This window comes from Lentzea terrae, from assembly GCF_003265345.1.
In the GTDB taxonomy this organism is placed as follows: domain Bacteria; phylum Actinomycetota; class Actinomycetes; order Mycobacteriales; family Pseudonocardiaceae; genus Lentzea; species Lentzea terrae.
Genome location: NZ_QFWW01000032.1, coordinates 164,410 through 211,039, shown reverse-complemented (window position 1 = coordinate 211,039; position 46,630 = coordinate 164,410). Strand labels below are relative to the sequence as shown.

The following is a 46,630-nucleotide window of genomic DNA, read 5'->3' as shown; positions in this document are numbered from 1 at the left end:
CCACCCAACGGCAAGAAGCCATCAGCCACACCCCGCCGTCCCGGGCATCCAGAACACCCCGTCCTGGACATCAACAATCTTATGGAGTGAGCCATGTCCGCACTGCTCATCGCCGGCCTCGTGCTCGCGATCTTCGCGGCCTTCACCGTCCTGCGTGCCGTGCGCATCGTGCCGCAAGCCCGCGCCCGCAACGTCGAACGCCTGGGCAGGTACCAGCGCACCCTCACCCCCGGCCTCAACTTCGTCATTCCCTACATCGACCGCGTCTACCCGGCGATCGACCTGCGCGAGCAGGTGGTCTCGTTCCAGCCGCAGCCGGTGATCACAGAGGACAACCTGGTCGTGCAGATCGACACGGTGCTGTACTTCCAGGTCACCGATCCCCGTGCCGCCGCCTACGAGATCGCCAGCTTCCTGCAGGCGGTCGAACAGCTCACCGTCACGACCCTGCGCAACGTCGTGGGTTCCATGGATCTCGAGAAGACCCTCACCTCGCGCGACACGATCAACAACCAGTTGCGCGGCGTGCTCGACGAAGCGACCGGCAAGTGGGGCCTGCGGGTGAACCGGGTCGAGATCAAGGCCATCGACCCGCCCACGAGCATCAAAGAGGCGATGGAGAAGCAGATGCGGGCCGAACGCGACAAGCGGGCCGCGATCCTCAACGCCGAAGGACAGCGGCAGTCACAGATCCTCACGGCCGAGGGTGACAAGCAGGCCGCCGTGTTGCGCGCCGAAGGACACAGGGCCGCCACCATCCTCGAGGCGGAGGGCCAGTCCCGCGCGATCGACCAGGTCTTCCAGGCCGTGCACCGCAACGATCCGGACCCAAAGTTGCTCGCCTACCAGTACCTCCAGGTCCTGCCGCAACTGGCGAAGGGAGAGGGCAACACGTTCTGGGTGATTCCGAGCGAGGTCACCACAGCACTGCGCGACGTCTCGAAGGCGTTCTCCGAGGCGCTGCCGCGATCAGCCGCCGCCACGACCGACGACGCCGTCGACGCTGCCACCGCACAGGCGAAGAAGGACGTCGCCCAGGCGAGCGAGGCAGCCGCGGAAGCGGTCTCGGACGCCGCCGACGCCGCCACACCGGTGAACGCGCTGCGTCCGGAACTGGCGGGTCGCTGAAAGGACGCGGATAGTCGGTGGCGAGTTCAGGAGGTGCGTGACAGTGGGGTTGCCGGAGGACGAGCAGCGCGAGCTGGACGACATCGAGCAACGTCTCGCCGAGGACGATCCCAAGTTCGCGGCGAAACTCGTCAAGGCTCCGTCACCTCATCACCGGTTGCCGCCACGCGTTCTGAAGCTGATCGGCCTGCTGCTGATCTACGTGGTCGGGCTGGTAGTGGTCATGACGGGCGTGTCGCTGTCGTCGATCGTGCTGATCGCGCTCGGTGCCGCCGTGACCGCGTTCAGCCCGGTGGCCATCGTCGTCCGGGCTTGGCGCACTCGCGGAAACGACGAGTCATCAGTCTGATCCGAACCCCGGCCGAGATCACATCAACAGGGCTCAACGCCTGAGCGTGGGGTACGGTCGGACTGTTGCCGTGACGAGCGGCATGGTGTGCCGGGAAGTCTGGTCGGCGATGTGGCCGACGACACCCGGAGTGAGCTTTGGAACCCGTGAAGACCCGGCTGTTCAGCCGCGCGTCCTGGCCCGAGGCCAAGCGCATCGCCGATCTGCTCCGCCTTGAGACCGTCGGCGGCGTCATCATGCTGGTGGCGGCAGTGGTAGGCCTGGTGTGGGCCAACTCGCCCTGGGCGTCGATCTACGAGACCTTGCGCTCCGTGGAGATCGGCCCCGAGTCGTTGCACCTGCGGCTCAGTCTCGCCGAGTGGGCGTCGGACGGCCTGCTGGTGATCTTCTTCTTCGTCGCGGGCCTGGAGCTCAAACGCGAGTTCGTCGCGGGCGACCTGCGCGATCCTCGTCGTGCCGCAGTCCCGATCGCGGCGGCCTTCGGCGGCGTCCTCGTGCCGGCGTTGATCTACACCGCGGTCAACCTCGGCGGCGGCCCGGCGCTGGCCGGGTGGGCCATTCCCACTGCGACCGACATCGCGTTCGCGCTCGCTGTGCTCGCGGTGATCGGCAGGTGTCTTCCCTCGGCGCTGCGCACGTTCCTGCTGACCCTCGCGGTCGTGGACGACCTGATCGCCATCGTGATCATCGCCCTGTTCTACACCGACGACCTGTCTCTGCTGCCTCTGCTGCTGATGTTCGTCCCGCTGGCGTTGTTCACCCTGCTCGTTCAGCGACGTGTCCGGTCGTGGTGGCTGCTGATCCCGCTCGCGGTGGCGACGTGGGCGCTGATGCACGCTTCTGGGGTGCACGCGACAGTAGCGGGAGTGCTGCTCGGGTTCGCGGTGCCGGTGATCCGCAAGTCCGGTGAGGGACCTGGCCTGGCCGAGATCTTCCAGCACCGGTGGCAGCCTCTGTCCACCGGCGTGGCGGTCCCGGTCTTCGCCTTCTTCGCCGCCGGTGTCTCGATCGGAGGCCTGAGCGGTTTTGTCACCTCGCTCACGGACAGCGTGACGCTCGGCATCGTGCTCGGTTTGTTGCTGGGCAAACCGATCGGCATCACCGCGGCCACCTGGCTGGTCGCGCGGTTCACCAAAGCGGACTTGGACGACGACTTGTCGTGGATCGACGTGGTTGGTCTGTCGATCCTCGCCGGTATCGGCTTCACCGTCTCGCTCCTGGTCAGCGAACTGTCCTTCGGTGAGGGCAGTGCGGACTACAACAACGCCAAGGTAGCGGTGCTGCTGGGTTCCGTGCTGTCGGCGCTGATCGCGACGGTGATCCTGCGTGTGCGCAACCGGGTGTACCGGCGCATCTACGAGGAGGAGACCCGCGACGCGGACAACGACGGCATCCCGGACGTGCACCAGGTCGACCGTCCGCGCGCAGGCGGGTCGGGTAGTCCTAGAGATTTCCCCGCAACCACAACGCCTGGCGACGGCGGATGAGGGCGGTGACGAGATCCGCGTCGTGAACGGGGATCAGCCACTGCTCGTGGGTGGAGGTCAGCAGGATCGCCGGTCCGGCTTGCGCGTACAACGTGATCCCTCCAGGCAGGACGGTCCACGGCCTCAGCGCCGGAACGACGGGCAGGGTCACCGGCATGACCTGCAGGAGTTCCCGGAACGGAACCGACACGTCGAGCTGTCGACCACCGCCACGGCCCACCTGCAAGCGCACCGTCCATTCGACACGGTCACGCTCAACGACGATCCGGGCCGACACCAGTTCCGGCCCGGTGACCGCAGCGCGCACAGCGAGCGTCAAGCGCAGATCAGCCGATCCCAGCTCAGCCACAAGGGGAGTGAGAAGAGCCCGGCCGGCTAGGTGAGCAGACACGCAGGTCGCGACAGCGACCACCCAGCACAGGAAGAACAGGACGGCCGGTCCCGTCAGCGCGTCAGAGGTTCCGCTCGTGGCGATTCCACAGGCAGGAACCGCAACGGACAGCAGCTGCACCCCCACCACGAGGAACGCTGCGGGCAGCCACGTCTGCGGATCAAGAGGGGTCTGGTGCCGGAGCCAAAGGCGCAACGCCACCGCCGCGACCGCAACAGGTACCAGCAGAAGCATTGCCGGCCAGATGTCTCCGTCATCGACCAGCACAACGATCATCGTGCACAGCAACAACTGCAGCGCCGGCAGGGCAACGGAGAACACGGTGATGTGCCGCTGGCTGCGTGACCATCGTTCGCGTAGAACCGCTTTCGCGGCTTCGTCAAGGCTCACGACGATTCCGCTGCCTGGTCTTCTCGGGTGGTGGGGCGAACCACAGCCACAGCATGCTGACGCCGGTCACGGCCAGTCCGAGGGAGTCGGTCCAGTGGCCGGCGAACTCGCTGTCGAACCACACCAGCGCCCACCCGAGAACCGCTGGGAGCTGTACGTACCAGTAGCGGCGCGGGATCGCGGAGAAGGACAGCATCACGAGCGTGGCCCAGACCAGTGTCAGGCTCAGCGGTTCGATCACGGCTGCTTCCGTTCGGCCCGCGCCTCGGGCTGGCCTGTGGGTAGTCCGTCCGGTGGTTCGATGCTCAGCGCCTTGGCCACGGGGACGTCGGTCGAGGAGTGCAGCACGATCGACAACGCGATGGTGATCGCGACCAGGTCGAACACGTGCTCACCGGTGGGAATTCCGGCCTGCAGCACGAGAAGCCCGTAGACGACGGACGCAAAGCCCTTGGGGCCGAACCACGCGGCGACCGAGCGTTCGCGTGCGGGCAGTGGTGTGCGCAGCAGTGACAGCATCATCGCCGCCGGCCGCACGAGGAGGATCGCGACGATCGCGACCGCCCAGTCCCCCACGCTCAGGTGCGAGATGCGCTCGGGCGTGATCAGCGCGCCGAAGACGAGCAGAGCAGCGAACTTGGTGATCTCGGACAGCAGATCGCCGAAGTGCTCGAAGTGTTCTGCCGCAACACGATCCAGCGTCGCGATGGTCGATCCGGCGGCGAACGCGGCGAGGTAGGGGTTGGCGTGCGTGAGATGGCACGTCGCGTACAGCATCACGGCGATCGCCAGTGGGCCGAGGGCCTGCAGCCGGGGTTCGGCGGTGAAGATCCGCAACCGCCAGGCCAGCACGACGACCGCGGGGATCACGATGCCCAGCGCGAGACCGGCGGCCAGCTCGATGCCGATCGTGAGGAAGTCCGTGTCGCGGTTCGCCGCCGTGGCAAGGAAGATCAGCACGAACGGCAGCGCCAGCCCGTCGTTGAGGCCGGACTCGACGTTGAGCAGTCGCCGCAGCCGCATCGGCACGTCGGTGCGACCCACGATGGCGGAGGCGAACACCGGGTCGGTAGGCGAGAGAATCGCGCCGATCAGGAACGAGGTCGTCCAGTCCAAGCCCGTGAGGAAGTGTGTCGGCACCGCGATGCCGACCATCGTGAGCGGCATCGCGAGGCCCAGCGCCCGGCCTGAGAGCCGCCAGCCTTGCTTGAGGTCGGGCAGGCCCGCTCGCTGGCCGTCGGTGAAGAGAACGGTGAACAGCGCGAGGTCAGCGAGAACCGTGACAAAAGCGCTGTTGGACGGGATGTCGACGAGCCCCAGACCGCCCTGGCCGATCAGCGCGCCGGCGAGCAGGAACATCAACGCCGTCGACAGGATCGTGCGAGCGGCGAGACCGGACAGCGAGACGCTGATCAGCAGGACCACACCGAATGCCAGAACCAGCGCCATCAACGAACCCCGTCCACGTCGGCCAGGCCCACCACGAGATCCGTGATGAGCGTTGCCGACCAGACTTCCCGGCGCTCCGCGCGCAAAGATGCCGTAAAGACCCGCGCAAAGCAAACCGACTGGCCTGGACAGCGACTGAACAACTGTTCAATAATCAGAACATGCGTTCAGCCTCCGATCTGACAGCGCGGGCTCGTATCCGCGACGCGGCACTCGCCCGGTTCGGTACCGACGGCATCGCCGGAACCTCGGTCCGCGCGGTGGCCGCGGATGCGGGAGTGTCACCGGCGTTGGTCGTGCACCACTTCGGTTCCAAGGAAGGGCTCCGGCAGGCGTGCGACGACTACGTTCTCGACTCGATCCGCAGCGGCGGCGAGGCCGCCACCGAAGCGTTGGGCGAGATTCTGCAGGCGGCGACACCGGTCCGGCGTTACTTGGCGAGGGCGTTGCTTGATGACACGCCTGCGGCCGGTGCTTTGTTCGCCGAGATCGTCGAACGCACCGAGGCGTGGCTCGCCACCGGCGAAGAGGAAGGCTGGGTGCACGAGTCCGCGGACGCTCGGGCGCGAGCCGTCACCTACGTGTCGTGGTTGTTGGCACCACTGGTGCTCGGTGACCACGTTGGCCGCCTGCTCGGCGGCGACCCGGCAGAGACCGCGACCGCGGTGCGTGGCGCCCGAGCCGGTCTGGAAATGCTCACCCACGGACTGTTCGCCGACGACCGCTGGCTGGCCGCGTTCACCGCGATCGGCGAAAGGACACGGCCGTGAGGGCGTTGCTGGTCACCCACGGCACACGTGGTGATGTGCAACCGTTTCTAGCGCTTGCGGTGGCTCTCCGGCAGGCGGGTCACGACGCTGTGCTGGCTGCGCCGGAGTCGTTCGCCGACAGCGCTGCCGCGCACGATGTGGAGTTCGCGCCGCTCGACGAGGGACCGAACCGGCTGCTCCGCGACCCGGCCATGGTGAAGGCGATCGAGAGCGGGTACCGCGGTGTCCGAGGCAAGATCACGGCGATCTCGACGATCCGGCGCATCAAGCCGTTGATGGCGGACGTGCTGCGCGATGTCGGTGCGGTCGCACGGTCCTGCGGCGCGGATCTGCTCGTGCACACACCGAGCGTGCCCGCGCAGCACGCGGCCGAACTGCTCCGCGTGCCGGCTGTGCTGGCCACGCTCCAGCCCGGCTGGGTGCCCACGTCGGAGTTCCCGTGCCCGATGGTGCCGCTGCCTCGAGTGCCGAGGTTTCTCAACCGCGCCACTTACCTGACGGTGTCGGCCACCCTGCGTGCCTATTCGGGCATCGTCAACGCCTGGCGTGTCAACGATCTCGGCCTGCCGCGCGGTCGCGGCCCTGGCCACGCGGTGGTGTTGCAGGCGTTCAGCTCACTCGTGACGCCGGTCGATCCGAACTGGCCGCAATCCGTGCGCACCACCGGTTTCTGGTACCTGCCACGCGCCAAGACCTGGACACCCGACGCCGCCCTGAAGGCGTTCCTGGAGGCCGAGCCGGCGCCGGTGTACATCGGATTCGGCAGCATGGCCGGACGAGACGCCCGGCGCACCGGTGACATCGTCGCCGAGGCCGTCCGGGCGGCGGGGGTGCGGGCGATCATCGCGACCGGATGGGGTGGCCTTGCCGCACGCTCGTCAGACGACGTCCTCGTGATCGATCAGGCACCGCACGACTGGCTGTTCGGCAACGTGGCCGCGGTGGTGCACCACGGCGGTGGAGGGACGACCGCCGCGGCGCTGGCCGCGGGTGTGCCGCAGGTCGTCTGTCCGTTCGTCGCCGATCAACCCCACTGGGCACAGCGAATGCACGCCGTCGGTGTTGCCCCGCAACCACTTCCCCACAAGAAGCTCGCCGTCACCGCGCTCGCCGAAGCGATCACGCACGCCGCGAACGATCCCGCCATCCGGCAGCGCGCCGCCGAGCTCGGCGAGCAAGTCCGCGCGGAGAACGGTGTCGGCGTCGCGGTGCGCGAACTGGAGAGGATCCGCAATGGACGTAGCTGACCGCGTGGCGAAGACCTTCGGCATGACCGACGAGGCATGGCAGCGACACGCCAACCCGTGGAGCGTCTGGACGAGGTTCGCCGCGATTCCCTTGGCACTGCTGGCGATCTGGAGCCGCACGTGGATCGGCTGGTGGAGTCTCGTGCCGACAGGCGCTGTGGTCATCTGGTTGTTCATCAACCCCAGGGCGTTCCCGCCGGTGTGCGAACCACGTAGCTGGGCAGCACGCGGCATCTACGGCGAACGCGCCTGGCTGCAGGACCGCGATCTGGTGCCACCGGACCACCGCAAGGTGTTGCGGCTGCTGGTCACCCTCGGCCTCATCGGGTTCGGCATGATCCTCTGGGGCCTGATCGCCCTGGAGGTCTGGCCCACGATCTTCGGCACGACGATGGTCGTCGTGGCCCAGCTGTGGCGGATCGACCGCTTCGGCTGGCTGTGGGAACGACACCGGGCTCAGCGATCCTGATCGGCGTTGCGCCACCACAGCGCGGTCGCCGCCACTCCCGCCGCTCCGACCAGCACCACCAGCAGCACGCCGAACAGTCCTGGCGAGACCCGGTCCGGACCGGCCAGTCCGCTGAACAACGCCGGTACCGACCACGGGAAGTACTGGCCGTAGCCGAGCGCGGCGACGACCTGCGCGCAGAACACGGCCGTCATCATCACGCCGACGCCCGGCAGGTATCCCCTGCCCACACTGGACGCGAGGGCTACCGGCGTGGTGAGCAGCATCGTCATCACCGCGGTCGCGGCGATCATCGCCACGCCCGAAGCCGCCACTTCACCAGACCAGCCCGGCAGTCCGAGCACCGCGCCGATCAGCAAACCGAGCAGCACCAGCTGCACGGCCAGAATCAGGCACCACGCCAGTGCCACGACGAACTTCGCCGCGACGATGGTGGTGCGGGAGGTGGGCAGCGCCAGCAGGTCCTTGACGGTGTTCTGGCTGAACTCGCGCCCGAACAGCCACACCGAGACCAGGCCGAAGACGAGCATGCCGCCGACCGCGGTGGTCTGGGCGAGGAAGGCGAAGTACGTCGGCCAATCCGCCTCACCGCCGACCAGCGCGGCCTTGGTCCCGATCAAGCCGAGAGAGCGGGCACGGTCCTGGTCCTGCAGGATGAACATGAACAGCCCGCCGACCGCCGCGGCGACGGTGAACGCGACAGCGGTCACCCACGGCACGTGGGACCGGCGCGCCTTGAGGATCTCGGTCGCCAGGGCGTTGATCACGCTTCCACCACCCGCAGGAAGAAGGTCTCCAGGTCGTCCTGCTCGACGACGAGGCGGGTCGGCGGGCAACCGGCAGCGACGAGCGCGGTGGCGACCGCATCGGGTTCCCGCACCGCTCGGGCGTCGGCCAGGACGAGATCGTCAGCGGCGGATCTGATCGGGATGAAGCCCGCGGCGATCAGCGCGAGCTCGGCCGCTTCCAGGTCACGAGCCGACACGCTGAGCCGCTGACGCAGGTGTGCGGTGAGATCGCCCGCCTCCAGCTCGCGGACCAGCCGCCCGCGGTGGATGACGCCGATGCGCGTCGCCAGCCGCGTGACCTCGGTGAGGATGTGGCTCGACAACACCACGGTCACCCCGTGCTCCTGACTCAGTTCGCGCAGCAGGTCGCGGATTTCCGCAACACCGGCGGGATCCAGGCCGTTCGCGGGTTCGTCGAGGATCAGCAGATCGGGTTTGTGCAGCAGCGCCTTGGCCAGGCCGAGTCGTTGCGCGTTGCCCAGCGACAACGTCCGCGCGCTCTGGCCGGCGTAGGCGGTCAACCTCAGCCGCTCGATGACCTCGTCGACGTGGTGCGATCCACGCAGGGCACGCAGGCGCGCCGCCACCGCCAGGTTCTCCCGCACCGTGAGCTCCGGGTAGGCGGCGGGTGTCTCGACGAGGTAACCCACCCTCGACCACGCAGCCTGTGCGCCAGGCCGGACCGCGGCACCCAGCACCCGGACAACTCCGCTGGTCGGCCGGACCATGCCGAGCAGCATCCGGATGGTCGTGGTCTTGCCGGCGCCGTTGAGGCCGAGCAACCCGTAGATCTCCCCCGCGGTGATGCGGAGGTCGAGCTCGTCCACTGCCACGACGGTGGCGTAGCGCTTGGTCAGTCCACGCGCCTCGATCACCGGTGCCATCAGCGGGCAACCTTGGCGCAACGCACGGTGCGTTCGATCTCGCTCACCGGCAACGAGCGCCCCGAGGACGCGACGTACCGCTCGGTGAACTCGCGCGGCCCCAGCTGCTCGACCTCGGCCCATCCGTACGGCTCCAGGAAGCCCGCCACCTCGTCCGACAGCAGCCCGAACTTCCACATCCGGCGCTTGCCCACGAACTCGCGGTAAGCCGACTCGCCACCGAACAACGCGGTTCCGTCGAGAAAGTCCTTGCGCACGAACGTGAACACCAGCTCGCTGCCCGCAGGCGCCTGCGCCATAAAGCCGAACGTCGCGCGAACAGCGTCCTCGGTCAGGTACTGCGTGACCGCTTCCCAGATGAACAGCGTCGGCAGGTCCGCACGGTAGCCGTGGTCAGCGAGCACCGTGTCCAGGTGCTGCGTCTCGAAGTCGATGGGGACCAGGGTGAGGTCCGGCGGAACGTCGCCGAAGATCGCGCGCAACCGGGCTCGTTTGCTCTCGACATTGGGCGGGAGGTCGACCTCGAACACCCGCCTGCCGCGCGACCGGCAGCCGCGCGTGTCGAACCCTGCACCAAGCACCACGACGACATCAGCATCCGTGGCATCCAGTTGCTCGTCGATGTAGCGCTTGCGGCACAACATGCTCGCCCACAACCCGGGAATCTTCTTCTCCGTCGCGGCGAACAACGCTTTGCGCACAGGTCGCCAGCGGGCGGCAGCCACCGCCAACCGTCCGGAAGCGGGCAGGATGCGCGCCGCGAACTCGTCCCGCACCAGCGGGTGTTCCTCGTACTGATCCACTGCGGCGATGACCATCGGTCCGATGGCCGTACCGGCGACGGCGGTGTCCATGAAAGCTCCTCGAAGACGGCGTCATTCACGACGCCGACCAGGCTTCCCGGCACACCTGGGGACAGCCTACAACCACACCGCGCCGAGGTTTCTCCGAGCCTGAGCCGAGAAGCGGTTTCCGGGACGAACCCGACCGCCTATCCTGGACAGCGGTGTGCCGGGAAGGCTGGTCGGCGTGACGATGTCCTGCGCGAAGGGGAAGTCATGCTCACCAGAAGAGCGCTCGTCGTAGGCGAGGGCACCAGCGGCCTCGCCACCACCTACCGTCTGCTGCGCAGCGACTGGGACGTCACTGTGCTGACCACCGGCACTCCCCCGCGATTCGACGGAGTTCCCGCGGCTCTCACCGACTTCGGCCTCGACGCGGCACGCCGGCTGGGTCTGTTGCCGGCACTCACCCAACGACGCCAACCCCGGTGCGCTCTCGTCCAGGTCGACAGCGCCGGCGTACCGCTCGCGGTACACCCCAAGCCTTCTCCACGGCACCCCGTGCTGGACCGGGACGACGTCGTCGCCGTGCTGAACGACGTCATCGGCGAGGCAGCGCGCCGCCACGACACGCGCGTGCCTGATCTCGTCGCGGACGATTGCGGCGTCACCGCCACGTTCGCCAACGGCGACGAGGACTGGTTCGACCTGGTCGTGGGTGCCGACGGAGCGTGCTCCGCCATCAGGGACGCAGTCTTCTCCCCTCCTGACGACGATCTGCCGCGCTGGTCGACGCTGTCCGGCCGGATCGAGCTGGCTTCGTCGTGTGCCGTGTCGATGCATCTCGCCACCAGATCCCTTCGACTGCATCCCCTGCGGGACAAGCAGTCCGCCGTGTCCTTCGCCTGGCGGCACGCACCGGGCACCCCCTGGCAGCAGCAGTTCGCCGACCTCGGCTGGCTCGTACCCGAACTCGTGTCGCGAGTGGACGGTGAACCGAGCAGCGGCTGGGCGCGGACAGATCGATGGGTGCACAGGCGAATCGTGCTGATCGGTGACGCCGCGTGGTACCTCGGACCGCACGCCGAGCGCTGCGTCTCGCTCGCACTCGGCGGCGCCGAACTGCTGGGTGACGCACTGGACATCTTCCCCGACTCCGATCAGGCTCTGAGTTGGTGGGAACGCACACTGCGCCCGTATGTGCGGCGCGCGCAGGCAAGGAACCGGGCACCTCAGAACCGGGAGGCAAGGTGGGACTCACCGAGCACGAGAAGCGTGAGCTGGACGCGATAGAACAACACCTCGCGCAAGAAGACCCAGAATTCGCCACAAAGCTGAGCAAGCCGCGGTGGCATCTCCGGTTGTCCGGCACCGCTCTGTTCGCCATCGGCTTGCTGACAACCTATGTCGCCGGACTGACCTTGCTGGCCGCGTGTGGGGTGCCAAAACGCGGTCCGGTGGCTCTGACCTGGCCGATCAGGCTGCCGCAGGTTCGTACTCGTTGATCAAGCCGCCGAGTACTTTCCGGCGTCGCACGGACCTACGGCTGGGCATTGCGATCGGGTGATCGGGTCGCGGTGGGGTGTGGTGTCGCGCTTGATGTGGCCGCCGCTGGTTGTAGTGGGACACGTAGCGGTTCAGCACTGACTTGAGGTGGTGCTCGTTGATGATGAGCAGTCGATCGGTGAGCTCGCGTCTGACGGTGCCGACGAAACGTTCGGCGTAGCAGTTCGCCCGCGGGCACCGCGGCGGGATCTTCACGACGTCGATACCGGCGTCCGCGAGAACGGTATCGAACGACGCGGTGAACCGGCCGGCCCTGTCGCGAACCATGAACCGGAAGTCACTGGCCCTATCGCCGAGGCTCATCAGGAGGTTGCGAGCCTCGGTCAGACGGGTGCCGGGTAGAGGTCCTCCTCCAGTCGCGTGATCACGTCAGCTCTTGTGGTCGAGGACCTGATAGCGCAACAGCACTCGATCGCGGGAGCGCTGCTCGACCTCGATCAACCGCAGCGGCGTCGGCGATGCGGCTGGCGGCAGGTCGGTGGCGGTGAACAGGGCGGGGGTGGTCGTGCCGCCGACGGCGATCGGCACGAACTCGATCTCGATCTCGTCCAGCAGCCCGGCGCGCAGCAGCGCCCCGTTCAGGCGTCCGCCACCGGTGGAGACGACGGTCTGGACTCCGAGCCGGCCGCCGAGCTCGTCCAGTGCCGTCTCCAGATCGACGTGACGATCACCGGTCAGCAGGTAGGGAATTCCCTCGTGCCGAAGGTAGGACAGGTATTCCAGGGGCGTCGCTTCCGCCACCAGCACGAGCAGATGCCATCCGCTCCAGTCCGGACCGGGGAACTGCTTGTAGACCCAGCGGACCCGCCCGCGGCTGTCCGGAACGACCAGCCACCCGTCGGTCGCCAGCGCGGTGATGTGGTCCGGAAGGTGGTGCTGCCGCAGTTCCTGAGCCGTTTCCTTCGACGGCGGGAACTCCGGAACCTCCTGGTGGTCGGTGACGAACGATCCACTGCCCTCCAGAATGACCTGGGGATGATGGCGCCGCTTGACGTCCGCGTACCCGGACCCGCTGTAGACCGGCCAGCGCTCGTCGGTCATCAGCAGCACGCCCGGCGACAACGTGACCCGCCCGTCCACCGAGCTCGAGTTGTGGGCGATGACCCGCGGCCGTCCCCGCGAGTTCCGGAGTTCCTGTTCCCCGTCGGGCATTTCGTCAGTCATGATCGCATCCTGTCACTCGCCACCGACAATCCGCGGAAGGCAGCACATCGGCCACGGCTCAGCCGTGGTCGTCGTGATCGTCGCCGGGCCGTTGCCGACCAGTGAGACCCGCGCGCGCCTCACGCCAGGCCCGCTCGACCATGTGCGGGTGGTGCAGCTCGAACGCCGGCCGCTCGGAACGGATTCGGGGCAGCTCGGTGAAGTTGTGCCGCGGCGGCGGGCACGAGGTCGCCCACTCCAGCGAGTTGCCGAAGCCCCACGGGTCGTCGACCGTGACGACCTCGCCGTACCAGTAGCTCTTGATGACGTTCCAGATGAACGGCAGCGTCGAGGCGCCGAGAACGTAGGCACCGATGGTCGACAACGTGTTGAGCGTCGTGAAGCCGTCCGTGGCGAGGTAGTCGGCGTAGCGGCGGGGCATGCCCTGGTTGCCGAGCCAGTGCTGCACCAGGAAGGTGAGGTGGAACCCGACGAACGTTGTCCAGAAGTGCAGCTTGGCCAGGCGTTCGTCCATCATCCTGCCGGTGATCTTCGGGAACCAGAAGTAGATCCCGGCGAAGGTCGCGAACACGATCGTCCCGTACAGCACGTAGTGGAAGTGCGCCACCACGAAGTAGGTGTCCGAGACGTGGAAGTCCAGAGGTGGCGCGGCGAGCAGCACGCCGCTCAGCCCGCCGAACAGGAAGGTCACCAGGAACCCGATCGAGAACAGCATAGGCGACTCGAACGTGAGCTGCCCCCTCCACATCGTGCCGATCCAGTTGAAGAACTTGATCCCGGTCGGAATGGCGACGAGGAACGTCAGCAACGCGAAGAACGGCAGCAACACCGCGCCTGTCGCATACATGTGGTGCGCCCACACCGCGAGCGACAGCGCGGCGATCGAGAGCGTCGCCCAGACCAGTCCTTTGTAGCCGAAGACCGGTTTGCGGGAGAACACCGGGACGATCTCGGAGATCACGCCGAAGAAGGGAAGCGCCAGGATGTACACCTCGGGGTGGCCGAAGAACCAGAACATGTGCTGCCACAGCACGACTCCCCCGTTGGCCGGGTCGAAGGCGTGCGCCCCGAGCAGCCGGTCCGCCAACAGGCCGAACCCCGCTGCCGTCAGGATCGGGAAGACGACGAGCACCAGGATGCTGGTGACCAGGATGTTCCAGGTGAAGACCGGCATCCGCCACATCGTCATACCGGGACCGCGCAGGCACACCACGGTCGTGACCATGTTGACCGCGCCGAGAATCGTGCCAAGACCACCGACCGCGACACCCACGATCCACAGGTTCGCGCCGACCCCGGGCGAATGTTCCGCGCCGGACAGCGGGACGTACGCGAACCAGCCGAAGTCGGCGGCGCCACCCGGCGTGACGAACCCGCCCAGCATCAGCAGCCCGCCGAACAGGAACAGCCAGAACGACAACGCGTTCAGCCGGGGGAACGCGACGTCTGGTGAGCCGATCTGCAGCGGCAGCACGAAGTTGGCGAACCCGAACACACTCGGCGTCGCGTAGAGCAGCAGCATGACCGTGCCGTGCATGGTGAACAGTTGGTTATATTGCTCCGCGGACAGGAACTGCAGACCCGGCCGCGCCAGCTCGCCCCGGATCAGCATCGCCATCGCCCCGCCCACCATGAAGAAGGCGAACGTGGTGACCAGGTACATGACGCCGATCTGCTTGTGGTCGGTGGTGCGGAACAACCCCAGCAACGCCGAACCTTTGCGCCTCGTGCGCGCGGGGCCAGGCCGAACCTCGATCGGGGTGGGAACCAGTGCCGTCACGGATCTCTCCAGTGTCGTCCGAGGGGAACTCCGACAGGGTCGACCGGGCGGAAGCGAACCTTCAGGGCCGAAGGTCACTTCGGCCTGGGGACCTTCCTGTTCGCATGCCGCAGGTCACCGGTCCTCGCCTCCACCTCGGTGACTCGGCCAGGACCAACACATCCCGATCCACGGTTCCGCTGGTCCTGGGCGTCCTCGCCGCGCGCTAACCGTCCAGGAGAGCCTCGTCCGTCTGTTCGTCCAGTCCGGGTCGCACGAGAAGCACCGGCGATAGTGCGTGGCGCAGAACCGACTGGCTCGTCGAACCGAGCATCAGCCCTCTGAGGCCGCCCGTGCCGCGGGACCCGACCACGAGCAGTGAGGCGCCTTCGGAGTGCTCCACGAGCCGCTGGGCGGGTGAGCCGTGCACGACGTGCGACTCGACCCGCACGCCGGGATGCCGGTCCGCGCAGGCCTCCAGCCGCTGCTTCACGAGCGCGTGGCGGACGGAGTCGAGCTCTGACCACACGATGCCTACGGTCTCGGCAATCCGCGCGTTGCGCATCGGCGGGCGCCAGGCGTGCACGGCGACCAGTGAGGTGCCCCTCGCCACGGCTTCCTCGAACGCCCGGTCCAGCACGTGCCAGTTCTGCGGGGAACCGTTGACCCCGACGACGACGGGTCCGTCCAGCACTGGATCGGCGCCCCTGACGATGACCACCGGGCACTTCGCGTGGCACGACAACGCGACAGCGACCGAACCGAGCAGCAGACCGGTGAAGCCGCCGAGGCCTCGCGATCCCACCACGACGAGGGCGGCGGCCGCCGACTCCTGCTCTAGCAGCCACGCGGGCGTGTTCACCTCGACCCGCACCTGGACCTCGACGCCCGGCGCGACCTCGTTCGCCTCCGAGATGGCCTTCTGCACCCATGCCATGGCCTCGTCGTGCAGCGCGCTGCGGGCCATGCCTGTCATGTCGAGCGCGTCGGCGGGAAGTGGCAGCTCGGCGTGCACGATGCGCAGTGACGCATCGCGCCGGACGGCTTCCTGCGCCGCCCAGGCAACGGCCCGCTGGGCAGAGTCCGAACCGTCCAGGCCGACGACCACCACGTTCGAATGTCCGATCGGAACGGTCACCCGGTTCACCGTCCGGTCCAGTCCGGGGCGATCCGCTGCCACTCGTTCGCCCACTGGTGCAGCCGGATCCGCGTGTGCGTGAACCTCGTCGCCACGTACAGCAGCGCCATCGCGCCCGTTACCGCGCTCCAGAGCAGGAAGGCGAGGATGATCCCGTTGACCGCGGCGCCTGAGTTCGTCATCGGGGGGTCCGTCACCCCGCCGCTCTCGTCGATCCAGACGGGCACCGTGGCGCCGGCCTTCGCGTCGTAGTGCGCCTGCACCACACCTTCGCGGGTGCTGCCGTCCCGCAGCCGCCACCTCGCGAGGACGGGTGCCGACTCGACGACGCCACCGCGTTCGGTTGAGCCGATCGTGATCGGTGCATTCTCGATCAGGAAGGCGTCCACGTGCTCGACGGCAACCCGCGCCCGATCGTTCGCGTACGTCTCGGAACCTGTCGCAGCCGCGACCGGAACCGCGAGCAGCGACACCGCGACGCCGAGCGCCAGCAGCACGCCTTCGATCCGGTCGCCGGTCGTCGCGAGCTCGTTGCGGTGGGGGAAGGCCTGATGGACGAGTCTGGTCATCGGTCTCGCGGTCATGGTCCACCTCCGGTGCCAAGATTTCCGGGTGGACGCGGCGATCCCCAGGGACCAACGTCTCGACACCGACGAGCACGTGGTCTCAGTCGAAGTGGAGTCCCAGTGCGGTGTTCGCGGCCGGTGCGCGGGAGAAGTCTGGAACAGACTTCGAATCCAGGGAGAACGCCATGACCACGCCCCTCCTCATCACCGGCCAGGAACGCTACGCGGACGTCCGCGACCGTCGCCTGGCCGCGATGCTCGCCGAGGAGGATGCGGCAGAGGAACTCGGCCTCAACCCGCTGGAGCGCGTCTCCTGCCGGCTTCACCGCCGGTGGCTGCACCACTGCGTGCACTCCGCGGACCACGTCATCAAGGTCACCGGGCACCGCTGGTGCCGCGACTGCTCGTCGACTGCCTCGGTCGGCGTCAACGAGCTGACCGGTGACGTCCTGGTGTGCTGCGAAAAGTGCCACCAAATTCCCAGGGGCGCCGCCACCCAGCAGATCGTCCGCGCGTGCCGGGCGAGCCTCGCCGCGGCCCAGGGCTTCTTCGCCGATCAGACGACCGTCGTCGCGCTCACGAGTTAGATCGGCAAGGACAGCAGGTCCAGCACGACCGTCGCGAGTGGACCGGAGCCGAACGTCTGGGCACGACCCCTCGGACTCCAGCGCCCCCAGTTCGTCGTCGGCGAACTCGGGCCGCATCAGCTCGTTTTCAGCAGCCTGCGCATCACCTTGCCGCTGCGGGTGTGCGGCAGGTGCTGGTCGAACGCGATCTCCTTGGGCGCCACCGCACCCAGCCGCCGTCGGCCGAACGCGATCAGCTCGGTCCGCAGGTCCTCGGTCGGATCGTTGCCCTCGCGCAACGTCACGAACGCCTTCACGACCTCGCCCACGACGGAGTCTGGCTTGCCGATCACCCCCGCCTCGGCAACCGCCGGGTGCTCCATCAGTGCGCTCTCCACCTCGAACGGCCCGACGAGGTGGCCCGCCGACTTGATCACGTCGTCGGCCCGGCCGACGAACCAGTAGTAGCCGTCGGGGTCGCGGCGGGCCAGGTCACCGGTGAGATACCAGCCATCCACAAAGGACTTCGCGTAGCGCCCGTCATCGTGCAGATAGCCGCGGAACATCGACGGCCAGCCCGGCCTCAGCGCCAGCTCGCCGACCGCTTCCGGGTCGCGCACCTCCACCACGCGTCCGCCGTCGCCCATCACGATCCCGGCCTCGACGCCGGGCATCGGCCGGCCCATCGAACCGGGCAGAATGTCCTCCGCGGCGTAGTTGCTGATCATGATGGCGCCGGTCTCGGTCTGCCACCAGTTGTCGTGCACCGGCAGGCCCAGCGCTTCCTGGCCCCACACCACGACTTCCGGGTTCAGCGGCTCTCCGACGCTCGCGACGAACCGCAACGCCGAGAGTTCGTACCGCTTGGCGAGCTCGGCACCGGAGCGCATCAGCATGCGCAACGCGGTCGGCGCGGTGTACCAGACCGTCACGCGTTCGTCCTGCAGCACCTCGTACCAGCCGTGCGCATCGAAGTCCGAAGCGTCCACGATCATCGTCACGCCGTGCGTGAGCGGCGCGATGATGCCGTACGAGGTACCGGTCACCCAGCCTGGATCCGCCGTGCACCAGTAGACGTCGTCAGTGTGCAGGTCGAGCGCGTAGGCGGCGGTGACGTGATGCGCCAGCACGGCCCCGTGCACGTGCACCGCACCCTTGGGCTTTCCCGTGGTGCCGCTCGTGAAGTGCAGCAGCGCCATGTCGTCCGGTGACGTCGGCGGGATGGTGAACTCGTCACTCGCTTCCGCCATCACCTCGGCGAACGACCGGGTGCCGGGCAGGGCGTCGCCGATCACCAGCACGTGTTCCAGCGCCGGCAACGAATCCCGCAACTGCTCAACCCGTTTCCGGTACAACTGCGGCGTCGTGACCAGCACCCGGACGTCACCGAGACGCAGGCGTTCCCGCACCGGCTCCGGCCCGAACCCGGAGAACAGCGGCGCGTACACGCTCGTGTTCTTCACCGCGCCGATGGCCGTGACATACAGCTCCGGCACTCGACCGAGCAGCGTCGCCACGCGATCACCCTTGCCGACACCCAGTGACCGGAGCACGTTCGCGAACCTGTTGGTGGCACGCCTGAGTTCGTCGTAGGTCAGCTCCGTGGTGTGCCCTGCGCGATCCCGGCAACGCAACGCGACCTTGTCCCGCAACGGACCGGCCGCGTGCCGGTCCACCGCCTCGTACGCCATGTTCAGCCCACCACCGGGCAAACCGGTGAGCTGCCGCCGCGCACTCTCCCAGCTGAAGTCCGAGCAGGTTCGCTCGTAATCCAGCAGGTTCGGCGTCACAGTCCCGGCAGGACGTTTCCTGATCGGTTCCCAACCCATGCCTCCAGGCTGGAGTGGCACGGGTCCGGACAGCAAGGACGAAGGTCCTCGGTGTGCCCGACATCGGTCCGCGGAACCCGCCCCCACCGCCCGACAGTCCCGGCGAGACAGGGACGGCGGTCGTCCCGACTCACGCACGCCGTGACGCACCTCAGCCACGAGTCCGCGACCACAGGGCGAACGAACGGAAGTACCGTCTCCGTGCACACGAACAACTCATGTGCCCTCCGCCGCTCCACCGCCGTATCCACGCCTCAATACGACCGCTGACGAGAATCGGCGCTCAGAACCGAACGTCCTCCGCCTGGTAGCCGGAAGGCCCTCGCCATCGTTTTTCGCCTGTCTGCCAACGTCTCTCGCATCCCCTGATCCCGGTCGACAACTTCATCGAGAAGACGTGGTGTGATGATGCGGTCGGCACGCTGGGGCACAGCGCTTTGCTCAGCCGTTGTCGGTCACCACGGCCGGGACTTGCCTCGAGACGCGGAATATGTCCGGCGTCGGTCGTGCGGCACAAGGAGTGCGCGCGCCAGCGGGACTTGGGAAGGGGCCCCGCACTGGGACTTTGGGCCAAGCACCGCCGGACCGTCAGCCCTGTAGCGGCCTGCGCGGCGAGTTCAGGCTGGAGTCATGACGAAACATGAACCTGACCGCCGTTTACCTGCGCAGGACAAGCAACCACGCGGGCACAGCACTCGACGTGGCGTCGTCATTGCCGCAGCCGTTGTAGTCACGATCATCATCAGCACCGTCACCCTGCTCGTGATGTTGCGCGGCGACCGGAACGTCACGCCTGGTGCGCAGGACCCGTCACCGACTGGCCCGGCTCCGACCACGACTGGCCAGACGACCGCGACATCGACGATCACCGCGACCACGAACCGGCCCAGTGCCGTCGAGGATCTCGCAGCGTTCCTGTCCGCAGCGGCCAGCCTGGACAAGCAGTTGCACGACGCGGCCGCCGCCATCAACGCCGCCGGTCCACCTTGGGCAGGCATCGGACCCGAGGTCGCGCGTTTGGTGACCGCCGCGGACCTGGCTCCAGCCGCCCGAGCCATCCCCGCTGGCCTGCCCCACGATCTGCAGCAGTCGGTGATCCTGGTCTACAGCGATCTGGCGTCTCGCCGGAACGCCATGAACTCGTTCGAGACCACACCGCCCGGCCCACCACACGACTCCACCAAGACCCTGCTGCGCGAACTGGGCAATGGGCATGCCGCGGCGGCACGTTTTGATGCGGACCTCGCAGCGACCCGAGCCATCGCCGCCCAAACCCCGCCGATCGCCGCCGTTCCCAAGGACTCCCGGCTGGTCGCCGAGACGCTGCTGCGCGTGCAGTACGTCGACATCGCCAACCGCGGCTGCGACTCCCGCGGCGGCGTGCTCTTCACCGAGCTACCGGAAATCAGATGGGGGGTCGTCGCCTGGAACCCCGACGGCGACGGGGCCATCGGTCGAGGTGACGCCGCCGTCGACTTCACCGCGGACCTCCGTCCCGACGGCACGTGGGCCGTCCAGATCATGGCCTGCTGAAGCAGCAATGTCCTCAACCAGCGCCGCCCGGCGACGACGCGTTCTCCACGACCAACACTCGGACCGGCAACGAGACATGGGCCGCGCCGGGCTCCAGATACCGCGACGTCGTGTACCCGGAACCGACCCGCGTGTCCTGCGCGCCTGCCGGATCACGCCCGTAGAGCTGGAGGGAGTCGAAGCGCGCGAACGCACCGAGCTCGACCGCCGCGCGCACCACTTCCGTGGCGACCGCCCCCGGATCTCCTTGGCTGGCCGCACCGCGATCGTCGTCGACGACGGCGCCGCGACCGGCTCCACCGCCCGCGCCGCATGCCAGGTGGCCAGAGCACAGGGAGCCGCGCAGGTGATCCTCGCGCTGCCGGTCGCCCCACCCGACGCCCTCGCCGCGCTGCGCACCGAAGCGGACAACGTGGTGTGCCTGGAGACTCCGTCCTGGTTCTTCGCCGTCGGCCAGTGGTACGACGACTTCCGGCAGACCACCGACGCCGAGGTCGTGGAACTGCTGCGCCTTGCCACCGAGTCGGCCGCCGTCCCGGACCCGGTGACCACCGAGGCCGATCCGCCCGCCCGTGACGAGGACGTGGAGGTGCTCGCCGGGCGAGTTCCTCTCGGCGGCCACCTCACCATGCCCCGCGACACCGCCGGACTCGTGGTGTTCGCGCACGGCAGCGGCAGCAGCAGGCACAGCCCCCGCAACCGCCACGTCGCCAGGATCCTCAACCAAGCCGGGCTCGGCACACTGCTGTTCGACCTCCTCACCCCAGAGGAGGAAATCCGACGCAGCCTCGTCTTCGACATCCCGCTGCTCGCCCACCGCCTCGTCGACACCACCGCCTGGCTGCGCACCCAACCCGGCTGCGAACACCAGCGGATCGGCTACTTCGGCGCCAGCACCGGCGCCGCCGCCGCACTGCGAGCCGCCGCCGACCCGCGCACCGACATCACCGCCGTCGTCTCCCGCGGCGGCCGCCCCGACCTCGCAGGAAACCGACTGCCCTGGGTGCGCACCCCGACATTGCTGATCGTCGGCAGTCACGACCCCCTCGTGCTCGACCTCAACCGCGAAGCCCGCACACACCTGCGCTGCCCCAGCGAACTCACCGTCGTCCCCGGCGCCGGCCACCTGTTCGAGGAACCAGGAACCCTCGACGAAGCAGCGCGGCTCGCCCGCGACTGGTTCCTGACCCATCTCACGACCGACCAGGATCGGCCACGTGTGAGGTGATGCACCGGGGCGGACGTCCTCTTGAGACGGTGTCCGGGTGGGTGACGAGCGTCCACACCGTTCGTGCTGCCGGTCGCGGGGATGGCCTGAGGGCTTGCTGATCGAACGCGCCGGAGGGGCGGCGTTGCTGCTCATCCGCACCGCCCAGGCCGCGCCCGCCCACGCTCCCGGCGAGCAGGTTGGCGCGACCGTCCAGTGAGCACCGAGTTCGGCGATCGACACCGTGGCCATCCGCGCAGGCAGCGCAGTGAGCACCACGACCAGGCCCATCGCCTTGTTGAGAATGACGGTGGACAGAGCCGCGAACCCGAAAAGGCCGATCAGCAACCGCCTTTCCTCTGGATTCCTGCCGCCGATCTCAAGCCGAGTCGAGCGCCCGACGGGCGCCCAGGCACGCCCGCAGCAAGTGCACGCTGCAGCCGAGCCGCACCAGGCTCGCCCCTACGGCCACGGCAGCCAGCCCGTTGAAGCCCGCATTCGAGCCGACGGCGAAGGTGGTGACCACGCCGATGTCGCCGGCGATGCACATGACCACGACCGTGGTCGCGCCGGTAAGAGCGCGGGCGGGAGCTGTGGAGGGCAGCCACCGGGTCAGGCCACCGGTCGTTGCGAGCACCAGAAGGCCGGTGAGGACAGCCGCGCCGATCAACGGCAGTGTGGGGACACCGGCAGGCGTGAGCAGGAGTAGCCACCACACGCCCACGAAAGGGCCGGTGACGATGAGCGCGGCAATGATCTGGCGGGCCTGCCGAGTGACCAGTTCGCCGGCGAAGGCGGCGGCGACTTGATCGACGGTGCCGAAGTCGGCGACCGCGGCTTCGGCGGCCGCTCGCGATGGGCGGCCGTTGTCCCTGTAGCGGGCGGCAAGTTCGGACAAGCCGTCGCGGAGTTCGTCGAGCACCGCGTTACGTGCTCGACGCGAGCCGGGAAGGCGAGTGGCCAGGGCGGACAGGTAGTCCTCGATGGTCACGAGGTCGTGGGCCATGGTCGCCTCGCCAACAACGCCGACACCGCCGTTGAGAAGGTGTCCCAGACGTCCCGTTCGGCCATCAGCGCCTGCCGTCCGGCCAACGTCAGCTCGTAGGTGCGGCGGCGTCGACCACCGACGGTGTCCCATCGGCTGTGCACGAATCCGGAGCGCTCGAGCCGGTGCAGCGCTGGGTACACGGTGCCGGTCGGCAGGTCGAACGTGCCGCCGCTGCCCTCGCGCACGGTGTCGATCACCGCGTAGCCATGCTGCGGACCTGCTTCCAGGACCGCCAGCAGCAACGCGTCCAGGTGTCCCTTGAGCGCCTCCGGCCTCATAGGTAGCAATGCTACTCCAGCGCGCTAGCGAAGTGACGACTTGCCTGTTCAAAGGCTTAGAGTAGCATCGCTACATATAGCAATGCTAGCTATAGGCGGTGGCGGTCGTGGATATCCTGGACTTGCCTCACGTAGCAAAAGCTGACCGCGCGATCGTGGGCGGCAAAGCGGGCACGTTGGCGGAACTGGCCGCAGCTGGTTTCCCCGTGCCACCGGGCTTCGTGGTGCCCGCGCACCCCACCGAAGATCTCGACTCCGCACTGCACGACGCCGCCAGGCGGCTGGGTGATGGGCCGTTCGCGGTGCGTTCGTCGGCTTCAGCAGAGGATCTTCCGGACGCGTCGTACGCCGGCTTGTACGAGTCGTACCTCAACGTGCAGAGCGACGGGCTTCCCGACGCGGTTCGCGCCTGCCGAGCTTCGGCGACCGCGGCGCGCGTCACCGCGTACCGGGACTCGCCCACTCAGATGGCGGTGCTGGTGCAGACGATGGTCAACGCCGACGCTGCGGGAGTGGCGCTCACCGCCGACCCGCTCACCGGCGACCGGGACGACACCGTGATCACCGCGGTGCGAGGTCTGGGAGAGCGGCTCGTCGGTGGCGAAGCCATCGGCGATCAGTGGACGGTTCGAGGCAGCGCCGCGCGGTGCGAGCGCATGATCGAACAGGCCATGGATGCCGATCAGGCTCTCGCGATCGCCGAGCTGGCTCGGCGAGTCGAGGCTCATTTCGGGCGGCCGCAGGACATCGAGTGGGCGTTCGCGAACGGGCAGCTGTTCCTGCTGCAGGCGCGACCCATGACAGCCCTGCCTGATCCGGTCGACTGGCACGCACCCGGACCTGGGTTGTGGCAGCGCAACTTCCGACTCGGCGAATGGCTGCCAGAACCGCTCACACCACTGTTCGCGGACTGGGTCCTCCCCCGCATCATCACCGGGTTCAACGACGAGATGCAGGCGACTGTCGGCACCTCGCTTCCCTTCGGCCACGAACTTGTCCACGGCTGGTACTACACAACTCCACACCCGATCATCACTCCCGCACGGCTGGCCCGTGCGGTCCTCAAGGGTCGGTTCACACTGCTGCAGTTCGTACGGCACGCCCTGGTGCAGCCGCTGACGAATCCGCCGGCCGCCGACACCGCGCTGCTCCGCGAACTCCACGCCCGATGGACCGAACTGCACACGCGCTACCGACAGCTGGCAGACAACGCGGACAGCACAGTCGACGATATCGCCACCACCGCGGGAAAGTACCTGTGGCTGCTGGCGGTCGTCGGAGGCGCCGCCTGGAAGATGGAAGCCGCGCTAGCACGTTTCGCCCGGCGACACCTCGCCGCACAGCTTCCCGACGGCGTGGCCGCGCTGCTGGCCGGGCTGTCGGACATCGAGACCGACCTGCCCTTGCACGCGGTGTACTCGCTCGACTGGTACCACCCGACGACAGAACAGTCCGCGGTGGACGAATCTCGGCGGGAGCGGACGGCCTCAGTTCGTGAAGCGGCGGAGCGCCGATGCCGGGCCGCGCTCGCCGACCGACCTTCGTTGCGCACCAAGTTCGACGCGCTGCTCGATGTCGCGCAACGCTACGCCGTGATCCGTGAGCAGCAGGCACGCGATCTCACGCTCGGCTGGCCAGTGCTGCGCCAGACCGCTCTTCGTCTTGGCGAGGAACTCGCCACCGGTGATCCCACCGACGTCTTCTTCTGCATCCGCGCCGAACTGGACGGGACCGCAGACGCGGCGATCGAGCAGCGTCGCGCAGCCTGGCAACGACAACGTCGTCTGGCGGCACCACTGCAGCTGGGCACACCATCCCGCATGATCGCCGCCGTCATGGCAAAGGCCGGCGCCGCCCACAGCCCACCAGCTGTCGCGGGGAACACGGTCATCGGCCAACCTGCCAGTCCAGGACGTGCCACGGGCCGAGTCAGAATCCTGCACGACCCCGATGAGCTCGGCCGGTTCAACGCCGGCGAGGTGCTCGTGGCGCCGACGACCACCCCTGCGTGGACTCCGCTCTTCGCGGTCGCTGCGGCGGTAGTCACCGATGGAGGCAACCTCGCAGCCCATGCGTCACTCATTGCCCGTGAGTACGGCATCCCCGCGGTTGTGGGAACCGGAAACGGCACACGCGTGCTGTCCGACGGCCAGATCGTCACGGTGGACGGCACCACCGGCGTCGTGAGTTGGTGATCATGCAGGTCCTCATCGCCTGCCATGTTCTGCTGGGTCTCACAGCCACGATCGCCGGAGCCGCGGCCGTGCTGAGCCCCGAGCGCTCCGGCCGACACCCGCGCCGGGGCTGGCTCTACCCGGCCGGGCTTGCAGGTGTCGCACTGACGGGTACTGCGATCGCCGTGTCCGACTGGGGACACCTGTGGGCACCTGGCCGCACCGGGCGTCGTCGCAATCACCTCGGCCGCCACGGGTGTCGCCGCTCGACGGACGCGCTGGCTCGCCTGGCACATCGTCGGCATGGGCGGCTCGTACATCGCCATGCTGACCGCGTTCTACGTCGACGACGGTCCACGTCTGCCGCTGTGGCAGCTGCTGCCCCCTGACCTTCTGGTTCCTGCCCGCTGTTGTCGGCCTGCCGCTGATGGTGTTCTCGCTGCGCTGCGATGTCCGCACCTGATGCGTGAGCGGTTCGTCGAGTGAGGGCATCCGGGAGGAGATGATGTCGCCCGTGAACCCGGCGATCCACCCGTTCTCCTCCTGGGTGTGTTCGTCGATGAACTTCTTCCTGGCGGCCTTCGCTTTCACCGATCAGTCCGAGTCCGAGTCGGTGGGACGCAACCGAACCACGTCGACCAGCCGAGGCCCTCGTCGGCGCACAAGCGGTTGACCGCCGCAGTGTTCGGCACCGACCGCGGCACCGCGACGACCTTCGACGGGGAAGAGCTGGGTGCGGCCGATTCCCTCCTGGTCCTGTTGCCCCGCCACATGACGAGCGTGGCGACGAGTCCCGAAGTGGGCATTGATGCGGGACCATTGCCGCGAGCACGACGGACCTCGGTCTCTGCCCCAGCACCGACCGAAGTCGGGACGCTGGATCCATGAACACCCGTTTGCCTTCTACTCCGCTCGGGCGGCTGCGCGGTATCGCGGTCGGCGTCCACTGGTCGACGCTCGGCGCGGTGATCACTTCGGTCGTCGCGGCGTCCTTGCTGCCGCAGGCGGCGCCAGGCCACCCGGCCCTGGTCTACTGCAGCACCACGGTGCTCGCCGCGCTGGCGCGCGGATGGTTCAGCGGTCACCTCGCCACGTCCGCCCTACCCAGCGCATGATCGCCGCCCTCTCCCTGGGCGTCGAGGAGGAGTACCTCGTCGTCGACGCCGCCAGCAGACGCCCCCTGCCCGCCGGTTCCACGATCGTGGCCGAACTGTCCGATGTGAACTTCCACGGGGAGTTCTCGGCCACCCAAGCCGAGTTCGCGTCACGGGTGTGCACCGACCTGGCGTCGCTCCGGAGGGAGCTCGACCGGGGCCGTACCGCGCTGGCAGGCGCGGCCCGCCGCCACGGCGCTCTGCTCATCGCGAGCGGCACACCACCGCTGGGGCGGCCGGGCCCGCCTCCGTTGTCCTTCGACCAGCGCTACCAGCACATGGTCGCGACCTACGGCCTGCTCACCGAGGACCAGGGAGTCTGCGGATGTCACGTTCACGTCGGTGTACCGGACGCGGACCACGCCATCCTGGCGAGCAACCACATCCGCCCGTGGCTGCCCGCACTGCTCGTGCTGAGTGCGAACTCGCCGTTCTTCGACGGCAGGGACACCGGGCACGCGAGCTGGCGAACCGCCGTGTGGTCGCGCTGGCCGGTCTGCGGTGTGCCACCTCACTTTCGCAGCGCCGCCCACTACGACGATCTCGTCGCGCGGCTGGTCGACGCCGAGGTGATCCTCGATCCCGGAATGATCTACTTCTACGTCCGCCCGTCCCGGCACGCCCCGACCGTCGAGGTGCGAATCGCGGATGTCGCGACGACCGTCGATGAGGCACTGCTGCAGGCCGCGCTCACGCGAGCGCTGGTGAGCACGGCGTTGGTTTCCACTCCAAGGGAATGCGCCCCGGACGCGGTGCTGCGGGCCGCGTGTGCCCGAGCCGCGATGGCGGGGCTGGACGGCCGGTGCCTCGACGCCGCGTCCGGCCGGCAGTGCACGGGCTGGGACCTGGTCGAGCGACTGGTGTCCCACGTACGGCCCGCGCTGCGCGACGCGGGAGACCTCGGCTTCGTCGAGCAATGCCTGTCGTGGCTGCGGAAGTGCGGCGGTGGCGCCACGAGACAGCGCCAGTTGCTGAGCGACCGAGGCGACCTCCGTGCCGTCGTCGACCATCTCGCCGTGACGCCGTCCTGCCGGCGGTGACCGACGACCCCTCACACATGACCGAAGGTCACTGCCCCACCACCACGCACCGAGACATCGTGGTCGTGGAAGGGAGCGGACCATGCCCATCGAACAGAAGTCCGAGAACCGCCTTCGGGGCGAGGCATTCGTCGAGAAGGTCAAGCAGGTCATCCACGAGGGCAACGTCCGGCGCCTGATCATCAAGAACGACACGGGGCACACCGTGATGGAGATCCCGGTCACCGCCGGTGTGGTAGCCGCGATCGCCGCACCTGTCGTGACGGCCATCGGTGCCATCGCCGCACTCGCGAACGACTGGTCGATCGAGGTCGAGCGGCAGGAAGAACAGCAGTGAAACCCGTGCGGCTGTGGGTCGGGCTGGTGTTGCTCGCACTCGGTGTGTTCGGCATCCTCGACGCGGTCGACGTGCTCCACGCCGGTCCTGTCATCGCCGACTGGTAGCCGGCCGCCGTGGTGGTTCTCGGCGTCATCGCGATGGTGGCGCAGCAAAGGGTGTCGCTGGGGTCTGCTGTGATCGCGGCGCTCGGCCTCGTCCTGCTGGCGGGCACACTCGACGGGACCACCGGCGACCTCCTGGCGCCCACGGTGCTCGCCGGGGTCGGAGTCGCCGTGCTCGTCGGGTCGCGCACGCATCACGGAACCCGCACACCGATCGCGATGTTCGGCGGAAACCAGCACCCTGCTCACCTTGGCCGCGTTGACCGCGTCCTGCGGCGTCAGCACGCGCAGCAGGTCCTCGCGGTTCACGACACCGAGCACCGCTACACCGCTGCACCGGCCGGTGATCCGTCGACGCCCACCACGAACGGAGGCAGCTCGTCGTCGCTCATGCACTTCAGCCTCGCGCGGCGGGCACTGCGGTCAGCGGCGCGGAGCCAGCGACCAGGGGATCGTCGTCCCTCAGGAGGCGACCCGTGATCCCCGCACGCCGGGGACCGTATGTATCAGCGCTTCGACCACTTTGCGCTCGGCCACGTCCGCGAACGGACCGGCCACGCTGACCTCGCCCTCCCGCACCGACACCGTCCATCGTGGACCGCCGCTGTAGGCCCGCAACGCCGCGTCGACTCGTGCTGCGAGTACGGCGTCAGCGGGAGTGAGGATGCGCAACAGATCGCTGCGGCTCACCACCCCGACGAGCACTTGCCCGTCCGCCACGATCGGCAAGCACCGCAGCCGCTGCGACAACATGATCGCCGTCAGCTCCGCAGGCGTCGCCGTCGTCGGGGCGCTGATCACCGCCTTGCGCATCAACCGCGCCACCGGCTCCGTCGAGGTCTCCGGCGTCATGCCCGCGAGCAGGAGGTCGGCACCCGACACGATTCCCACCAGCTTGCCGTCGTCGTCCACCACGGGTAGGGCGGAGAACCCGTGGTCACCCAGCAGCGCGCTCGCCGCGCGGACCGTGGTGGTGGGATTCACCACGATCGCCGGGCTGGTCATCACATCTGCAGCGTTCATACCCTTGAGCCTCTGTCGTTCACGTCTCGTCGGGCAGTGCGGTTAGCCATCTCTCCGTCGTGACATAGGTCCCTGCGGCACGGTTGTCGCCTGCTCAGGCAGGACCGTCGTACCAGCCGTACCCCGCAAGATCGCCTCCGACGACGCCGAACAGCGCCACCGCGACTCCATCCAGCACCCACGCCGCCGGTACCTGCACCAGCGCGCCGACGAGCACTCGGCCGACCTGGCCGGCGTCACCAGTCCGCAGCGCGCGCACCACCCCAGCGGCGAGTCCGGCACCCACGAGCAGGATCGCCAATCTCCCGGCACTTCGGTGCCGCGGACCACGACCAGCGGGCACCTGCCGTGGGACGCCAGGGCGACCGCGGTCGAGCCGACGAGCAGCCCGGTGACGTTGCCGAGTCCCGGGGAACCGACCACCATCAGCCGCGCACTCCGCGACTCGTCGATCAGCAGACTCGTTCCGCACAGGCAAACCCTTTCTGTGGTCACGTCCACGTCGGGCGCAGCGGCGCGCGGCCGCAGCGGCCCCGGTCAGCCACCTGTAGGCCTGGTCCTCGATCGCCTGTCAGATCTCGTTGCCCGTCAACACCATCTCGAGGTGTCCGCGGGCAGGTACCGAGTAGCCGTTCACCAACCGCAGCGGAGCGTGGTGACGAGCACAGTCGTGGGCGGCCCACTTCACCGCAGCCAGAGCCGAGGACGAGCCGTCGACACCGACCAGGACCGGGCGGCTGGTCCTTTCATCGTTCTCCTCCGGTCAGCACGCGCACATCGAGCACTCCGCGTACGGAGCGAGCCAGCTTGGCAAGAACGCGTCTGGTCTTCTCCTCGGTGCCATCGGTACTGATCGTCGCCTCACCGTCCTTGACGACAACCGTCCACTTGCGAGTTCGGCCGCTGTAGAGGTCGAGCACGTGCTGGACCTCGGAGGTGATGGCCTTGTCGGTCCGGGCGAGTGCGCGCACGAGATCACGCCGTGTCACCACACCGATGACCTTGGAACCATCCACGATCGGAAGGCAACGCACGCGGTCAGCGACCATCGCCCGCGCCAGGACCGTTGTCGGCGCGTCACCCTCCATCGCCACCACCGGTGCGGTCATCACGTCGCCCACGCGGGAGACGCCTGCCTCGTCGCTGTAGCCGTTGCGCAGCAGGTCGGCCTCGGTGACGATGCCGATCAGCCTCTTGTCGTCGTCGACGACCGGTAGCGCGGTGAAGCCTTGCGAAACCAGCAATGCCGCGGCCTCGTGCACGGTTGCTTCCGGTTTCACCGTGATCGCCGGGCTGGTCATGATGTCGCGAGCGCGCATGGCGCTTCTCCCTTCAGGTTTCGACGCCAGGAACGCGCCGCGCCCGAGGACGCGGTCGTTGGTCCCGCGCCGTTCGGGTCCTTGGCACCCACGTGCAACAGGGCCTGCGGGAAGCTCGCGAGCTCGTGCTGCTCGATCAGGCCGGCCCGCCACTGCTGGCGGTGCATGAGGTGGATGATCGGCCGCACCCGCACGCCCGTCGAACGGGCCGCCAGCACCGCTGCTTGCAGTGCCGCCCCGCCCCGCACGTGGTCCGGACGCCCGTCTCCCACCGTGACGACGATCAGCGTGTCGTCGGCGACGCGGTGCAGTTCGGTACCCGCCCACCGCTGCCTCCGCAGGGTTCCAGGTCATGCGTCGACCATCATGCCTGCGGCCGCACAGTCGACAGGGCGATCGGGCTCGCCCTGCACGGGCCCTTGGACTCTGCGCCCGCCCTCACGCGGAGCACCAACCTGGCCCCGGGACGAGGAGGCTTCATGAGCACCGCCAAGAAGTGGAGTGTCGAGGTCCTCATCGACGAGCACGAGAGCCAGACCAGGGCCGAGGCCCGGCTGCACACGTCGGACGCGACTCACCTGGTCGGCGTCGGGAAGGCGCGGCTCAACCCAGCGAGGCGGACGTGATGTGGTACGACGGCGGCACCCCGATGGGCTGGGGTGGGATCGTCATGATGACGCTCGGCACGATCCTGTTCCCGCGCAGGTCGGTGCCCTCCCCAATGCCCGCAGCTCAGCGGCGACTGCAGAGTTCTGGCGCCCCACAGGCCGTGATGAGCCTGGACGCCCTGGCGGGCACCACCGTCACCATTGCCACGGAAGGCTCGGACGAGCCTCACGGACGATTGATCAAACCGGCGTCGTGTGCCATCAGCGCGGCAAGGAGGCGGCTGTCGCAGCGAAGTTTGATGAGAATACGGCTGACGTGGGCCTTGACGGAGCTGTTGCTCAGCCAAAGGGCGCGGGCGATAGCGGCGTTGGTCATGCCACGGGCGACGTGGATCAACACTTCACGTTCGCGTGACGGCCCACCTCCGGCAGCCGCTCCGCCCAGCGGCGTACCGGAACTGGCCGCGACCGGACCCGGCGTCACGCGGCTCGCGTTGAGCGGGCTGCTCACCCTGCTCGTCGGCACCGGCCTGGTCCTGATCGCCCGTCAGCGTCCCAACGGTCCCGGCTCGCGCAGGACCTAGGCCCCTCACGACGGGGATGCCGCAGGTGCGACGTTCGTGGGACAGACCATCGCCAACGGTGGGAGAAGCGTGATCGCGACTGAACGCATCGAGGTGCACGGCACCGTGCAGGGTGTCGGGTTCCGGCCGCACGTTCTGCGGCTCGCGACCGAGCTCGGCATCCGGGGCGACGTGCGCAACGTCGGCGGGCACGTCGTGATCACCGCATGCGGGCCGCCGGACACGCTCAGCGCGTTCCGGCAGGCCCTGCGCGAACGCGCACCACGCAACGCACGCGTCGACAACATCACCGTCACCCCGCACGAGAACGTCGGGCACGCCGGATTTGTCGTGCTGGGCAGCGGGTTCGCGGCCGGGCCACGCACGATCGTGCCCGACCTCGCGACCTGCGACGCCTGCCTGGCGGAGCTGTTCGACCCCGGTGACCGCCGCTACCGGTACCCGTTCATCAACTGCACCGACTGCGGACCGCGAGCGACGATCGTCGAGTCGCTGCCCTACGACCGGTCGCGCACCTCGATGCACGGTTTTCCCTTGTGCACCTGGTGTTCGGCCGAGTACTACGATCCAGCCGACCGCCGCTTCCACGCGGAGCCGGTGGCCTGCCCCGACTGCGGGCCTCGGCTGCGCTGGGGAAAGGTTCTGGGCAACGAAGCCCTGCACGTGGCGACCAGGGCGATCGCCCGCGGCGGCATCGTCGCGGTCAAGGGTGTCGGCGGCTACCAGCTGATCTGTGACGCCGCGGACTCCGACGCCGTCGCCCGGCTGCGCAAGCTCAAGCACCGGCCGCGCAAGCCGTTGGCGGTGATGGTGCGCGATCTCGCCGAAGCCAGGCGACTGTCTGATGTGGACGGCGAAGCGGCTGAGCTGCTGCAGTCCCCCGCCGCCCCGATCGTCGTGGCTCCCTCGCGCCTCGGTGGGCTGGATGTCGGGATCTTCCTGCCGTACAGCCCGCTGCACCACCTGCTGCTGCACGATCTGGCCCGGCCGCTCGTGGTGACGAGTGGCAACCGGTCCGGGGAACCGATCGCGATCTCCGACCACGACGCCGAGGAGAAGCTCGGGCCGTTGGTGGACGGCATCCTTTCGCACAACAGGCCGATCCTCACGCGCTACGACGACTCGGTCGTCCGCGCTGGGCGAATGGTGCGCAGGGCGCGGGGATTCGCGCCGGATCCCGTGCCGTTGCCCGCGTCGTCACCGGCACCGGCGCTGGCGCTGGGCGCACACCTCAAACACACGACGGCGCTGGTGGTCGGCGACCGTGCGGTGCTCGGACCGCACACCGGTGACCTGGAGAACGCCGAGACGTTCACCGCGTTCGAGCGCACTGTGGAGGCGTTGTGCAAGTGGCAGGGCACAACACCGGAGTACTGCGCGCACGACCTGCATCCTCGCTATCTTTCGACCCGGTACGCCGAGCGGTGGTCGCGCGAGCGCCGAATCCCGGTTCAACACCACCACGCCCACGTCGCGGCGACCGCCGCGGAACACGGTGTGCGCGGACGGTTCATCGGCGTCGCGTACGACGGACTCGGGCAGGGCGACGACGGCACGCTGTGGGGTGGCGAGATCTTCCTGGCCACGTACCGGGACTACCAGCGGGTCGGCCGGTTCGGCCGCGCACCGCTGCCCGGCGGTGAGGTCGCGGTCCGGCGACCGTCCCGCATGGCTCTCGGTTACCTGCACGGAGCCGAGGACTTCGGCGCACCGTCCATTCCGGACGTCCGGCCGAGGCCGGAGTCCGGTCTCGTACGGCGCATGATCGAGCGGCGGGTCAACAGCCCGCTCGCGTCGAGCGCGGGCAGGTTGTTCGACGCGGCATCCGCGTTGCTGGGCCTGTGCGAGGAGAACTCGTACGAGGGCGAAGCGGCCGTGCTGCTGGAAGCCGCAGCCTCCGGGCACGACGGACCGTCGTTCGACTGGCGGCTGCACCGGCGCGACGGGATGTGGGTGTACGACCCCGCGCCGACCCTGCGCGACCTCGTCACGTGCGGCGACCCGGTCGGCGTTGCCGCGGCCCGGTTCCACACCACGATCGCCGAGGTCACCGCCGCACTGGTGCGTGAGGTGGCCGACGGGGTGCGGACCGTGTGCCTGGGCGGCGGAGTGTTCCAGAACCGCAGGCTGGTCGACACCGTCATCCGCGCACTCGACGACTACCGGGTGCTCGTCGGCGAGCGCGTGCCGGTCAACGACGGCGGGATCAGCTACGGACAGGCCGCCGTGGCGGCGGCCCTGCTGGCGGGAGGGGACTGCTGATGTGCCTCGGGATTCCGGGACGGATCGTGACGCTGGACGACGCCGAGCCCCGCTCGGGGACCGTCGACTTCGACGGCCTGCGCCGGCCGGTCTGCCTCGCCTACACCCCGGAGGCGGAGGTCGGCGACTACGTGATCGTGCACGTCGGGTTCGCGATCACCCTGGTCGACGAGGACGAAGCGGCCAAGACGCTCGCCGTGCTGCGCGCGATGCCGGACGCGATCGAGATGGAGCTGGGGACGTGAAATACCTGCAGGAGTACCGCGATCCCGTACTGGCCCGGCGCCTGCTGGCCGAGCTGCGGGCCACGGCCACTACGCCCTGGACGATCATGGAGGTCTGCGGCGGCCAGACCCACACGATCGTGCGGCAGGGCATCGACGAACTGCTGCCCGCGGGCATCCGGATGATCCACGGTCCCGGCTGCCCGGTGTGCGTGACGCCGCTGGAAACCATCGACAGGGCACTCGCGATCGCAGCGCGGCCGGACGTCATCTTCACCAGCTACGGCGACATGCTCCGCGTGCCCGGTACATCGGACGATCTCCTCGCCCTCAAGGCGCGGGGCGCGGACGTGCGGGTCGTCTACACACCGCTTGACGCCGTTCGCATCGCACAGGAGAACCCGGGCCGGGAGGTCGTGTTCCTCGCCGTCGGTTTCGAGACGACCGCTCCCGCCAACGCGATGGCCGTGCTGCACGCCGCGGCGTCCGGGGTGGCGAACTTCAGCGTGCTGGTGAGCCACGTGCTGGTGCCTCCCGCGATCACCGCGCTGATGGACGAGCCGGACACGCAGGTGCAGGCGTTCCTCGCGGCCGGGCACGTCTGCGCGGTCATGGGCTGGACGGAGTACGAGCCGATCGCGGAGAAGTACGGCGTGCCGGTCGTGGTGACCGGGTTCGAGCCGCTCGACCTGCTCGAAGGCATCCTGATGGCGGTGCGGCAGCTCGAACAGGGCCGTGCGGAGGTCGAGAACCAGTACGCCCGCGCGGTACGCCGGTCCGGCAACACCGCCGCGCAGGACGCGATGCGGCGGGTCTTCCAGGTGACCGACCGGACCTGGCGCGGCATCGGCCCGATCAAGGCCAGCGGTCTGGCGCTCAGCCCCGAGTTCCACCGCTACGACGCGGAACACCGGTTCGCGGTCGGTGACCTCGTGACGCGCGAGTCGCCGGACTGCATCGCGGGAGACATCCTGCGCGGCACCCGCGTGCCGACCGACTGCGCCGCCTACGGACGCACCTGCACCCCCAGAACTCCACTCGGCGCACCGATGGTGTCCAGCGAGGGCACCTGCGCCGCGTTCTACAACGCCGGCCGAACCCTGGAGCACCGATGACACTCTCCTGCCCAGTCCCCCGCGTGGAGACCGAACGCGTCCTGCTCGGCCACGGCTCCGGAGGCCAGCTCATGGCCGAACTGCTCGCCGAGGTCATCACCCCCGAACTCGGCATCACCGGACCGCTGGAGGACGCCGCACTGATCGGGCTGGACCAGGTGTTCAGCACCGACAGCTACGTCGTCACACCGCGGTTCTTCCCCGGCGGCGACATCGGCTCGCTCGCCGTGCACGGCACCGTCAACGACCTCGCCATGCGCGGCGCCCGGCCGATCGCCCTCAGCCTCGCCTACATCATCGAGGAAGGTCTGCCGATCTCGGAGCTGCGCGACATCACGCACTCCGCCGCATCCGCCGCTCGTGCAGTCGGCGTCCCAATCGTCACCGGCGACACCAAGGTCGTCGGGCGAGGCGCCGCCGACGGCCTCTACATCACGACGACCGGTGTGGGCGTGCGGCTGCGCGACGCGTGGCCCTCCGCGGCGAGCGCCGTGCCGGGAGACGTCGTCCTCGTGTCGGGACCGATCGGCCGGCACGGCGTCTCGATCCTCAGCGCCCGCGAAGGTCTGGGATTCGAGGCCGACGTCACGTCCGACAGCCAGCCTCTGCACGAACTGGTGGCCGCCATGATCGCCGCAGGTGGCGCGGACGTGCACGCGCTGCGCGATCCCACTCGCGGTGGCCTCGCCGGCTCCCTCAACGAGATCGCCGCCGCCTCCGGGCTGTGCGTGGAGATCGTCGAATCGGACGTACCGGTACCGGCTCCCGTCGCGGCGGCGTGCGACCTGCTCGGGCTCGATCCGTTCCACGTGGCCAACGAGGGATGTCTGGTCGCGTTCGTGGCGCCCACGTCGGCCGACGCCGTCGTGGAGGCGATGCGCGCCCTGCCAGAAGGTGCGGAGACCACCGTCATCGGCGAGGTCACGCACGGCGAGGCAGGACGCGTTCTCGCCCACACCCTGGTCGGGTCCTCACGTGTCGTGGACGTCCTGGTCGGCGAACAACTCCCCCGCATCTGCTGACCGTCCGGCAGGGACCGAAGCGCCTCGCGGGAAGGCCTTTCGTCACTGGGGCCCCGCCGGGCCGCTCGTGACGATGAGAGAGGAACCCAGGGAGGTGGCGGACATGAACGTCGTGCTCGACCTCGACGGCCTCGACGGCCTCATCCGCGAGTTGCGCGCACACGGCCAAGTCGTCGTCGGCCCCGTCCTGCGGGATGACGCGATCACCCTGGCCGAGCTGGAGTCCGGAGCGGACCTGCCGAGCGGGTGGGGCGTCGAGACAGGTCCCGGCCACTACCGAGTGCGCCGGCGCGAGGACGCCGCCGTCTTCGGCCATTCGGCGGGACCCCAGTCGTGGAAACGATTCCTGCATCCACCGCGCAGAGCGCTGATCTCCAGTGACGACGAGGGCTTCCACCCTGCCCGGGAGAACGCCCCCGACTACGTGTTCTTCGGCGTGCGGTCGTGCGACCTGGCGGCGATCGCGAAGCTGCGCCAGATCGTCGGCGGCCGGGCACCGTTCGTGGTCGCCGCCCAGTGCACGGAGCCCGGCGAGGTCTGCTTCTGCGCCTCGATGGGCTGCGGCCCCGGCGCCGACGCCGGCTACGACATCGCGCTGACCGAACGGATCGACGCGGCCGGGCACAGGTTCCTCGCCACCGCCGGCACCGACGAGGGCGCCGCTGTGCTGAGCCGCGTGCCTTCTCGTGCCGCGGCGCCGGAGGACGTCATGCTGGCCGAGCAGGACGTGGCCGCGGGTGCGCAGCGCATGGGCCGGGCGATGCCCGAGCTGAACCTGCGCGACCTGCTCGCCGCCAACCGGGACTCCACGCACTGGGAGGCCGTCGCCGAGCGGTGCCTGACCTGCGGCAACTGCACGATGGTCTGCCCCACCTGCTTCTGCGTTTCCGTCGAGGACACGACGGATCTCGACGGCAACGCGGAGCGGGCACAGCGATGGGCGTCCTGTTTCGAGATCGACTTCTCCTACCAGCACGGCGGCTCCGTGCGCACGTCCGGCGCGGCGCGGTACCGGCAGTGGATGACGCACAAGCTCGGCACGTGGCACGACCAGTTCGGCACGTCCGGCTGTGTCGGTTGTGGACGGTGCATCGCCTGGTGCCCGGCCGGGATCGACATCACCGAAGAAGCCGCGGCTCTCGGCCGGAATCACGACGTACGGGGTGAGTGAAGATGACGACGCCAGCTGCCAGCTTGGACAGCCTTCCGCTGCTCGCGAACCTGTCGCACACACAACGCGCCGCGATCGCGGGGGTCAGCCGGATCGAGACCTTCGAGCCGGGCACCCGGATGTTCGACGAGGGCGGGCTGGCGGACCAGTGCTGGGTGGTGCTGTCCGGATGCGTCATGCTGGACGCGTTCGTCCCGCCAGGCGGTCATGTCGTGTTGCAGAGCATCGGGCCGGGTGAGCTCATCGGCCTGTCCTGGCTGGTGCCGCCATATCGCTGGCACTTCGGCGCGACGGCCGTGTCGCCGACGCGCGCGGTGGTGGTGGACACCGCCGCGCTGCGCGCGCTTGCCAACGACGATCCGGCGCTCGGTTACCAGCTGGCGCTGATCCTGATCGAGGCACTGGTGAACCGGTTGCAGGCCACCAGGATCCGGTTGCTCGACCTCTACCGGAACCCGTCATGACGTGGCTGCCGGCACCGTACCGGGTCGTCTCGCGCACGGTGGAGACACGCGACTCGGTGACTCTGGCGCTGCGGCCCGTCGCCGAGTCGTTGCCCAGGTTCCTGCCCGGTCAGTTCGCGATGCTCTACGCGCACGGCGTGGGCGAGGTGCCGATCTCGGTCAGCGGTGTTCCCGGTGACGGCACGCTTCTGCACACCGTGCGCGTTGTCGGCGCGGTCAGCCGGGCGCTGCACGACGCCGAACCGGGCACCGTGATCGGCGTACGCGGCCCGTTCGGCACGGCGTGGCGGCTGGACGGCGTCGAGGATCTGCTCGTCGTCGCGGGCGGGATCGGACTCGCGCCGCTGCGGCCCGTGCTCGGCGTGCCGAGCAGGCGCACGGTGCTCATCGCGGGCGCCCGCACGCCACAGGACATGCTGTACGCGGACGAACTGGCAATGCTGTCCGATGTGGACGTCGTGCTCACCGTCGACCGCGGCGACCACGACTGGCGCGGCCGCGTCGGCTTCGTCACCGAGCCGCTCGCGTCGATTCCGCTCGACCCGGACCGCACAACCGCGCTGCTGTGCGGACCGGAGCCGATGATGCGCTACTGCGCCAGGACGTTGCTCGGCCGGGATGTGCCCGCCGAACGCATCCAGGTGTCGTTGGAACGCAACATGCAGTGCGGCATCGGGCTGTGCGGGCACTGCCAGCTCGGGCCGTTGCTGCTGTGCCGGGACGGCCCGGTCACCGACTACCCGACGGCGGAACCGCTGCTGCTGGCGAAGGAGCTGTGATGCCCACGATCGCGGTGTGGAAGTTCACCTCGTGCGACGGCTGCCAGCTCACGTTGCTGGACTGCGAGGACGAGCTGCTGCCGTTGGCCGAGCACGTTCGGATCGCGCATTTCCTGGAGGCCACGAGCGTGAGCGAGCCCGGCCCGTACGACATCTCGATCGTCGAGGGGTCGGTGACCACGTCGGAGGAGGCCGAACGAATCCGCTGGATCAGGGAGCAGTCGGCCGTGCTCGTCGTCGTCGGCGCATGCGCGACGTCGGGTGGCATCCAGGCGTTGCGGAACTTCGCCGACGTCGACGAGTTCCGCTCGATCGTCTACGCCCGCCCGGAGCACATCGCGACGCTGGGCACGTCCACGCCCATCTCCGCGCACGTCACCGTGGACCACGAACTGCGCGGGTGCCCGATCGACAAGGGGCAACTGCTCGAGGTGCTCACCGCGTTGCTGGCTGGCCGGGCGCCCGACCTCCCGGACACCAGCGTGTGCACCGACTGCAAGCGTCGTGGGCTCACCTGCGTGATGGTCGCGCACGGCACACCATGCCTCGGCCCGGTGACACACGCCGGGTGCGGTGCGCTGTGCCCAGCGGTCAACCGCGGCTGTTACGGCTGCTTCGGCCCGATGAACCAGCCGAACGTGCCCGCCCTCGTGCCGTTGCTGAAGCGCAACGGCATGGGCGACGACGAGTTGCAGCTCGTGTTCCGCACCTTCAACGCCAACGCGGAGTGGTCATGACGCATCGAGCGAACCGCACGCTGCAGGTCGCCGGACTCGCCAGGGTCGAGGGCGAGGGCGCGTTGCACGTGCGCACCGTGGACGGCGAGGTGGACCGCGTCGAGCTCAACATCTACGAGCCGCCCCGGTTCTTCGAGGCGTTCCTGCGGGGCCGGGACTTCCGCGAACCACCCGACATCACCGCCCGCATCTGCGGCATCTGCCCCGTCGCGTACCAGATGAGCGCGTGCCAGGCGATCGAGGACGCGTGCGGCGTGCGGATCGACGGCCCGCTGCGAGACCTGCGCAGGCTGCTCTACTGCGGTGAGTGGATCTCCAGCCACGCACTGCACATCTACCTGCTGCACGCACCGGACTTCCTGGGGTTCCCCGACGGGATCGCCCTCGCGGCCGCCGACCGGCAGACGGTCGAACGCGGGCTGAGGCTGAAGAAGGCCGGCAACCAGATCATGGACGTGATCGGCGGTCGCGCGATCCACCCGGTGAACGTGCGCGTCGGAGGCTTCTACCGCGTGCCGACGCCCGATGAACTGCGTCCACTGGCCAAGACGCTGCGGCAGGCGCTGTACGACGCGCTGGCCACCGCGGAATGGGTGGCGGGGTTCGACTTCCCGGACCTCGACATGCCACACGACCTGATGGCCCTGCGCGATGCCGATGGCTATCCGCTCGACCGCGGCACTCCGCACGTCAGCACCGGCCTCACCTTTCCCGTCACCGAGTTCGGCCATCACGTGGTGGAGCACCAGGTTCCGCACTCCACCGCGTTGCACGCACGGCTGGACGACCGGGTGTTCCTCGTCGGCCCGCTCGCCCGGTACAGCCTCAACTCCGACCGCCTCTCCCCCGTCGCACGGGAGGCCGCCGCGGCAGTCGGTCTGGGGCCGACGTGCCGCAACCCGTTCCGCGGCATCGTGGTGCGGGCCATCGAGGTCGTGTACGCGGTCGAAGAGGCGTTGCGCATCATCGAGTCGTACGAGCGGCCTGACGAGCCCTCGGTCGAAGTGCGTCCGCGTGCAGGAATCGGGCACGGCGCCACGGAGGCACCACGCGGCCTGCTGTACCACCGCTACGAGCTCGATCCGGCAGGCCGGATCATCAGTGCGGACATCGTGCCACCCACCTCGCAGAACCAGTCCGCGATCGAGGACGACGTGACGCGGGTGGTCCGTGCGCACCAGCACCTCGACGACCACGCGCTGCAGTCGTTGTGCGAGCAGACGATCCGCAACTACGACCCGTGCATCTCCTGCTCGGCCCACTTCCTGGACTTCACCTGGGAGCGGGCGTGAACACGGTGGTGATCGGGGTCGGCAACGAGTACCGCCGCGATGACGGCGTCGGTCCGGCCGTGGCTCGCGCGCTGGCCTCGCTCGGCGTGCACGCGGAGATCAGCGACGGCGATCCGGTCCGGCTCATGGAGTTGTGGGAAGGCACCGAGGTCGTTGTGATCGTGGACGCCGTGCGATGCACGCCCGCGGTGCCGGGCCGGTGGCACCGAACGACACTGCCTCACACCTTGCCGGCGGCGAGCACGCACGGGTTCGGTGTGCCGGAGGCCGTGGAGCTGGCCGACGCGCTCGATCGACGCCCGGCACATCTCGTCGTGTACGCCGTGGAGATCACCGACACCGGCTTCGGCACCGGCCTCAGCCCGGCCGTCGCCGCGGCCGTCGCACCGCTCACCGCGGCCATCCGGGCCGAACTCTCCCTCCCTCTGCCGCTGTGAGCAGTCCCCCGTGGTTCGCGCCGTCAGCGCGCGGTCCAGCCGGACGCGATCCGCTCCCACTCCACGGCCCAGCGGCGCATGCGCATCCGCTTGTGTACGAACCGCACGGCCAGGTACAGCACCGCCATCGCGGCTGACACCCCTGCCCACAGCAGAGCCGCCAACCCGGCCGCCTCGACCACGGCGCCCGCGGTGGTCAGCGGTGGCTCTGCCGGGTCGCCGCCGCGATCCACCCAGATCGGAAGGATCCCACCCGCCTTGCGGCCGTGCGCCGCACGGACGAGCCCCTCACGCGGCACTCCGTCCGGTCCGCGCCACGTCGCCCGCACGGATGCCGACACGACGGGACCGTCCGGATCCACCACACCGCTCACGGGCGGTGTGTCCTCCAGCAGCACGGCCACCACCTGCTGCCGCGTCTGCTGCTCGCTCGCCGACTGCGCCAGCTGCGCCGCGTAGAAATCCGAGCCGACCGCAGCCGCGACGGGAAGAGCCAGCAGCGCGACGACCACCACCACGACGAGCACGACACCCTCGACGCGGTCGCCCGCGGTCGCGAGCGGGTTGCGTCCCGGAAAGGCCTGACGGACGACTCCGGCAAGCTGCTTCGCGTCCACGGTGCACCTCCACGGTCCAGATTGCGCGCACAAATGCATGCGCCCCAGGGCCTTTGGTCCCGTTGCCGCACGAGTGTCGGTTGATGTGAAGCCGACTCGGGACGAAAGTCCCTGGTGCACCGTGGAGTCCACCGGAACGCTTGGGGACGGCGTCAGCGCACGGGACGCAGATGTCACAATCGCACCTCCAGCGCGCTGACGCTCTCTCAGCTGGAAAGTCATGTGCTGCAGCCGTTTCTCGATATGGCCCCTTGGATTACCAACGCGTGAGCCAAGAAACTGCACACATGAACGTTCACCGAAGATCAGTGGTTCCCGCTCTGCTGGTGGCCGCGGGACTGGCGCTATGGCCGACCGGTACGGCCGCGGCACAGCCGGCTCCCACGTGCAACGGCCTTCCCGCCACGCAGGTGGGCACCAACGGAAACGACGTGCTGTTCGGCACGAACGGGCCGGACGTGTTCGTCGCACTCGGCGGTGACGATGTCGTGTTCGGCATCGGCGGCAACGACACCGCGTGCCTGGGAGCAGGCGCCGACGAGTTCTTCGGCGGTGCCGGCAACGACTGGGCCATCGGGGAAGCCGGCCCGGACACCCTCAACGGGGAGGCCGGTGCCGACACCCTGAACGGCGGTGAGGGTCCTGACCGCCTCGACGGAGGAGCAGGCAACGACACGCTTGTCGGCGCGGAGGCGGCAGACAACATCGAAGCCGGTGCGGGCGACGACACCGTCAACGCGGGCGCGGGTGCGGACTCCGTGTCCGGCGGCGAGGGCGACGACACGCTCAACGGTCAGGGCGGAGCCGATCGCCTCAGCGGCGGCAACGGCAACGACCGGCTCAGCGGCGGAGCAGGTGTGGACGATCTCGACGGCGGAGCCGGCAACGACATCGTCAACGGCAACGCGGGCAACGACACCCTGACCGATCCGTCCGGACTGGACGTCGGTGATGGCGGCGCTGGTCCCGCCGACCGCTGCGACTCCCGCTTCGAGTCGCTGTCCAACTGCGAGATCATCTTCTGACCGGTAGCACTCCTGCCGTTCCCGAACCCGGCGCGGCCGGGAGACCGCGAGGCCGTGATCCCGAACCAGCGGCACAGCTCTCCCGGTCGCGCCGACCCGTCGTTCCGCCGGGCAGGCGCCACGGGCGCCTCTCCTCGCCAGAGCTTCCCTCACCCGCTGCGGGTGAGGAAAGCCGGCCGTGCTGGTGCGCTCCGCCCGCCGCGGGCGGCGCCCGGAGCGGATTGTCGCGCTGAGATCGTGACATGACCGAACCTCTTCAGCACAAGATCGGTGAGGGACGCGTTTCACCGCAGGCAGCAGGGACGCCTGCGGCTTCGCGCCGTGGATGGCTCCGGTTCGCCGGCCTGGTCGCGACGCTGATCGGTGCCAGTCACGTGATCGCGGGACTGCTGGCGTGGTCCGGCAGCGAGTTCTACGTCCTTTGGGCTCCAGGCCTGCCCTCACGAGCCAGGCCGTGGGATCTTTCCGCGCTGGTCTCATTCGTCGCCGCCAGCGTGCTGATGAACCTGGTTTCCCGGCCGCGCAACCAGTCTGGGCCGCGCTCGTGATCGGACTCGATGTCGTCGTGCTCCACGAAGTGATCGTGCGCGGGCAGAGACACAGCACCCCTGCGACAGACAGTCAACGCTAGCCGCTGCTCGAGAAGGTGAAAGCGACCGCGATGGCGTGCGGGTGCTTCCCGGACCGGTCACCTCCCGCGGGTGAAGCACTCGTCGCCGACGCCGCGGAGGTTGTGAGCATGATGCCCACGACCAACGACGTTCACCTCGATTCGCTGAAACCCGCCGCCGTGCTGCGGGTGCGGCTCACCGCTCCCGCACACCGCACGGCCGACGCCGCGCGCAGCACGCTCGAATCGCTGCTCATGGTCGCCGAAGACGCCTCGATGCGATGCGCTGGTCCACCGGAAGTCGCTCTGCTCGGGCACCACCTGCCGTGCACTCAGGCCGAGGTCCGCATTCCTGTCGTCGGCGTGCCGACCGGCGGCCTGCTGAGTTGCTTCTCCTACCGGCCGGGCGGTGTGGTCGCCAGGACCTTCCACGACACAGGACTGGGTGACCTGGAATCGGCCCGCGCTTCGTTGCTCACGTGGATGGCGGACCACGGGTACCACGCGGCTGGACAGCTCACCCTGTTCCACCTCCGCACGGCGAAGGAGAACCTCGACCCCGCCGAACACCTGGCGGAGGTCGTCGTTCCCGTTCACGCCAACGGCAGAGAGGACTGCTGTGTCCCCCACATGCTGGTCACGTTCGTTCTCGACGAGTGACCTCGCCGCGGCTCACACCTCGGTCCACTCCGGACGCCGTTCCGGTCAGCCGACGTCGCGGCCCGCACTCAGGAGGCGGGCAGCGCGTCGTCCGCCAGCCTGTCTCCGTTCTGCCGGTCTTCAGCGACGGTGAGCCTTGCGGCGGATGACTCCGACGGCAGCGGTGCCGACGAACAGCACGATTCCGATGATGGCCAGCCAGATCAGGCCTTCGAAGGCGAATCCGATGACGGCTGTGACCAGCCAGAGCACCAGCAGGACGATGATCAGGATCAGCATGGTGACCTCCGGTTCGGCGGGACCGGTGTCCCGCCGCGTGGGTTCCGACTTGCAGGTTCGTTGGTGTCAGTGACTTCCTGCGTGGGTTTTCTTGTGCGCGTCCTCGGCACGCACGGGCGCGCCGACCTCGTGCAGGTAGCGCAGGATCTGGCCGTAGGACATCAGCAGGCCGCCTTGGCTGTAGCTGATTCCCTTGGTGGCGCAGAAGGCTTCGACGAGCGGCTGGGCGCGGCGCAGGGTCGGCCGGGGCATGCTGGGGAACAGGTGGTGCTCGATCTGGAAGTTCAGGCCTCCGAGCGCGAAGTCCACCCAGCGACCACCGGTGACGTTGTGCGAGGTGAGGACCTGCTTGCGCAGGAAGTCCAGGTGGTGTCCCTCGGTCAGGGTCAGCATGCCCTTGTGGTTGGGGGCGAAGGAACATCCCATGTACAGACCCCACAGACCCTGGTGCACCGCGATGAACACGAACGCCTTGCCCGGCGAGAGGACCAGGAAGACCGCCGCCAGGTAGACGACGAGGTGGGTCGTCAGCAACGTCGCCTCGATCCACCGCGCCCTCAGCCCTCCGCGCCACACGGCTTTGATGCCCGACCAGTGCAGGTCGAACCCTTCCAGCATCAGCAGCGGGAAGAACAGGAATGCCTGGTACTTGGCCATCCACCGCTGGAATCCGCGCTTCGCGCGGCTCTGCCGGGTGCTGAAGGCGAGCGCGGCCATGTCGATGTCGGGGTCGGCGCCCTCGAGGTTGGGGTTGGCGTGGTGGCGGTTGTGCTTGCCCACCCACCAGCCGTAGCTCATCCCGACCAGCCCGGCCAGCCCGATCCCCGTGGCGTCGTTGGCGCGGCGGCTGGGGAAGATCTGCTTGTGCCCGGCGTCGTGCCCGAGGAACGCGACCTGGGTGTAGAGCACGGCCAGCACCGCCGCGGTGAACAACTGCCACCAGGTGTTCCCCAGCAGGGCGAAGACGACCCATGCCCCGGTGAAGGCCAGCAGCGTCAGGCTGCCCTTCACCGCGTAGTACACCGGCCGGCGGTCCATCAGACCGGCTCGTTTGACGATGTTCGAGAGCTCGGCGAACTCGCTTCCCTGCTTCGGAGCCGACTCCGGTGAGGTGACGGCGTTCATTTCCTGACCTCCTGTCGGCGGATGTGCCGGGTGATCAGACCCGTTGCAGACGCCCGCCCTCTGTCTCCCAGCGCTGCGTCGCCGATCCCGCCCGGTCGCGCAACAATGCGTCGGGACCGTCCACGTTGTCCCGCTCGGCTGCTGCTTCCAGGACCTGGTAGGCGTGCGCCGAGTCGGTGGCGGGAGGAATCACCAGCAGCGTCAGACGGGTCCGCCGGTCCGTGCCGATCACGGTCAGCGTGTTCGCGTGCTGTGTGCGGAAACCCTCCAGCCGGACGTCCTTGCCGTCCACGGACAGCCGGCGTGCCGGCGGCTTCCAAGCGGTCAGGTTGAAGGTGACCCGGCCTGCCCGCTCCAGCCGATCGGCCAGCGCGGCGAGCAACGACGGCAGTTCGGCGGCCAGGTCGAGGCTGCGCGGCCACCAGGCCCCGTCCACGAACCCCGCCACCGAGCCCGGAGGCTTCAGCGCCACCCGGGAAGCCTGCGGTGTGCTTCTCATGACCGTCTCCTGACCGCCGACCACCTCGGGTCAGCGAACCTTCTCGGGGATCCGGTCGAGCGTCCGCAGCAGCTTCATCGCGAGCGCGCGGGACTCCTCGGCCGACAAGGGCGTGTTGCCCTTCAGAACGTCCTGGACGAGCTTCACGCGCTGTTCGTAGCGAGACACGTACACAGGTTCCGGATTCACCGCTCCTCCTCCTGGTGACACACGTCTGGTCCTTCAATGGTCGATCCAGTCCCCCGCGTCCAGAAGGGCGGAAGGGCACGCACTCCAACGGACCAACTGCCCTGGGACCACGGTTCTCCCCGCACTGTTCTGCAGGAAGCGCGACAGGATTCAAGCCGCAGTCCACATTGGACGAAACCAGAGGCACTTCCGGGACAACCGCGAGAGCTGGCCCCTCGTGACGCCCCGCCCGACGTGGTACTGCTGCATTCGGCGCCGGTGCCCCGACTGGGGCTCCCGGTACGCGATGGCGTGCGGGCCGGCCGACGCGGTCGAGATCGACCTGTAGGAGCAGAAGCATGACGACCACCGCACAACTCATCGACTCCGGCACCGAGGAGTTCGGCCGGGAGCTGGACCGGATCCGCGACGAGGTGCTCGCCGCTCGCGGAGAGAACGACGCGCGGTACATCCGGCGGGTGATCGCGGTCCAACGAGGCCTGGAGGCAGGCGGGCGGGCGCTGCTGTTCGTCTCGATCCTGCCGCCCGCGTGGCTCGCGGGCACGGCGGCGCTGGCCACCGCCAAGATCCTGGAGAACATGGAGATCGGTCACAACGTGTTGCACGGTCAGTGGGACTGGATGTGCGATCCGAAGATCCACTCCACCACCTGGGAGTGGGACTTCTCGACCCCGGCGAAGGCGTGGCAGCACTCGCACAACTTCGTGCACCACACTTACACCAACGTGCTCGGCAAGGACCGGGACATCGGCTACAGCGCGCTGCGCATCCACCCGGAACAGCCGTGGCATCCCGTCTACCTCGCGCAGCCGTTCTACAACCTCGTGCTCGCGATGTTCTTCGAATGGGGCATCACGATCTACGACGTCGAGCTCGAACGTGCGTGGCGTGGCGAGAAGAGCTGGCGCACGGCGCTGACCCAGTTGCGCGGTGTCCTCGGCAAGGCCAGCCGCCAGGTGCTCAAGGACTACGTCGCGTACCCGCTGCTGTCG

General features: G+C 68.7%; 59 protein-coding genes and 1 pseudogene. 33 read left to right on the top strand and 27 right to left on the bottom strand.

Going from position 1 to position 46,630, the window contains the following annotated elements:
* Positions 1-93: 93 nt before the first annotated feature.
* The 3 genes from DI276_RS41050 to nhaA all read left to right on the top strand — a co-directional run bounded on the left by DI276_RS41050 (position 94) and on the right by nhaA (position 2,964).
* Positions 94-1,128: an SPFH domain-containing protein gene (locus tag DI276_RS41050; RefSeq protein ID WP_112274047.1), complete on the top strand. Its 1,035-nt coding sequence runs from the start codon at positions 94-96 to the stop codon at positions 1,126-1,128.
* Positions 1,129-1,171: 43 nt separating this feature from the next.
* Positions 1,172-1,477, top strand: a complete 306-nt coding sequence (locus tag DI276_RS41045; RefSeq protein ID WP_157985293.1) for a DUF3040 domain-containing protein — start codon at positions 1,172-1,174, stop codon at positions 1,475-1,477.
* A 137-nt stretch (positions 1,478-1,614) separates the two neighbouring features.
* The gene (gene nhaA / locus DI276_RS41040) at positions 1,615-2,964 is read left to right on the top strand and encodes a Na+/H+ antiporter NhaA (protein ID WP_112274043.1); all 1,350 of its coding nucleotides are present in this window, start codon (positions 1,615-1,617) and stop codon (positions 2,962-2,964) included.
* Here nhaA and DI276_RS41035 read toward each other — a convergent pair.
* The 3 genes from DI276_RS41035 to DI276_RS41025 are packed head-to-tail and all read right to left on the bottom strand — an operon-like array spanning position 2,921 to position 5,194.
* Complete coding sequence (locus DI276_RS41035) at positions 2,921-3,745, bottom strand: hypothetical protein (protein WP_157985292.1); 825 nt, start codon at positions 3,743-3,745, stop codon at positions 2,921-2,923. The two genes, nhaA and DI276_RS41035, sit on opposite strands and share 44 nt — an antisense overlap.
* Complete coding sequence (locus tag DI276_RS41030) at positions 3,735-3,986, bottom strand: hypothetical protein (protein ID WP_112274039.1); 252 nt, start codon at positions 3,984-3,986, stop codon at positions 3,735-3,737. The genes DI276_RS41035 and DI276_RS41030 overlap by 11 nt, the downstream gene beginning before the upstream one ends.
* Entirely contained in the window at positions 3,983-5,194 is a 1,212-nt protein-coding gene (locus DI276_RS41025) for a cation:proton antiporter (protein ID WP_112274037.1), read from the bottom strand. Before DI276_RS41025 ends, DI276_RS41030 begins: the two co-directional genes overlap by 4 nt.
* A 161-nt stretch (positions 5,195-5,355) precedes the next feature.
* Here DI276_RS41025 and DI276_RS41020 point away from each other — a divergent pair, with 161 nt between their 5' ends.
* The 3 genes from DI276_RS41020 to DI276_RS41010 are packed head-to-tail and all read left to right on the top strand — an operon-like array spanning position 5,356 to position 7,680.
* Complete coding sequence (locus DI276_RS41020; protein WP_112274035.1) at positions 5,356-5,964, top strand: TetR/AcrR family transcriptional regulator; 609 nt, start codon at positions 5,356-5,358, stop codon at positions 5,962-5,964.
* On the top strand, positions 5,961-7,211 hold the full coding sequence (locus DI276_RS41015; protein ID WP_112274032.1) for a glycosyltransferase: 1,251 nt from the start codon (positions 5,961-5,963) through the stop codon (positions 7,209-7,211). Before DI276_RS41020 ends, DI276_RS41015 begins: the two co-directional genes overlap by 4 nt.
* The gene (locus DI276_RS41010; RefSeq protein WP_112274030.1) at positions 7,198-7,680 is read left to right on the top strand and encodes a DUF6653 family protein; all 483 of its coding nucleotides are present in this window, start codon (positions 7,198-7,200) and stop codon (positions 7,678-7,680) included. The genes DI276_RS41015 and DI276_RS41010 overlap by 14 nt, the downstream gene beginning before the upstream one ends.
* Here the strand turns inward: DI276_RS41010 and DI276_RS41005 are convergent.
* The 3 genes from DI276_RS41005 to DI276_RS40995 are packed head-to-tail and all read right to left on the bottom strand — an operon-like array spanning position 7,668 to position 10,206.
* Entirely contained in the window at positions 7,668-8,447 is a 780-nt protein-coding gene (locus DI276_RS41005) for an ABC transporter permease (protein ID WP_232837265.1), read from the bottom strand. The two genes, DI276_RS41010 and DI276_RS41005, sit on opposite strands and share 13 nt — an antisense overlap.
* Complete coding sequence (locus DI276_RS41000; protein ID WP_112274028.1) at positions 8,444-9,352, bottom strand: ABC transporter ATP-binding protein; 909 nt, start codon at positions 9,350-9,352, stop codon at positions 8,444-8,446. Before DI276_RS41000 ends, DI276_RS41005 begins: the two co-directional genes overlap by 4 nt.
* Complete coding sequence (locus tag DI276_RS40995; protein ID WP_112274026.1) at positions 9,352-10,206, bottom strand: SAM-dependent methyltransferase; 855 nt, start codon at positions 10,204-10,206, stop codon at positions 9,352-9,354. Before DI276_RS40995 ends, DI276_RS41000 begins: the two co-directional genes overlap by 1 nt.
* A gap of 204 nt (positions 10,207-10,410) precedes the next feature.
* On the opposite strand from DI276_RS40995, the gene DI276_RS50530 reads away from it, so the two are divergent.
* Together DI276_RS50530 and DI276_RS53550 are read left to right on the top strand one after the other, a co-directional pair.
* A complete protein-coding gene (locus DI276_RS50530) occupies positions 10,411-11,427 on the top strand; it encodes an FAD-dependent oxidoreductase (RefSeq protein ID WP_157985291.1) in 1,017 nt (338 codons plus the stop codon).
* Positions 11,310-11,639, top strand: coding sequence for a DUF3040 domain-containing protein (locus DI276_RS53550; protein WP_408610622.1), 330 nt, complete (start codon positions 11,310-11,312; stop codon positions 11,637-11,639). Before DI276_RS50530 ends, DI276_RS53550 begins: the two co-directional genes overlap by 118 nt.
* On the opposite strand, the gene DI276_RS40985 is transcribed toward DI276_RS53550, so the two are convergent.
* The 5 genes from DI276_RS40985 to DI276_RS51610 form a co-directional block, all read right to left on the bottom strand.
* Positions 11,611-11,967: an integrase core domain-containing protein gene (locus DI276_RS40985; RefSeq protein ID WP_232837264.1), complete on the bottom strand. Its 357-nt coding sequence runs from the start codon at positions 11,965-11,967 to the stop codon at positions 11,611-11,613. The genes DI276_RS53550 and DI276_RS40985 overlap by 29 nt on opposite strands.
* 102 nt (positions 11,968-12,069) lie before the next feature.
* Positions 12,070-12,864 carry a RibD family protein gene (locus tag DI276_RS40980; RefSeq protein ID WP_112274021.1) on the bottom strand — a complete coding sequence of 265 codons (795 nt, stop codon included), beginning with the start codon at positions 12,862-12,864 and terminating at the stop codon, positions 12,070-12,072.
* A gap of 58 nt (positions 12,865-12,922) precedes the next feature.
* Positions 12,923-14,644: an aa3-type cytochrome oxidase subunit I gene (gene ctaD / locus DI276_RS40975; RefSeq protein ID WP_112274019.1), complete on the bottom strand. Its 1,722-nt coding sequence runs from the start codon at positions 14,642-14,644 to the stop codon at positions 12,923-12,925.
* Positions 14,645-14,849: 205 nt separating this feature from the next.
* Positions 14,850-15,761 (bottom strand): universal stress protein, encoded by a 912-nt coding sequence (locus DI276_RS40970; RefSeq protein ID WP_198681222.1) that lies wholly within the window; start codon positions 15,759-15,761, stop codon positions 14,850-14,852.
* A 5-nt stretch (positions 15,762-15,766) separates the two neighbouring features.
* The gene (locus tag DI276_RS51610; RefSeq protein ID WP_232837263.1) at positions 15,767-16,345 is read right to left on the bottom strand and encodes an Rv1733c family protein; all 579 of its coding nucleotides are present in this window, start codon (positions 16,343-16,345) and stop codon (positions 15,767-15,769) included.
* Positions 16,346-16,512: 167 nt separating this feature from the next.
* On the opposite strand from DI276_RS51610, the gene DI276_RS40960 reads away from it, so the two are divergent.
* Positions 16,513-16,914 carry a hypothetical protein gene (locus DI276_RS40960; protein WP_112274103.1) on the top strand — a complete coding sequence of 134 codons (402 nt, stop codon included), beginning with the start codon at positions 16,513-16,515 and terminating at the stop codon, positions 16,912-16,914.
* Positions 16,915-17,030: 116 nt separating this feature from the next.
* Here the strand turns inward: DI276_RS40960 and acsA are convergent, their stop codons facing one another.
* On the bottom strand, positions 17,031-18,722 hold the full coding sequence (gene acsA, locus DI276_RS40955) for an acetate--CoA ligase (protein ID WP_112274013.1): 1,692 nt from the start codon (positions 18,720-18,722) through the stop codon (positions 17,031-17,033).
* Between the two features lie 630 nt (positions 18,723-19,352).
* On the opposite strand from acsA, the gene DI276_RS40950 reads away from it, so the two are divergent.
* Positions 19,353-20,255, top strand: coding sequence for a hypothetical protein (locus DI276_RS40950; RefSeq protein WP_157985289.1), 903 nt, complete (start codon positions 19,353-19,355; stop codon positions 20,253-20,255).
* A gap of 13 nt (positions 20,256-20,268) precedes the next feature.
* Here DI276_RS40950 and DI276_RS52775 read toward each other — a convergent pair whose 3' ends face one another.
* The gene (locus tag DI276_RS52775; RefSeq protein ID WP_232837262.1) at positions 20,269-20,472 is read right to left on the bottom strand and encodes a hypothetical protein; all 204 of its coding nucleotides are present in this window, start codon (positions 20,470-20,472) and stop codon (positions 20,269-20,271) included.
* Here DI276_RS52775 and DI276_RS40945 point away from each other — a divergent pair.
* Positions 20,392-21,483, top strand: a complete 1,092-nt coding sequence (locus DI276_RS40945; protein ID WP_332874750.1) for a phosphoribosyltransferase family protein — start codon at positions 20,392-20,394, stop codon at positions 21,481-21,483. The two genes, DI276_RS52775 and DI276_RS40945, sit on opposite strands and share 81 nt — an antisense overlap.
* Before the next feature lie 358 nt (positions 21,484-21,841).
* Here the strand turns inward: DI276_RS40945 and DI276_RS40935 are convergent, their stop codons facing one another.
* On the bottom strand, positions 21,842-22,468 hold the full coding sequence (locus DI276_RS40935) for a permease prefix domain 1-containing protein (protein ID WP_112274007.1): 627 nt from the start codon (positions 22,466-22,468) through the stop codon (positions 21,842-21,844).
* The gene (locus tag DI276_RS40930; RefSeq protein ID WP_112274005.1) at positions 22,450-22,788 is read right to left on the bottom strand and encodes a PadR family transcriptional regulator; all 339 of its coding nucleotides are present in this window, start codon (positions 22,786-22,788) and stop codon (positions 22,450-22,452) included. Before DI276_RS40930 ends, DI276_RS40935 begins: the two co-directional genes overlap by 19 nt.
* A 107-nt stretch (positions 22,789-22,895) precedes the next feature.
* On the opposite strand from DI276_RS40930, the gene DI276_RS40925 reads away from it, so the two are divergent.
* From DI276_RS40925 to DI276_RS40900, 6 genes are all read left to right on the top strand, one after another.
* A complete protein-coding gene (locus tag DI276_RS40925) occupies positions 22,896-24,983 on the top strand; it encodes a PEP/pyruvate-binding domain-containing protein (protein ID WP_198681220.1) in 2,088 nt (695 codons plus the stop codon).
* A 282-nt stretch (positions 24,984-25,265) separates the two neighbouring features.
* The gene (locus DI276_RS40920) at positions 25,266-25,448 is read left to right on the top strand and encodes a hypothetical protein (RefSeq protein WP_112274001.1); all 183 of its coding nucleotides are present in this window, start codon (positions 25,266-25,268) and stop codon (positions 25,446-25,448) included.
* Positions 25,449-25,846: 398 nt separating this feature from the next.
* On the top strand, positions 25,847-26,077 hold the full coding sequence (locus DI276_RS40915; protein ID WP_112273999.1) for a hypothetical protein: 231 nt from the start codon (positions 25,847-25,849) through the stop codon (positions 26,075-26,077).
* Complete coding sequence (locus tag DI276_RS40910) at positions 26,074-27,156, top strand: carboxylate-amine ligase (RefSeq protein ID WP_112273997.1); 1,083 nt, start codon at positions 26,074-26,076, stop codon at positions 27,154-27,156. Before DI276_RS40915 ends, DI276_RS40910 begins: the two co-directional genes overlap by 4 nt.
* 82 nt (positions 27,157-27,238) lie before the next feature.
* On the top strand, positions 27,239-27,493 hold the full coding sequence (locus tag DI276_RS40905) for a DUF4342 domain-containing protein (RefSeq protein ID WP_112273995.1): 255 nt from the start codon (positions 27,239-27,241) through the stop codon (positions 27,491-27,493).
* Positions 27,494-27,609: 116 nt separating this feature from the next.
* Positions 27,610-28,077, top strand: coding sequence for a hypothetical protein (locus DI276_RS40900; RefSeq protein WP_112273993.1), 468 nt, complete (start codon positions 27,610-27,612; stop codon positions 28,075-28,077).
* On the opposite strand, the gene DI276_RS40895 is transcribed toward DI276_RS40900, so the two are convergent.
* The 6 genes and pseudogenes from DI276_RS40895 to DI276_RS40875 form a co-directional block, all read right to left on the bottom strand.
* Positions 28,060-28,620, bottom strand: a complete 561-nt coding sequence (locus tag DI276_RS40895) for a CBS domain-containing protein (RefSeq protein WP_112273991.1) — start codon at positions 28,618-28,620, stop codon at positions 28,060-28,062. The two genes, DI276_RS40900 and DI276_RS40895, sit on opposite strands and share 18 nt — an antisense overlap.
* Before the next feature lie 94 nt (positions 28,621-28,714).
* Positions 28,715-28,921 carry a hypothetical protein gene (locus DI276_RS52770; RefSeq protein ID WP_232837260.1) on the bottom strand — a complete coding sequence of 69 codons (207 nt, stop codon included), beginning with the start codon at positions 28,919-28,921 and terminating at the stop codon, positions 28,715-28,717.
* A 32-nt stretch (positions 28,922-28,953) separates the two neighbouring features.
* Positions 28,954-29,148, bottom strand: a pseudogene (locus DI276_RS53545) (universal stress protein); the annotation flags it as partial.
* A 43-nt stretch (positions 29,149-29,191) separates the two neighbouring features.
* Positions 29,192-29,347 (bottom strand): universal stress protein, encoded by a 156-nt coding sequence (locus DI276_RS53540; RefSeq protein ID WP_112273988.1) that lies wholly within the window; start codon positions 29,345-29,347, stop codon positions 29,192-29,194.
* Positions 29,348-29,366: 19 nt separating this feature from the next.
* On the bottom strand, positions 29,367-29,939 hold the full coding sequence (locus DI276_RS40880; protein WP_112273986.1) for a CBS domain-containing protein: 573 nt from the start codon (positions 29,937-29,939) through the stop codon (positions 29,367-29,369).
* Positions 29,918-30,211, bottom strand: a complete 294-nt coding sequence (locus DI276_RS40875; RefSeq protein ID WP_157985287.1) for a hypothetical protein — start codon at positions 30,209-30,211, stop codon at positions 29,918-29,920. The genes DI276_RS40880 and DI276_RS40875 overlap by 22 nt, the downstream gene beginning before the upstream one ends.
* Positions 30,212-30,418: 207 nt before the next feature.
* Here DI276_RS40875 and DI276_RS40870 point away from each other — a divergent pair, with 207 nt between their 5' ends.
* Positions 30,419-30,565, top strand: a complete 147-nt coding sequence (locus DI276_RS40870; RefSeq protein ID WP_112274101.1) for a dsRBD fold-containing protein — start codon at positions 30,419-30,421, stop codon at positions 30,563-30,565.
* A gap of 208 nt (positions 30,566-30,773) precedes the next feature.
* Here the strand turns inward: DI276_RS40870 and DI276_RS53535 are convergent, their stop codons facing one another.
* Positions 30,774-30,908: a LuxR C-terminal-related transcriptional regulator gene (locus tag DI276_RS53535; RefSeq protein ID WP_408610623.1), complete on the bottom strand. Its 135-nt coding sequence runs from the start codon at positions 30,906-30,908 to the stop codon at positions 30,774-30,776.
* On the opposite strand from DI276_RS53535, the gene DI276_RS40860 reads away from it, so the two are divergent.
* From DI276_RS40860 to DI276_RS40810, 11 genes are all read left to right on the top strand, one after another.
* Positions 30,847-31,131 (top strand): hypothetical protein, encoded by a 285-nt coding sequence (locus DI276_RS40860; RefSeq protein ID WP_232837259.1) that lies wholly within the window; start codon positions 30,847-30,849, stop codon positions 31,129-31,131. The genes DI276_RS53535 and DI276_RS40860 overlap by 62 nt on opposite strands.
* A 69-nt stretch (positions 31,132-31,200) precedes the next feature.
* The gene (hypF, locus tag DI276_RS40855; protein WP_232837258.1) at positions 31,201-33,393 is read left to right on the top strand and encodes a carbamoyltransferase HypF; all 2,193 of its coding nucleotides are present in this window, start codon (positions 31,201-31,203) and stop codon (positions 33,391-33,393) included.
* Positions 33,393-33,638 (top strand): HypC/HybG/HupF family hydrogenase formation chaperone, encoded by a 246-nt coding sequence (locus tag DI276_RS40850; protein ID WP_112273978.1) that lies wholly within the window; start codon positions 33,393-33,395, stop codon positions 33,636-33,638. Before hypF ends, DI276_RS40850 begins: the two co-directional genes overlap by 1 nt.
* Positions 33,635-34,732 (top strand): hydrogenase formation protein HypD, encoded by a 1,098-nt coding sequence (gene hypD / locus DI276_RS40845; protein ID WP_112273976.1) that lies wholly within the window; start codon positions 33,635-33,637, stop codon positions 34,730-34,732. The genes DI276_RS40850 and hypD overlap by 4 nt, the downstream gene beginning before the upstream one ends.
* A gap of 23 nt (positions 34,733-34,755) precedes the next feature.
* Positions 34,756-35,754: a hydrogenase expression/formation protein HypE gene (gene hypE / locus DI276_RS40840; RefSeq protein ID WP_232837257.1), complete on the top strand. Its 999-nt coding sequence runs from the start codon at positions 34,756-34,758 to the stop codon at positions 35,752-35,754.
* Positions 35,755-35,857: 103 nt separating this feature from the next.
* On the top strand, positions 35,858-36,925 hold the full coding sequence (locus DI276_RS40835; RefSeq protein ID WP_112274097.1) for a 4Fe-4S dicluster domain-containing protein: 1,068 nt from the start codon (positions 35,858-35,860) through the stop codon (positions 36,923-36,925).
* Between the two features lie 2 nt (positions 36,926-36,927).
* Positions 36,928-37,389 carry a Crp/Fnr family transcriptional regulator gene (locus DI276_RS40830; RefSeq protein WP_157985286.1) on the top strand — a complete coding sequence of 154 codons (462 nt, stop codon included), beginning with the start codon at positions 36,928-36,930 and terminating at the stop codon, positions 37,387-37,389.
* The gene (locus tag DI276_RS40825) at positions 37,386-38,168 is read left to right on the top strand and encodes an FAD/NAD(P)-binding protein (RefSeq protein WP_112273969.1); all 783 of its coding nucleotides are present in this window, start codon (positions 37,386-37,388) and stop codon (positions 38,166-38,168) included. Before DI276_RS40830 ends, DI276_RS40825 begins: the two co-directional genes overlap by 4 nt.
* Positions 38,168-38,905: an NADH-quinone oxidoreductase subunit B family protein gene (locus DI276_RS40820; RefSeq protein ID WP_112273967.1), complete on the top strand. Its 738-nt coding sequence runs from the start codon at positions 38,168-38,170 to the stop codon at positions 38,903-38,905. Before DI276_RS40825 ends, DI276_RS40820 begins: the two co-directional genes overlap by 1 nt.
* The gene (locus tag DI276_RS40815) at positions 38,902-40,197 is read left to right on the top strand and encodes a Ni/Fe hydrogenase subunit alpha (RefSeq protein WP_112273965.1); all 1,296 of its coding nucleotides are present in this window, start codon (positions 38,902-38,904) and stop codon (positions 40,195-40,197) included. Before DI276_RS40820 ends, DI276_RS40815 begins: the two co-directional genes overlap by 4 nt.
* Complete coding sequence (locus DI276_RS40810) at positions 40,194-40,634, top strand: hydrogenase maturation protease (RefSeq protein ID WP_198681219.1); 441 nt, start codon at positions 40,194-40,196, stop codon at positions 40,632-40,634. The genes DI276_RS40815 and DI276_RS40810 overlap by 4 nt, the downstream gene beginning before the upstream one ends.
* A gap of 23 nt (positions 40,635-40,657) precedes the next feature.
* Here DI276_RS40810 and DI276_RS40805 read toward each other — a convergent pair whose 3' ends face one another.
* Complete coding sequence (locus DI276_RS40805; protein WP_112273963.1) at positions 40,658-41,251, bottom strand: Rv1733c family protein; 594 nt, start codon at positions 41,249-41,251, stop codon at positions 40,658-40,660.
* A 287-nt stretch (positions 41,252-41,538) separates the two neighbouring features.
* Between DI276_RS40805 and DI276_RS40800 the strand changes: the two genes are divergently transcribed.
* The 3 genes from DI276_RS40800 (at position 41,539) to DI276_RS40790 (ending at position 43,546) form a co-directional block, all read left to right on the top strand.
* Positions 41,539-42,276, top strand: coding sequence for a calcium-binding protein (locus DI276_RS40800; protein WP_157985285.1), 738 nt, complete (start codon positions 41,539-41,541; stop codon positions 42,274-42,276).
* Between the two features lie 242 nt (positions 42,277-42,518).
* The gene (locus tag DI276_RS40795; RefSeq protein ID WP_112273959.1) at positions 42,519-42,824 is read left to right on the top strand and encodes a hypothetical protein; all 306 of its coding nucleotides are present in this window, start codon (positions 42,519-42,521) and stop codon (positions 42,822-42,824) included.
* A 191-nt stretch (positions 42,825-43,015) separates the two neighbouring features.
* A complete protein-coding gene (locus tag DI276_RS40790) occupies positions 43,016-43,546 on the top strand; it encodes a hypothetical protein (RefSeq protein WP_157985284.1) in 531 nt (176 codons plus the stop codon).
* 120 nt (positions 43,547-43,666) lie between these two features.
* On the opposite strand, the gene DI276_RS49605 is transcribed toward DI276_RS40790, so the two are convergent.
* The 4 genes from DI276_RS49605 to DI276_RS51605 all read right to left on the bottom strand — a co-directional run bounded on the left by DI276_RS49605 (position 43,667) and on the right by DI276_RS51605 (position 45,638).
* On the bottom strand, positions 43,667-43,825 hold the full coding sequence (locus tag DI276_RS49605) for an LPXTG cell wall anchor domain-containing protein (protein WP_119724500.1): 159 nt from the start codon (positions 43,823-43,825) through the stop codon (positions 43,667-43,669).
* 66 nt (positions 43,826-43,891) lie between these two features.
* Entirely contained in the window at positions 43,892-44,950 is a 1,059-nt protein-coding gene (locus tag DI276_RS40785; RefSeq protein ID WP_112273955.1) for a fatty acid desaturase family protein, read from the bottom strand.
* A 34-nt stretch (positions 44,951-44,984) separates the two neighbouring features.
* A complete protein-coding gene (locus tag DI276_RS40780; protein ID WP_112274093.1) occupies positions 44,985-45,449 on the bottom strand; it encodes a DUF5994 family protein in 465 nt (154 codons plus the stop codon).
* Between the two features lie 30 nt (positions 45,450-45,479).
* Positions 45,480-45,638: a DUF6307 family protein gene (locus DI276_RS51605; protein WP_198681218.1), complete on the bottom strand. Its 159-nt coding sequence runs from the start codon at positions 45,636-45,638 to the stop codon at positions 45,480-45,482.
* Between the two features lie 338 nt (positions 45,639-45,976).
* Between DI276_RS51605 and DI276_RS40770 the strand changes: the two genes are divergently transcribed.
* On the top strand, positions 45,977-46,630 hold a 654-nt coding region (locus DI276_RS40770; protein ID WP_408610621.1), incomplete at its 3' end, for a fatty acid desaturase family protein.

Excerpts from the sequence above, each read along its gene's own strand:
- DI276_RS41050 (WP_112274047.1), top strand. The coding sequence starts at position 94 with ATGTCCGCACTGCTCATCGCCGGCCTCGTGCTCGCGATCTTCGCGGCC.
- DI276_RS41025 (WP_112274037.1), bottom strand. The coding sequence starts at position 5,194 with ATGGCGCTGGTTCTGGCATTCGGTGTGGTCCTGCTGATCAGCGTCTCG.
- DI276_RS41020 (WP_112274035.1), top strand. The coding sequence starts at position 5,356 with ATGCGTTCAGCCTCCGATCTGACAGCGCGGGCTCGTATCCGCGACGCG.
- DI276_RS41010 (WP_112274030.1), top strand. The coding sequence starts at position 7,198 with ATGGACGTAGCTGACCGCGTGGCGAAGACCTTCGGCATGACCGACGAG.
- DI276_RS41000 (WP_112274028.1), bottom strand. The coding sequence starts at position 9,352 with ATGGCACCGGTGATCGAGGCGCGTGGACTGACCAAGCGCTACGCCACC.
- DI276_RS40995 (WP_112274026.1), bottom strand. The coding sequence starts at position 10,206 with ATGGACACCGCCGTCGCCGGTACGGCCATCGGACCGATGGTCATCGCC.
- DI276_RS50530 (WP_157985291.1), top strand. The coding sequence starts at position 10,411 with ATGCTCACCAGAAGAGCGCTCGTCGTAGGCGAGGGCACCAGCGGCCTC.
- DI276_RS40985 (WP_232837264.1), bottom strand. The coding sequence starts at position 11,967 with ATGGTTCGCGACAGGGCCGGCCGGTTCACCGCGTCGTTCGATACCGTT.
- DI276_RS40980 (WP_112274021.1), bottom strand. The coding sequence starts at position 12,864 with ATGACTGACGAAATGCCCGACGGGGAACAGGAACTCCGGAACTCGCGG.
- DI276_RS51610 (WP_232837263.1), bottom strand. The coding sequence starts at position 16,345 with ATGACCGCGAGACCGATGACCAGACTCGTCCATCAGGCCTTCCCCCAC.
- DI276_RS40960 (WP_112274103.1), top strand. The coding sequence starts at position 16,513 with ATGACCACGCCCCTCCTCATCACCGGCCAGGAACGCTACGCGGACGTC.
- acsA (WP_112274013.1), bottom strand. The coding sequence starts at position 18,722 with ATGGGTTGGGAACCGATCAGGAAACGTCCTGCCGGGACTGTGACGCCG.
- DI276_RS40950 (WP_157985289.1), top strand. The coding sequence starts at position 19,353 with ATGACGAAACATGAACCTGACCGCCGTTTACCTGCGCAGGACAAGCAA.
- DI276_RS40935 (WP_112274007.1), bottom strand. The coding sequence starts at position 22,468 with ATGGCCCACGACCTCGTGACCATCGAGGACTACCTGTCCGCCCTGGCC.
- DI276_RS40930 (WP_112274005.1), bottom strand. The coding sequence starts at position 22,788 with ATGAGGCCGGAGGCGCTCAAGGGACACCTGGACGCGTTGCTGCTGGCG.
- DI276_RS40920 (WP_112274001.1), top strand. The coding sequence starts at position 25,266 with ATGGGCGGCTCGTACATCGCCATGCTGACCGCGTTCTACGTCGACGAC.
- DI276_RS40915 (WP_112273999.1), top strand. The coding sequence starts at position 25,847 with ATGAACACCCGTTTGCCTTCTACTCCGCTCGGGCGGCTGCGCGGTATC.
- DI276_RS40910 (WP_112273997.1), top strand. The coding sequence starts at position 26,074 with ATGATCGCCGCCCTCTCCCTGGGCGTCGAGGAGGAGTACCTCGTCGTC.
- DI276_RS40905 (WP_112273995.1), top strand. The coding sequence starts at position 27,239 with ATGCCCATCGAACAGAAGTCCGAGAACCGCCTTCGGGGCGAGGCATTC.
- DI276_RS40895 (WP_112273991.1), bottom strand. The coding sequence starts at position 28,620 with ATGAACGCTGCAGATGTGATGACCAGCCCGGCGATCGTGGTGAATCCC.
- DI276_RS40880 (WP_112273986.1), bottom strand. The coding sequence starts at position 29,939 with ATGCGCGCTCGCGACATCATGACCAGCCCGGCGATCACGGTGAAACCG.
- DI276_RS40870 (WP_112274101.1), top strand. The coding sequence starts at position 30,419 with ATGAGCACCGCCAAGAAGTGGAGTGTCGAGGTCCTCATCGACGAGCAC.
- DI276_RS40860 (WP_232837259.1), top strand. The coding sequence starts at position 30,847 with ATGAGAATACGGCTGACGTGGGCCTTGACGGAGCTGTTGCTCAGCCAA.
- DI276_RS40850 (WP_112273978.1), top strand. The coding sequence starts at position 33,393 with ATGTGCCTCGGGATTCCGGGACGGATCGTGACGCTGGACGACGCCGAG.
- DI276_RS40835 (WP_112274097.1), top strand. The coding sequence starts at position 35,858 with ATGAACGTCGTGCTCGACCTCGACGGCCTCGACGGCCTCATCCGCGAG.
- DI276_RS40830 (WP_157985286.1), top strand. The coding sequence starts at position 36,928 with ATGACGACGCCAGCTGCCAGCTTGGACAGCCTTCCGCTGCTCGCGAAC.
- DI276_RS40825 (WP_112273969.1), top strand. The coding sequence starts at position 37,386 with ATGACGTGGCTGCCGGCACCGTACCGGGTCGTCTCGCGCACGGTGGAG.
- DI276_RS40820 (WP_112273967.1), top strand. The coding sequence starts at position 38,168 with ATGCCCACGATCGCGGTGTGGAAGTTCACCTCGTGCGACGGCTGCCAG.
- DI276_RS40815 (WP_112273965.1), top strand. The coding sequence starts at position 38,902 with ATGACGCATCGAGCGAACCGCACGCTGCAGGTCGCCGGACTCGCCAGG.
- DI276_RS40800 (WP_157985285.1), top strand. The coding sequence starts at position 41,539 with ATGAACGTTCACCGAAGATCAGTGGTTCCCGCTCTGCTGGTGGCCGCG.
- DI276_RS40795 (WP_112273959.1), top strand. The coding sequence starts at position 42,519 with ATGACCGAACCTCTTCAGCACAAGATCGGTGAGGGACGCGTTTCACCG.
- DI276_RS40790 (WP_157985284.1), top strand. The coding sequence starts at position 43,016 with ATGATGCCCACGACCAACGACGTTCACCTCGATTCGCTGAAACCCGCC.
- DI276_RS49605 (WP_119724500.1), bottom strand. The coding sequence starts at position 43,825 with ATGCTGATCCTGATCATCGTCCTGCTGGTGCTCTGGCTGGTCACAGCC.
- DI276_RS40785 (WP_112273955.1), bottom strand. The coding sequence starts at position 44,950 with ATGAACGCCGTCACCTCACCGGAGTCGGCTCCGAAGCAGGGAAGCGAG.
- DI276_RS40780 (WP_112274093.1), bottom strand. The coding sequence starts at position 45,449 with ATGAGAAGCACACCGCAGGCTTCCCGGGTGGCGCTGAAGCCTCCGGGC.